The following is a 57671-nucleotide window of genomic DNA, read 5'->3' as shown; positions in this document are numbered from 1 at the left end:
CCGGGAAAAGCAGCCCGATGGTTGCGTATCGCCGACGAACTTCAAGCGCTCCTCGTCGACATGCTCTGGACCGGCGAGACTTTTGCCGCGCGTCTTGCCGCCGATCCCGAACGAATTCTTCCGGGCGAGAGCCTGATCCAGTTCATGCCGCTGCTGCTGGGCTCCCGCTTGCCGGCAGCAATGTGCCGCCAGCTCGTCGCCCGGCTGGTCGAAGGCGCGTTCATCACCGATTGGGGCCCGGCGACGGAGAGCCCCCGGAGTCCCTTTTACGAGGACGATGGTTACTGGCGCGGACCCATCTGGGCGCCGACGACCTATCTCCTGTGGGATGGACTGCGCCGCCAGGGCAAGGATGCATTGGCGCGGGAAATCGCGCAGAAGTTCTGCGCACTTGTCAACGCACACGGTATGGCCGAAAACTTCGACGCGCGCTCGGGCAGGGGCCTTCGGGACCGGGCATTCGCCTGGACGTCCGCAGTCTATCTGCTGCTGGCGCAATCCCTCCGCGACGAAAACCGGTGAAGAGTTGAAGCCGTCATGCAGCGACCGACCATAAAGACGATAGCGCGGGAAACGGGACTGTCGATTGCGACGGTCTCCAAGGCCCTGAAGCATTCTCCGCAGGTTCGCCCGGAGACCAGGGCCGTCGTGCTCGATGCGGCCGAGCGCGTGGGCTACGAGCTCAATCTTCATGGCGTGCAGCTGCGCACCGGCAAGACCTATCAGGTTGCCGCCATCATGACGGCGCCGGGCCCGAAGGAAAACGAATGGGAGGGCGTGGAATATGCGCAACTCCTCAGCGGTATTTCCTGGGCGCTGGAAGAAAGCCCCTATCGCGTCTCGCTCTATGCCGTGCGCGACTTCGAGGAAAGTCAGGAAACGATCAGGCAGATCGTTTCGATGAAGAAGGCGGACGGCATCATCATCTCGGGCACGCGCGCCGACGATCAGCGGATCCGCTTGATGCAGGAAGCCGAGTTCCCCTTCGTGACCTACGGCATGAGCATCCACAATGCGCCGCATGCCTATGTGGATGCCGACAACGAGCAGATGATCCGCCTGTCCATGGCGCGGTTGATCGAGCGCGGCCACAGGCGCATCGCGCTGCTCAATCCGAAAGAGCAGTTCGCCTATGGCGTCGTCCGTTTGGAAAGCTACCGCAAAGCGCTCGAAAAGGCAGGCCTGCCCTACGATCCCGCCCTCGTCGCTCATGGTCGGCTGACGCCCGCATTCGGCCGGGAAAATGTGGTGACCATGTCTGCGCTTGCCGATCCGCCCACCGCCTATATCTGTGCCAACGAAGCCACCGCGCTCGGGGCCTTTTCCGGCTTCCACGCGCGCGGGCTGGTGCATGGGCGTGACGCGGTCATCAATGCGACCGACGACCTGAACGTCAGCCAGTATTTCGCACCGCCGATCACGAGCTACTACCTGCCGATCGGCGAGCCGAGCGCGCTGCTCGGCAAGTTCATCCTGCGGCGGATGGAGGGAGAGCCGCCCGAGGCCCTGCAGACGCTCCTGATGCCGGATCTCATCGAGCGCTCGGACGACCGGCTGAGGCCGGAACGATGACCGGCCGAGATGCCGCAACGCTCCGACGCGCAATATAAACGTTTACATCAGCCAGACCGGATCGCAATTGCCGCGACGGTTTCTCCGCCGACAATCGGAATACGACAAAGGACTTTACCTTGCACATGCCGCTGACTAGCCCCAATCACTTCAACTCCGACGCACGGACGCCTGACAGGCTTGAGCTCGGCGTGTGCTACTACCCGGAACAATGGCCGCGCGGGAAATGGGCGGAGGACGCCCGGCGAATGGTCGAGCTCGGCCTCTCCTGGGTTCGCATCGGTGAGTTCGCCTGGGCGAAAATAGAGCCGCGGTCGGGCGAATTTCATTGGGAATGGCTGGACGAGGCGATCGATGTTCTGGGCAAGGCCGGCCTCAAGGTCATCCTCGGCACGCCGACGGCGGCCCCGCCGAAATGGCTCGTGAACCGCTATCCCGAGATTCTGCCGGTGGACGCGACCGGAGCGGTGCGCAAATTCGGCGCGCGACGCCACTATTGCTTCTCGAGTCGGCGTTACCGCTCCGAGGCGGCGCGCATCACCGAGGCGATGGCGCGCCGCTATGGCGAACACATCTATGTCCATGCCTGGCAGACGGACAATGAATATGGCGACCACGACACGATCTACAGCTATTCCGCCGAGGCGGTCGGGGCGTTCCGCTTGTGGCTGGCCGAACGCTACGGCTCGATCGATGAGCTGAACCGCGCCTGGGGCACCTCATTTTGGTCGATGCGCTACGATAGCTTCGAGGAAATCGACCTGCCGAACAATCTCGTGGAGGAGCCGAGCCCCACCCACGGGGTGGATTTCATCCGCTTCTCTTCCGATCAGGTGAAGAGCTTCAACAAGGCGCAGGTCGACATCATCCGGGCGCTTTCGCCCGGGCGACCGGTGACGCACAACTTCATGTCGCAGAACACCGATTTCGATCATTACAGGGTGGGCGAGGACATCGACATCGCCTCCTGGGACGTCTATCCGATGGGCGGCCTGCTTAACGGACGGCTCGCAGCGAAGGACAAGGAGCATTATCTCCGGGTCGGGGATCCCGACCAGCCGGCCTTCAACCACGATCTCTACCGCGCCGTCGGCCGCGGCCGCGTCTGGGTCATGGAGCAGCAGCCGGGGCCGGTGAACTGGGCGGCGCACAACCAGTCCCCCGCCGACGGCATGGTGCGGCTCTGGACGTGGCTCGCCTATGCCCATGGGGTCGACATGGTCTCCTATTTCCGCTGGCGGCAGGCGCCTTTCGCGCAGGAACAGTTTCACGCGGGCCTCCTTCTTCCAAACAGCGAGGCGGACCAGGGCTATCTTGAAGTCGCCGAAGTCGTCGCTGAAATGAAGCGCCTGCCCGAGGGAGAGGTGCGTGGCAAGGCGCAGGTCGCGATTGTTCTCGACTACGAATCGCGCTGGGCCACACGCGTCTTGCCGCAGGGGCGGAGCTATTCCGCTTCGGCGGTTGCGCTCGACTGGTATTCGACGGTGGCCCGCCTCGGCGTCGATGTGGATTTCATAGGACAGCACTCCGATATCGCCGGATACAAGCTGATCCTTGCCCCGGATCTCGTGATCGCCGAGGAGGCCTTCGTCGAGCGGCTCACGCGAGCGGATGCCAAGGTGGTCTTCGGCGCGCGCAGCGGCAGCAAGACGAGGGACATGCACATCCCCGAGGGACTACCACCAGGACCGCTGGCGAAGCTCATCGATATCAGCGTCTCGCGGGTCGAGTCGCTGCCGGAGTTTCACAGCGAGACTGTTCTCTATGGCAACGAGGCCTATGAGGCGGGCGGTTGGCGCGAGACGGTCAGGACGAGCGAAACTGTCATCGCAAGCTTCGACGGGGAGTATCGTAACGGCGCGCCGGCGCTCGTCGGCAGCGACAAGGCACGCTACCTGGCGGTTGCGACCAACGGCGCATTGCTCGACAAGGTGATCGGCGACGCGCTCGGCTGGGCTGGGTTGGAAAGCCTGCCCGACCTCGGCGATCTTCGCGTGACGCGCCGTGGCAATCTCCGTTTCGCCTTCAATTTCGGCCGGATCCCCGCGGAGGTTCCCGCGGGCGCCTCGGCCGAGTTCTACGTGGGAGGCCGCACGCTAAAACCCGTCGATGTTGCGATCTGGAGGGAATGAACCCCGGAACATCGATGTAGCCGACCTTTCGGCGAGGTCACATCGTCGTGAGCTTGGAATGCACTTGATGACTTGTCGTGCCGTTCGCCCTAGGTCGAACGCATGACTATGCTCGTTATTACGCTCCTTGCACTTCTCGGTTTCCACTCGGCGGCAGCCGCGCAGGATCAGTCCGTCACCACCTTGCTGACGAGACTGGAGACCAGGGAGGAGTTGAAACCGCTGAAGACTGTGGTCGTTGCCAGGGACGGTGAGACGATCGCCGAGAAGGGTTATCGCGGCCACACGCCCTCGGAGTCGACCAACATCAAGTCGGCGTCGAAGTCGATCGTGTCCGCACTTGTGGGCATCGCGATCGACAAGGGTCTGCTCGACGGCCCGGAGCAGAAGATCGCCCCGCTCCTGAAGGAAGACCTCCCGTCGCAGGCCGACCCCCGGATCAACGACATCACCATCGGCACCCTGCTTTCGATGCAGGCGGGATTGGGGCGGATGTCCGGACCGAACTACGGCCGCTGGGTGTCTAGCCGCAATTGGGTTCGTTTCGCACTGGCACAGCCATTCGACGACGAGCCCGGAGGGCGGATGCTTTATTCGACCGCCTCGACCCATCTGCTCTCGGCAATACTGACCAAGGTCGGCGGCAAGCCGACACTGGCGCTTGCGCGCGAATGGCTCGATCCGGTCGAGGGTTTCCGGATCGGTGCCTGGGAGCGGGATCCCCAGGGCATCTATCTCGGCGGCAACCAGATGGCGATGAGCGCGCGGTCGCTGCTTGCCTTCGGCGAGCTTTATCGCAATCGCGGCCGCACCGCGGACGGACGGCAGGTCGTCCCGGCCGATTGGGTCGAGCTTTCCTGGCGGCCGCGCACCGCCTCCCGTTTTACCGGCGACGGCTATGGATATGGCTGGTTCACGCGCCGGATCGGCGACGAGGATGTGTATTACGCTTGGGGCTATGGCGGCCAGATGCTCTACATAGTGCCGTCCCTGAACCTGACGGTGGTCATGACGTCGGATGAAAGCGGCCCCTCGGCACGCAACGGCTATCGCGACGCCCTGCACGGGGTTCTGGCGGAGATCATCTCCACCGCCAAAGCGGATTGAGGCAGGATGGTTCTGCCCTGTGGGTATTAAACAAGAATATTAGGAAGAAGCGGTAGGGCGCGTCAACCCTTGATGAATTGACGCGCCCTTACGACTGACTGTTGGCCAGCGGGTTTTGCTATGCCGTTGGCTGCTTCGTCTTCCGGAGATAGGGAAGCACGGTGTCGAAAGAGCCGAAACGCTGCACGGCGTCCTCGTTGGAGACGGCGGCCGTGATGATGACGTCCTCGCCCTGCTGCCAGTTGGCGGGCGTTGCCACCTGATGCTTGGCAGTGAGCTGGATCGAGTCGATGGCGCGCAGTATCTCGTTGAAGTTGCGGCCGGTGGTCATCGGATAGGTGAGGATCAGCTTGATCTTCTTGTCGGGCCCGATGACGTAGACCGAGCGCACCGTGGCATTGTCAGCCGGGGTGCGGCCCTCGGACGTCTCTCCGGCGCCGGCCGGCAGCATGTCGTAAAGCTTTGCCACCTTCAGATCGCGGTCGCCGATCAGCGGGTAGTCGACCTCGAAGCCGGTCGCGACCTTGATGTCGTTCTTCCACTTGGAGTGGCTCTCGACCGGATCGACCGAGATGCCTATGATCTTGACGCCGCGCTTGCGGAACTCCGGCTCGATCCCTGCCATGGCGCCGAGTTCCGTCGTGCAGACGGGGGTGAAGTTCTTCGGATGGGAGAAGAGGACAGCCCAGCCGTCGCCGATCCATTCATGGAAATTGATCGTGCCCTGCGTTGTCTCGGCGGTGAAATCAGGGGCGGTATCGTTGATGCGCAGACTCATGGCGTGTTCCCTCCTGTACGACGAAATTCCGCTAAGAATAACGCAATCGCCGCCGTTTTCGAGGAGGAAACGAGCGATTGACGGCGGCAGAAGGAATGACTGCATCATAGCTTGCCAATCTGCGGGTATATTTTTGCCGGCTGGCCTAAAAGATAGGTCTTACAAGCCTTTGCGCGGGCGCGTTGACATCGCTCTGCTACAGCCGCATAGATAGCGCATTCCGAGGGGAGCACCAGACGGTGCTGAGATGGCGTTGAGCCGGACCCTTGAACCTGATCCGGGTCATGCCGGCGTAGGAACGGAAAGATGGCCGCCAGCGGCAAGTTCGCCTTTTCATCGCCTTTTCCTGGATCTCCGTGATGTTTCGTCTGGAGATCGATCGATGACGTCCATTGCCGTACTACTCGCAATCATCATCTGCCCTCGTGCGAAGGAGGACTGCGCATGACGGCGATTGCGCTCAGCATCGCCGGCTCGGACTCGGGCGGCGGCGCCGGTATTCAGGCGGACCTCAAGACGTTTTCAGCGCTCGGCGTTTACGGCGCCAGCGTCATCACTGCGATCACGGCCCAGAACACCAGGGGTGTGACGGCCGTCGAGGATGTTTCCGCTGAAATCGTGTCGGCGCAGATGGACGCCGTCTTCTCCGACCTCGACGTGAAGGCCGTCAAGATCGGCATGGTCTCGCGTCGGGAAACGATCGCCGCCATTGCCGATGGATTGCGCCGGTTCGGGAAACGGGCCGTCGTGGATCCCGTCATGGTGGCGACCTCCGGCGATGCGCTGCTTCGTCCGGATGCCGTTGCCGCGCTCATCGAAGAACTGTTGCCGCTGGCGCTCGTCGTCACGCCCAATCTTGCCGAGGCCGCGCTCATGACCGGGCGCGCAATCGCCGGGGACGAGGCGGAGATGGCGCGCCAGGCGGAAGCGATCATGCGGACGGGCGCACATGCGGTTCTGGTCAAGGGCGGGCACCTGAAGGGCCAGGAGGCCACAGACCTCTTCTTCGACGGCGACACTCTTGTCCGCCTTCCCGCCGGGCGGATCGAGACGCGCAACGACCACGGCACCGGCTGCACGCTTTCGGCAGCCATTGCCGCCGGCCTTGCGAAAGGCGTGCCGCTGATCGAAGCGGTGAGCGCAGCCAAGGCGTATCTGCATGCCGCAATCTCAGCAGCCGACCGCCTGGAGATAGGTCAGGGGCGCGGTCCGGTTCATCACTTCCACCGGTGGTGGAAGGATTGACTGCCGAGTGACGGCTCGGGGCGCTGAAGTGCCTCGCTATCGCCACGGTTGTTCAGCAGCATGACCGCTCCATGGCTTCGATTGGCAATCGGTTTTCGCGATATGCACTTTCTTACCCGCCGGCTGGAGGCTTTCAACCGTGACGACCTGCCGGATTGGCGGCGGTCGCCAAGCAGGGCGCGGCGTGCTCTTTCGATCCTGCCGTCGCTGGTAGAATATTCGCTCTTCTACGCGCTGGCACTGATTGCCCTTACGGCGGTCATTGCGTTAATGGCAGCCGCTTGGATCGTCGATCGCCGCAAGGCTTGACGGCGAAGGGCGAAAAAGGCCGCGCACAAGTGGCGCGGCCGCGGTCGCCTCAAGCGGCGGTGTTTTCCGTGATCGTATTCTCGACGTAATATTTGCCGTAGCGATGGCGATATTTCTCCGCCCCGTCGAAGTCGCTGTATTTGCCGAGTTCGTTCATATCCGTCTTGTTGAGGATGACGCCCAGCACCTTCGAATTGATCAACGGTTCCGAGTGGAGCAGATCGCGTACGAGCCGCGAAGGCGTTCTTCCCCATTCGACCACGAAGAGAATGCCGTCGGCCAGCGGCGCGAAGGCCTTCGCGTCGACGACAGGGGCGAGTGCGGCAAGATCGACGACGACATAGTCGAAGGCGTTGCGGGCGTTCTCGATAAGGTTCGCCATGGCCGGCGAGGCGAGCAGTTCGTTGCTCTGATGCCGCTGATGCGATGCGCCGCCGGCCGGAAGGATTGCGAGCTTGGTGCGCTGGTCCACCTTGATTCCGGCGGGCCAGCTGGCTTCTCCGATCAGCGTTTCGACGAGCCCGGTGCGCGGGGCGGGCGTGATCATCTGCGTCAGTCCCGGCTTGCGTATATCGGCATCGATGAGCAGGGTGCGCTTGCCGCTCGCCGCCAGTAGTGCGGCGAAGTTCGCGGCAATGATCGATTTTCCCTCGTCCGGAAGGGCCGATGCAATGGCGATCACGCGGCTTTCGCTGCCGGCCAGCATCTGGTCGCAGGCAAGCTTTGCGTTGCGGAAGGTCTCCGCGAAGGTCGAACGCGGCGCATCGACGACGATGCGCGAAAGTCGTTGGAACGGCATCGTATCGTCCACCGCTTCGTCGTGTCTTTTCACCGAGCCGAAATGCGCATGGACCAGTTGTGCCTTCTTTTTCATGCGCGTTCCGAGCAGCGGAACGTAGCCGAGCGAGCGATGGCCGAGGATCGAGCGTATGTCGCCCTCCAGGCGGAAAGTCCGTTCGCGGAATTCGAGGAAGGCCGCGTAAGCGCCGCCGACCATCATGCCGAGCACGGCCGAGAGCGCGAGAGTCATGGTTTTCTTGGGGCTCGACGGCGACACGGGCACGCCGGCCTCGGAGATGACGCGAGCCTTGGCGATCGGGAAGGATTGCTGCTGCGTCGCCTGTTCGTAGCGCCCGAGATAGGACTCGTAGAGCGTCTTCAGAGCCGCTGCCTTCTGTTCGAGCTCCCTTAATTGCACCAGTTGCTCGCTGGCGTCGGAGGTCTTGCCGGCAATGCCTTGGATGCTCTTCCTGAGCGATTCCTCGCGCGACTGGGCGACCTCGTATTCGTTCTTGTAGCTTGCGGTGAGTTGCTGCAGTTCCTGGTAGATCTGCCGCGCGACATCCTCCTGCTCGGCGCGGAGCGATACCGCCTGCGGGTGGTCGGCGCCGAAATTGTCCGAGACTTCCCGCTCGCGCTTGCCGACGGTGAGATAGCGCGTCCTTAGGTCACGGATCACCGAATTGTCACCCTCCTTGGAGGAAATGGTGGCGTTCTTGACCGCGTTCTCCGGTCCCTGGTCGACGATCGACTTGTATTGGTCGTAACGGGCCGACGCACTTGCCGTATCGGCCTGGGCGACGATGAGCTGGCTGTTGAGGTCGGCCATCTGCTGCTCGGACATCAACTCGCCCCGCGCAGCCGTCAGACCGTTTTCGGCCCTGAAATGCGCGACTTCGAGCGCGGCGGCCTGCGAGCGCTGCTGGAGGTCCGTAAGCCGTTCCTGCAGCCAGACGGATGCGCGCTCGGTCGCCTCGAAATTGGCGTTCAACTGATCGGTCAGATAGGCACTTGCGTAGCCGCGCGCGATGGTCGCCGCGAGCAAGGGGTCGCTCGAGCGAAAGGCAACGGCCACGACCGAGCTGCGCGAGACACGCTCGACCGCGAGCGATTGCTGTATGATCGCGGCCGCCTTCTGCCGCCGTCCGTTGCGCGCTGCCTCCTCCGTGACATCCGGCCCGCCCGAAAACAGCCCGGTTGCCGTCTTCAGCCATTCCTTGACCATGTCGACCGGGGAGCGCGGCGGATTGAGGATGGTATCGTTTTCCGAAAGCTTGAGCTTGTCTACGACGCGCAGCGCGAGTTCGCCGGACTTCAGGATCTCGACCGCACTCGCAATCTGGGTATCGAGCATCTGGCTGTTTACCGGGGTAGGCTCTTCCTCGGCGTATTTGGACAGGTTTTCGTCGAGAAGGATCTGCGTCATCGACGTGTAATAGGGCGTGGCAAACAGGAGATAAGCGGCCCCCAGCGCAATGAAGAGCACGACGAATGCGGCCACAAGCCGGGCACGACGAAAGACTGCGGCGACAAGCCGGTCAAGGTCGATAAAGCCGTCTGACTGTTCTTCGCTGGGCATGATGCTGCTCAATGGAACGCTTCTTTGTTTCATGGGGGCCGTTCTGTTCATCTTCTTCTCCGGTCCTTGTTCCGGCAGTCCCGCAGGACTGCCGGAAGCCGCCGCTTATGCCGCCCGGATGCGGCTTTCGTGAGACAGAACCATGTCGCGGACGGATTCGAAAACGATATCGCCGATGTCCGCACGAGCAAGGGCGAAGGCGACATTGGCTTCGATGAAGCCCTGCTTCGAGCCGCAGTCGAAGGTGCGGCCTTCATAGGGATGCGCGTGGAAGGACTGGGATTGCGAAAGCGTCAGCATGCCATCGGTCAACTGGATCTCATTGCCGGCGCCGCGTGTCTGATGGGCCAGAATCGAGAAGATTTCCGGCTGAAGGATGTAGCGACCATTGAGATAGTAGTTGGACGGTGCCTTTCCGGCGGCGGGCTTTTCGACCATCTCGGTTACGGAGAAACCGTGCCGGACCGTCTCGCCCTTGCCGACGATGCCGTATTTCGATGCTTCCTCGGGGGCGCATTGCTCGACGCCGACGACGTTGCCGCCAACCTCGTGATAGAGGTCCATGAGGCCGGCCACGCAACCGCGCGCGCCGAAGGAGACCATGTCCGGCAGCAGAAGCGCGAAGGGCTCGTCGCCGATCAGGTCACGCGCACACCATACCGCGTGCCCGAGGCCGAGGGGGGCCTGCTGACGGGTAAAGCTGACCGAGCCGGCTGCCGGCAACATGGCCTCGAGTTCGGAAATCTGCGCGCTTTTGCCGGAGCGTGAAAGCGACGAGATGAGCTCCGGCGCGTCGTCGAAATGGTCCTCGATCACCTGCTTGTTCCGGCTGGTGACGAAGACGATATGTTCGATTCCGGCCTGGCGGGCCTCGTCCACGGCATACTGAACGACTGGCCGGTCGACGATCGTCAACATCTCCTTGGGCACTGCCTTCGTCGCCGGAAGGAACCTCGTTCCGTTTCCGGCAACCGGGATTACTGCTTTTCTGACGGTCCTGACACGGTCCATTTTATCATCCTTTGCTTATGCGGGGGTCGTTGCCCAGCGGGGATCTTTCAGCCGCCGCCGTCACGGGGGCGGCACGGGGGGCCGAATGGGAGGAGGGATGCACGAAACGCGCGGCAAGGCGGCGCAATCGGGCAGCGATCGGCATGCTGAGATGCCGGAGCGCAAACGGGTCGGCCAGAGCGGTCTTGAGCGCGCCGGCCAACGATCTCTTTTTCAACTGCTCGACGAGGACCAGGAACGAGCGAGCTTCGCGGAAGCCGCGCATGCGCCTGTGCTGCATTTTCTGAGCCAGGCCGTCGAGCGCGTAGCGGCGCAGGAACGCCTCGTCGGCGGCGATCATCGCGTCTATGTGATCGAGCCTCAACACACGCGAGATGGAACCCTCGCGGATATGATAGATGTAGCCGGCGGACGGCTCGACCGCGCAGCGCCCGCCACAGGCAAGGGCCGATGCCAGCAGGATGTAGTCCTCGCCGATGCGCAGCGCCTCGTCGAAGCGAAGCTGCTGGTTTTCCAGGAAGCGGCGCTCGAAGATCGGTTTCATGTAGCCGAAATTGTGCTCGGATCGAAAGAGCACGTTCGACTCGATGAAGGCGGGAAGCGTGAGCTGCGGCAGCCGGGCGAGTTCGGCCTCGGAGAACATCCTGAGACTGCGTCCGTCCAGCGAGACGACGTCGAGATTGTCGACGGCGATCTGCGCCCCGGCCGCGTCCGCTCGCTCGATCATCCGCCTGAGCCGGTCCGGCCGGACTGTATCGTCCGAATCGAGAACGGCGATCCACCGGCCGCGCGCCGCCCCGATGCCGGCATTGCGTGCGCCGCCCGGACCGCGGTTGCGATCAAGGGCGATCAGGCGGACCCTGGGATCCGGGATCGCCGCAACGAGCGCGGGCGTCGCATCTGCTGAGCAATCGTCGACGACGACGACCTCGACGGTCACGCCTTCCTGCGCCAGCGCGCTTTCGATCGCGCGCACGATCGTATCCGCGGAATTATAGGCGGCCACGACGAATGTGACGTCGGGGACCTTGTCGATCGCCGGAGGGTTCATGCCGAGGTCACCTCGCGGGCTCCGTATTGTTCGATTTCCTTAAGCCCCAGCAGGCCGCTGATGACGCCGGCATGCAGTACGGCGCGTAGCGCAAAGCGGTTCCGCCTTGCGGCCGAAGGAAAGCAGAGGACCGCGGCAGTTGCGCAAAAGCCGGATTTCGCCCCGGCAAGGGCGATATTCCAGGCCTGTCGCAAGCCATGGGCTTTCTCGGCGAGAAGGCGTCCATGGGTCTGTCCGGAGCGGAAACGACGCTTCGCGAGCCAGGCAAGCGAGGCCCTGTTTTCCGGTACCGGCTCGTGCACCCATGCTTCCGGCGAAAAGGCGATCGTTCCGCCGGCGCAGTGCATCCCGGTGAAGAAATCCGTGTCCTCGCCGCCGCTCTTGCCGAGTGAAAGCTTGAAGCGCCGGCCAAGGAGCGAAGCCGCATCGCGCCTGAGCAGCGCATTGCAGGTGTATCCGGTCCGGATCTCACCTTTTGCCCAGACCGGCAGTGTCGAGTGGAAATCGCCGCTGCGCATCCAGCGGGGGGCCGTAGGCCCGTAGTGCGCCCTGACCGGGCCGAGCACGGCGGCGGCTCCCGTGGTGCGCGCCGTTTCCAGAAGGCGGGTCAACCAGTCGCCGGAAACGGTCTCGTCGTCATCCAGGAAGGCGAGGAAGTCGCCGGTGCTGTTGTCGAGGCAGCAATTGCGGGCGATCGAGATATTCGAGTGAGGGCAGTGAACGTAGAGGATGTCGAACGGCATCTCCGGCCGAAGTCCTTCGACCAGAGCCCTGGCGCTCGGTTCCGCGTCGTTGTCGGCGACGATCACGCGCAACCTGGCGCGCTCCGGCACGTTCATCGCAGCCAGCGAGCGAAGCGTTTCGGCAAGCTCCGGCCGGCGGTACGTGCAGACGCCGATGTCGATGTGAAGAGTTTCGTTCGGCATCAGGCCACCCTGCGGCGGAAGTCGAGGAGTTCCCGCCAGAACCCGGCGGACCAGGCAAGGTGCATGACCATGGCTGCAACGGCGGCGAGCGGTCCATAAGGATTACGCTGGCCGAGCGCCATCCAGACGCCATAGCCGAGGCATGCGGCAGCCCAAACCCCGACTGGCACCACGGCCATCCAGTTGACGATCGCGAGAAGCGCGCCGAAAGCGATGGGTGCCACCGCAAGCGGCAGCATCTGCCTGAGCCCCGGCATTGCGCGATGCTTGAGGAAGTTCTTTGCCCGGCCGCGGCCGTAGCCGAAATATTGCCAGAACAGCGGGACGAGCTTGGCACGCGGATAGTAGACCATGCTCGTCTTGTCGGTCATCCAGATCCGGTAGCCGGCCTTTCCGAGGCGATAGTCGAGTTCGGCGTCCTCGTTGTGGCTGAAGCTCTCGTCATAGCCCCCGACAGCCTTGAAGGCTTCGATGCGCATCAATGCATGGTGACCGTGCTCGGCCCAGTGACCGACGGCACCGGTGCGGTGCTTCGAACCGCCATTGCCGAGCTTGGAGTTCTGCGCGAAGGCCGTTGCCTTCTGGAACGTGCTGAAACCGACGGTCTGCATGGCGACCACGACCGAGTCCGCGCCGGTCGCCAAGGCATCCTCGACAAGCCGCTCGCAATAATCGTCCGGATAGGTGCCGTGGGCGTCGATGCGGATCAGGTAGTCGCTGCCGGCGCCGAGTTCGGCGACGGCACGATTGACCGCCGCGCTTTGTATGCGCTTCGGATTGTCGAGGAAGAGCACCCGTGGATCCTCAGTGGCAAGGCGCCGGGCGATCTCCCGTGTTCCGTCCGTGCTGCCGCCGTCGGCAATGACGACCCGCGCGTTCAACGGTGTGAGTGACGGGCGCAGCTTTTCGATCAGCGCCTCGATATGCGAGGCCTCGTTGAGACAGGGTATGACGATAAGGCTCGACGTGGACGTCAATTCATCTGAGCTCATAGAAATCCACCTTCTTTGTGGCTGGAACCTGCCATCGCGACTACGGGAACGGTCTGCGGCGCCTGCAGCGTGAGCGTTGCCAGCTGCCGCACCAGAGCTTCGCAATCCGTCCGGTCGAACACCCAGGATCCCGGATTGCAGCGGCTGATACGCTCCGCGGCGTCGGCATAGCAATTTGGCGTCAGCGGACCGAGAACCGTGGCGAGGCTCTCGACGTCGGCTCCCTCGAGAACGAGGCCGATGCTCCGCACGGACAGGAAACGAGCGGTCTCCGTCCCCTTCATGGCGATCGGGATTCGGCCGTGGCGGCAGCCTTCGTAAAGCCTGTTCGGCAGCAGCCAGGCGGAATTCTGACCCTCCTCGAAGAAGTCGATCGCCCAGGTGAAATGGACCTCGCCATAGATTTCCGCCAGGTCTTCGGGATTGCGATAGGCGCCTTCGAACCGCATGAAGGGCTCGTTGCGAACGAAGCCGTCGAAATCGTCGAATTCGGAATAGGCGGGCCTGCCGCGAAGAACGATCTCGAAGCGGCCCTCCATCTTGCGCGAGAATTCGGCGAGAAGGGCGAGCGACCTGCGGCAGCGAAGCGCTCCGAACCAGCCGATCTTCCAGGGTGCGCCGGGCGGCGGGCTCTTGGCCGGTGAGGCCGTACGCCGCTCGACCGTGCCGTCGATTTCGAGCACCTTGTTTTCCAGAAGCATCGGCGGAGCGCCGATGCCGGAAAGGGGCCGGAAATAGTGCTCGATGAAGGCGGGGGAACTGGTGATCAACAGGCGCGCATCCTTGCCGAGTTGGCTTTCGGCCGCGCGCAGCATCCGCCCGACGATATCCTTGCGCAGCATGAGGCGGTGGATATCGAGGCATTCGTACACGATGGGAACCGTGCCGCCGAAGAACGCGACCGCTCTCCTCGCCACGGCAAGCATCTCCAGATTGCGGGCGATGATGACATCGGGCTTGCGGACATGGCCGAGCTGGCGTTGCAGCGACAGACACGCGCGGGCGACGGCACCGATTCGCTGAGCGAAACGGCCGTCGGCGGTGGTTCCGAGTTCGATCGGCTCGACGCCGTCGATGGCCGCAAGCGGATTGTCGCCGCGGCGGAAGCCGGCGAGCGTCACGCGTGCGCCGCCCGCGACGAGCGTCAGGGTTCTCCGGCGCACTGCTGGATCGGCAAGATCCTGTGCCAGATAGAGTATCTGCAGCATGAAAACGTCCGTTTTCCTGCCCAGCCCGGGGCTGAGCTTAGTTCAATTCTTTGTGCACTGCAACAAAATGGATAAATTACTCAGTTACCGGCCGTTCACTCGGATTGCGCCCGCTCCAGCTGGCAGGCGACCGACTCGGCGAACTGGCATTCGTCGCCGGCAGCCGTGAAGGCGACTCGATCGACCTGGAGCTTTGTCGGTTCCTTGTAGGAGAAGGTGCCCATCCAGTCGGTGAGCGTGTCCGTACCCCAGAGGCTGAAGAAGATCTTCTGGGCGTTTACCGGGATCTTCGCCGGATCGGTCACTTCGTGAACCAGTTCGCCGTTGACGTAGTACCGGATGCGGTTCTTTTCCCAGACGAATGCGTAATCGTTGAAACCCTGGTTGGCGCCGCCCGGAACGTCGGCGAGAAATTCGTTGCCGCCCTTTGCCGATACATACTGGTTGATCTGGACCTTCGCGGTGTTCTTTCCGAGAACCTCGAAATCGATCTCGTCATGCGGTTTCTTGTCGGCGGGGCCGATATAGGTGAAGAAGGCCGAGTTCAGGCCGGAACCGTCGGCCGCCTTTATCCGCGCCTCGTAGGTGCCGTAGCCGAAGCGCTTGCGCGTCTGGATTTCGCCGCAGGCGAAGTTGCGCTCCTTTACCTTCTTCTCCTCGAAGGTCAGCTCCAGAATGCCATCGACGGTCTTCACCTGCTTCTTCGACCAGGTGCAATTCTGATGCCCGCCATTGTTCCATCCGTCCGAGACGAACCAGACGCGGGTGTCGAGGGTGTCGAAATCGTCCTTGAAGGACTTGCCGTTGGCACCTTCCTGCGCGGCCGCCGCGGTCGCGAGGCCGGCGAGAGGGAGCGTTGCGATGAAAGCGAGACGGGCAAAGCGTCTGTAGCGATCGATTGTCATTGTCGTTACCTTTGCTGGGGCGAATAGCCTGCCTGCGCGCCTTGCGGCGGCTGCGTGGCCATTCGTTTCGCACCTGTTCGGCTGCCGGTAAGCACTGCGAGCAGGTCCGGCGCCAAGCGCCGTACGAGATTGTGGGACGCGACGAGGATCGCAATGGCGATGAACGGCGCGGTGAAATAGAAGAGCGGATAATAGCTGAGCCCGGTGCGGTTCCAGATCATCCAGAACAACACGAGCAGCGGATAGTGGCCGCAGAAGATCCAGAAGCTCAGTCCGCTCCCGCGACCCAATTTTTCACCGAAGCGCGTGCGCACGAGCAGCTCCGAGATCGCCCAGGAGCCGATGATGCCCGCAATCGACGTCAGGCGAAGTGCCATGTCGAGCCAAAGCGGGAAATCCGGGCCGGTGTAATAGAGGCCGACGGCGATCACGACTGCGATCGCGAGGAACCCGGCCGCGATCGGTGCCGCGAAGCGATCGAGCATTTTGATGTTCACGCCATGCAGGCTCGCATAGATTCCAGCCGAGAAGCCGAACAGGATCGACTTCTTGAGAAAGATTCCGTTTGGCAGCGGCAGAATCGCATAGGCGAGCAGTGCAAGGAGCGTTACGCGCGGATAACGGCTCACCAGCAAAGCCAGAAGCGGCGACAGCAGGATACAGAGCATGAGGTCGCGCAGGAAATACAGGGGCAGGTTGACGGGCGTTGCCTCGACCGCGAAGGCCATGCTCAGCCACTGGCGCGGGGTCGCATTGATCGTGTCGGGCAGATAGCCGAAGCCGAGGCCCTGGCGCTGAATGGCGTAGACGACCACAAAGAAGGAGCCGCTCCAGATAAGGAACGGCAGGAGAACGGTCCGCGCCTTGGTCTTCAACGTCTTCCAATAGTCGAAATCGGCAAGGCCTCTGCGAAAGAGAAGATAGCCGGAGATCGCGCTGAGGCAGGGCACACCGATCCGGAACAGGCTTTCGCCGAGAAAGACGCGAAGCCAGTCCAACATGCCGTAGTTGCCCAGAAAGGGACTCCACTGCGGATTGTACGGGACGTGCACGAATACGATGCCGGAGATCAGCAGAATACGCATCAGGTTGATGCGCGCCGAGACATTCGCGTCCATACTCACGATATCAGTCACTCCCTATCGGGCAGCGCCTCGCGGCAGCCGTTTCAACAGAGCAGACCTCAGCCCGCAGGAAGAGAAACTAGGGCACTCCCGAAGAAAAAATATGGCGTTGCAGCAGAAAAGCGAACAGAATCATGCTGCAGTGCACCTAAACCGCGAGCTCCCGCAAAAACCGACGGCCGCGGGAAGGGGTCCGCTTTCCTGAAAAATCCCGGTTTCGCGGCATGTTGCAGAAATTGCGCCCCGCAATATTTTGGGGCAATCGCCGGTTGAACGACGCAACTGTGAATTTTTAAAGTTGGGCGCGTTTTCTTGGAGGATGGACCGCGATTGAGGCAAGCTCCGGGCGAAATGCGGCAAGGTTGGGGCGCATATCGGGAGCTGGGGCCCGTTGAGATTCGGGATATCCGGCGGCTTGTTTGATTTCCTCATCAGAGGGATCCAGTCAGACCAAGTCCTTGGGCTGAGAGAACTCTTCCGCGCCGCAGACGCGGCGCTGCTGGAGCTCTGTGACAAGCACAGAGATGCCGGGCGGAGCAGAGGTTCGGCAGAGCCAGGCCATAGGCCGTTCCAAGGGCGCACGGTCCGACCTTAAATTATCGTGATTCAGCGATCCTTTGGCTTTGCGGAGACGGTCTTGGTGTCGCCTTCGCGAAGCGGCTTCGCCAGCTCGTCGATCTCGCTCTGGCGTTTCGCCGCCACCGAAGGGTCCTTCGATTTGAGCGAGGGCACGAAGATCGCCGCCAGAATACCGATTGGCCCAAGAAGGCAGCCGATCAGCAGCCACAGCAGACTATGACCGCCTCTGACCGCCGCAACGACGGCGGTAACAATGGCGCACAGGATCCAGAATTCTAAGATCATTGGCTCTCGTTTGCAGCCTTCAACAACTCGGCTTTCGGTTCACCCGGCCGACGCGCGCCGCGCAGGCATGCTCGGGCTGTGCGCGCCAGATTCCAGCACCGTTCGATTTGGCAGTTTGCTGCGCCGATGCATAGAGGCCTTTGTTGTCCGTGTCGCGATCGACTGCATTGCCGGACTCGATCAGCCAGCGGTTCACGTCTTTGCCATCGGCCCGGAAACACGTTCCGACGAAGCGGCCATAACGATCGCGGCCGGCAAATTCGCAGCGAGTCGGACGGGATGCCGACAAGAATGCATCCAGGGCCGAGGCCGATTCCTTGCCGCACCGATAATCTGCCCCTCTTTCATCGAGGCAGACCTGCCACTCTTCCGGCGCGTCCACACTGTTAAGTTGGACGCGTTCGCCCGCGATTTCAATAGTATCGCCGTCGATCACCGAGGCTTGACCGATGATCGGCTCTGCGGCCCCGGCGTCATGGGTCATGAGAAGCGCCGCCAGAACGGCGCCGATGGTCCGCGTGCTGGCAGAGCCCAGTCGTGCCGAGTGCGGCGCTCGCCTGCCGCCGGCAGCTACAGCGCTTTTGATGCGGGTCATTCCCCATCCCCGTTCAGCCGAAACACCCGAACAGGCTAACCCAGGTGGGCGCCATTCACATCCTTCAAAACTATGGGTGAATGCCACCGCGGGGTGCATATCGGCGTGACTGATCACGTGTATTTCGCGCGGCTGTTGCTCGTCAGGCGGAATGATTCGCGATGCCGCGGGGTCAAAAGACGAACATATAGAGCAGGATAATGACGATGAGGGGAACGCCCATCAACCAAAGGATAATGCCTTTCATCTCGAACATCCATGTTGTTGCCGTCGAACGGTAACGCGGCGTGCCGCAAACCGTTCCCGCGGCCGCGCCCTGGCGGCAACAAAAGGGCGGGTTGACCCGTCACTCTTTCTTCCGCAGTCGGGCTCGTCTGGCTACTCGGCGGCTCCCGCGGGAGCGGCTCTCGGCTTGCGTGCTCGCGCCATGTCCAGGAGCCTCCGCAACAGCGATCGCTCCGTCAGAAGGATCAGAACCGTGTAGATCACGCTGCCGATGGCCGTTCCGGCGATCAATTGCAAGACGGCGTTCGGCACATGTGCGCCGAAATGCTCGAGCAGGAAGCGGACGACGAGCGCCATCAGCAGCGCCGCGATCATCGGCCGGCTGGATATGAACAAACCCTTGAGGAAGGGCGTGCTGTCGGCACGGAACACCACCCAGGAGTATCCGACAAGCGTTACGGCATTGACGATGCACAGCCAGATCATCGCCTCGACCAGCGAGCCGTCGATGGCACCGTAGGCGACCGCGCCTGTTGTCGCAACCGCGCGAATCAGCGCCCACCAGAACAGGACGGCTCCCTGGCCGACCCCCTTGAGATAGGGGATGAACGTGCTGCAGGGGGTGAGAATGCCTTTCGATAGTGCGAGAAGTCCGAGGACCGGCCAGGCATAGGCCCATTGGCTCCCGAAAAGTACGAGCATCGCCGGCTCGGCAAGTGCCCAGAGGCCGAACATCATCGGCGCCAGCAGGACGGTGGTCACCTGAGTGCTGAGCATCAGCGCCTGTGAACGCCGCTCGCGATCATGCATCATCTGGCCGAAGGTTGGGAACAGCACCCCCATGACGGCGGAGAGGACGACCTGGTTCGGGATGCTCGCGAACCGGTTCGCCGCCGAATAGGCGCCTGCGTCGGACAGCCCGAGATAGCGGGATATCACCACCATCGGGGACTGGAAGGTCATGAAGTTCGCGATCTCGGAGCCCATCATGCCGAAACTGAAGCGGCTGAGCGCCAGAACGCGTTGCAGCGAGAATACGAAGCGCGGTGCGTAACGGGAAACGGCATAGAGGCCGGACAGGCGCACCAGCGCGGAGACGAAAAGCTGAGCGAGCAGCGACCATATGCCGAAACCGAGCAGCGCCAGAAGAACGGCAATAACGGCACCGAGTGATTCGGAGATCATGCTCCAGACGGCATCCTTGCGGAAATTCATCCTCCGGACAAGCAGCGAATAGGCAACGTCGCCGCCGAGCTGCAGCGGGATCAGCAGACTCAGGATCCTTAGCAGGTAGGCAGCCTCCGGCGCGCCGAGCAGCGTGGCCAGGGGCTCGGCAAAAACGAACAGTCCGAGCGCCATCACGAGCGCGATGGCGAGGTTCGCCCAGAAAACCGAGTGCACGGTTTCCATCTCCTCATCCTGCTGGATGACGAGTGCGGAGGTGAGGCCGGCGCCGCCGATCATGGCGAGGAACTGCACCACGGTGAGCGCAACAGCGACGGCGCCGAATTCCTCGGGAGACAGAATGCGGGCCAGAATCGGCACCGTGACAAATTTAAGCCCGAATGTCCCTGTCTTGGAAAGAACGCTCCAGCCGACGTTGCGCGTTACGGTTTTTGCGTTAACGGTTGGGGTCATTGGCGAGGATTCCGTGAAAGTCCTTTGAAGGAGGAATGCAAAGGACAAACTCTAGATATACGGCCGCGACCCGGTGGGAGGAGACCACGCAGACTCTTTTTAGAGAAACCGCAGGGGCGAAAAGATGGCGAAGCTCACAGTTGTCATTCCGTACTACCAGAAGGAACCCGGAATTCTCCGGCGCGCGCTGGCATCCGTTTTTGCTCAGACGCTCGAGGATTTCCACGTTCTCGTGATCGATGACGAATCCCCCTATCCGATAGCGGACGAGCTCGCCGGGCTCGCCCAGGAAGAAAGGGAGCGCATCACCGTCATCCGCCAGCCTAACGGCGGGCCGGGTGGCGCGCGCAATACCGGTCTCGATAATGTTCCTTCCGACAGCGACTTCGTCGCTTTCCTCGATTCCGACGACGTCTGGACGCCGGATCATCTCCTGAACGCCTATCAAAGCATGACGCGTTTCGACGCCGATTGCTATTGGGCCTCGATCACGGGCGGCGACGCTTTCTACTATCATTTCGGGGTCGCGGATCTCGAAAAGAGCGAGACCGTCACGCGCCTCTCGGAAAGTCCCCTCGTGGTCGAGCTCCCCGAACTTCAGGACGTCATGCTGAAGAACTGGAGCTTTCTCCACATGTCCTGCATGGTGATCGGGCGCAAGCTCTTCGAAAAGGTGCGTTTCGAGGCCACGCTCAAGCTAGCGGCCGAGGACGTGCTCTTCTTCTGCGATTGCGTGCTCGCATCCAAGCGCGTGGTTCTTTGCGATGCAGCGGGCGCGGTGCGTGGCGAAGGGCTCAACATCTTTCATTCGATCGATAACGACTCGCCTCAGTTCCTGAAGCAGCAGTTCAATACCTGGGTTGCACTCGACACGCTCGAAGGCCGATATCGTAACCGGCCGAAGGCGATGGAGGCGATCCGATCCTACAAGCATACCGCGCGGCGGCAGGCGCTATGGAGCCAGGCACGCCGGATAAAGCGCAGGAAACTGCCGCAGTTCGATCTTCTTGCCCGCTGGCTCTGGCGAGACCCGCGATTGATCGGCAGCGCCGCCGAGTTGGCGGTTGGAAAACTATCCCGCTAACCTCCCTCGGCCCGATCGGGCACGCGCTGCTTGCGCTGACAACACCCGAAATCAAGCGACGACAATCGCCGCGGCGCATGTCAGGTCGCCTCACAATGCAAACGGAGACGGTCATGAAGCCGTATTATTGGGAATCCCAGCACGGAAATTTCGGTGACGACCTCAACCTGTGGCTTTGGGATTTCCTGCTGCCCGGTTTTCGCGAGGTCCACCCCGAGACGCTGCTCGTGGGGGTCGGAACGGTCTTGAACCGCGCTCTGCTGCCCGAGGCTACGCATAAGCTCGTCATCGGCAGCGGTTTCGGCTACGGCACGCTTCCCGACATGAGCGACCCTAAGGAGTGGGATATCCGCTCGGTCCGCGGCCCGCTGACGGCTGCGAAGGTCGGCGTGGCTCCCGAGCTCGGTATCATCGATCCTGCGGTGATGGTCGCCGACCTTCCGGAGTTTCAGGGCCTTCGAAAGATATATAAGCGGAGCTTCGTACCACACTGGGAATCGGCGATCGCCGGATTGTGGCCGGCGATCTGCGACGCGGTCGGGCTCAACTATATCGACCCGCGTGGCGAGGCCAAGGACGTCATCCGAAAGATCGGCCAGTCGGAGCTTATCGTCGCCGAATCCATGCACGGCGCCATCCTGGCCGACGCGTTCCGCGTTCCCTGGACCGCGGTCAGCACGTCGCACAGCATCAACAGCTTCAAGTGGAACGACTGGGCCCAGACCCTCGGCGTCACCTACCGCCCCCGGCGGGTGCCGGTGTCGACGCGGGCGGAGGCCATGATCAAGGGGGCCCGTTTCTGGGGCATGGATTTCCAGGCGAAGGAACCGCAGCCGGAAGACCCGAACCGCCGACAGATCGACGGAGACCTGGCGGTCGCCGAGCGTGAACCACGCCAGACTTCATTGCGCGCCGCCGCCAAGCGAGCGCTCGCCGCGCCCGCGACGCTGGCGCTGTGGCAGGCAAGCCGGGCGGCGCCGCAATTGAGCAAGGACAATGCGCTGGCAGAGCGCAAGGAGCGTTTCCGCACGGTGCTCGATGGCATACGCCGGGACTATTTTTGAGGCTGATCCACGGCAAGAGTCTCGAGCAGATAGCGCACGTCGCCCTTGCCACCGAGAGCGACGGGCGCCGGCGAACCGGACGGACGAAAACGTTCGGTCTTGTCCGCTAGGATCCCGCCGATGATCGCCGGCAGTGCCGCCGGGTGGGTCAGGGCGTATCCGATTGCACGCCCGAAGCCCTGCTGGTTCTTGAGATCGAGAAAATGCCGTAGTTCGTAGCGGTCGCGAATGTGGCGCTCGTGCCGGCGGACCGCCGCTTCGGCGTCGCTGCTCAGTCGGCTCCCTGCGAGAATTGCACGATCGGCCTCGTAGAGACGCTTGAGGTCGGTCGTCCGGTGACTGCCGCTCAGCGAGTTGCCGCGGACGATGGCGGCATAGCCGCAGCTACGGATGATCTTGAAGCGTGCGCCATTGGCGAGCGCGCGAGCGTATAGATCGTAATCTTCACCGAGGCGCAGCGTCTCGTTGTAGCGCAGGTCACGCTGGTCGAGGAAGGTGCGCCGCATCAGCGGCTTCAGAAAGCCGATTTCGCCGCGCCGCACGCCGCGCCGCGAGATGTTTCCTTCGACGAAGCCGACGAGATCGATGAGCCGGGGGCTAGGGGCGAATCGGTCGATGCTGCCATGCGCGTTTGCCGCCTGCGCGGCATCGATGAAGGCGATGTTGTCGGCGATGAAGTCCCAGCCGTCCTGCGAAAGCAATTGGCCCAGGCGTCCCGGAAAGAAGAAATCATCCGCGTCGAGCACGCCGATAAGCGGAGAATGTGAAATCGCGATCGCATGATTGCGTGCGGCCGCGGGGCCGCGGTTTTCTTCGAAGCGAACGACTTTCAGCCGCCCCGTTCCGTCATCCGCAGCGCGTGCCACCGAAGCGCTGTCATCGGTCGAGCCGTCATCGATGACGACGACTTCTGCCGTCTCCGGTTCGGCAAGCGCCGAAGCGATCGCGCGCGCTATGGTGTCGGCGGCATTCTTCGCGGCAATGATGATGCAGACGTCCGTCGGCGCGGCTGCGGTCATGTGAGGCCTCCAGCGAGTTATCGGCTGTCGCGCCTCAAGGGCGCGAAGTTGCCGGAACCATGCCGTGCGATCATGTCGCAAACGCGTCAGGCGAAAAATTTTTTTGCAATTGCGAAGGAGAGCGGCGCCAGCCGCTCAGGAATTGAGATGATGAGGCCGGTTCAGTCTGCGCAGCGAGACCTTCCCCGGCTGCTTCTCATCGTTGGCGGCCTCGGCCGTCACGAACTGCTTCTGTGAAGAAAGCCTACGGCGCTCGCGCGCCTCTTTCCATACGAGGAACAGGACGGCGATGAAGTAGCCGACCTGAATGAGGACCGCGCAGATCAGGGTCTGGATCGCCGTCGAGGCGAGCGATCCATTGAGGTAATAAGTTGCAACGGCAAAAGCCGCCAAAGCGCCGATCATGCTCAGAAAAACACGCGGTGCGAACATGGCGCTAACCTACCTTCGGGTCTGCGATTGGGAACCTCATAAGAGTTGTTGCCCTCTCCTCCTGCCTGGCCACTATATTAGCGCCCGCTTTTCTCTTCAACCGGGAAACGCTACTTTGTTGCAGTCGAGCATACATCGGAAATCTTTCCGCCGCCTTTAAGCATTGGCTCCATTTCGCACAATTTAAACGGGTGTGATCGCGGATAAGTTCCCCATCTCCGGGGCAGTTTGCCGCGTGAGATGGATGCGCGCGGAACGCGGCCGTAGTTCCCCTAAAATTGCCCGGCCTTTCGGAAAGCTGCCTTGGGTTCTGCCTCTTGGGGCGTGTGGCCGGCCTTTTTTCCCGATCAACTTTTGTTACACGTGTTTGAGCGGGTAGCCTCAGCAACTGTGCGCCGCAATAAAATGTTGCGATGCAAAAAAAGTGAGGGAAAGTTGCCGCGCGTCAATTTCGTGCACCAGCGGGTCCGCTGTCCGTCAGTGCAGAATGATGCGTCTATTACCAATACTTTATAAATCCGAAATAACTAGCCCGCGACGATGTTTCCGGTTTGCGATGTACCGGAGAACTATCCTAACCCCTGATTTGCGCTCTCCGAAATTAACTCTTCGTAATATTTCGCGACTTTCGCCACCTTGAACCGTTGGCGAGACGGGCGGCGCAGAGCTGCCATTATTCCGCCTTCAAAAAACAAATTCTGACCATACACTCACGTTAGATGAGCCCGCGTCCCACGGGACCGACAATCGCCAACGTAAATGGAGTCACCTCTATGAAGTCCGCGACGCGCTCGGCCAGTTCGCCGTTTTTTATCCCCGAAGAAACCGGGGCAGTCCGACCGATCGGAGGTATGGCAAAACGCAGTTTCGACGTTCTTGCCGCCTCCGTGGCCCTCCTTCTCTTCAGCCCGCTCTTTTTGCTCATCATGGCCCTCGTCAAGTTCTCGGACGGCGGCAGTGTCTTTTATGGGCATCGCCGAATCGGTCACAATGGCCAATCCTTCAAGTGCCTGAAATTCCGTACGATGATGGAAAAGGGCGACGAGGTCCTCGAAGAGTTTTTCAGGATCAACCCCGACGCCTATGAAGAATGGCGTGCGACCCGCAAGCTTCAGAACGATCCGCGCGTGACCGTTGTCGGGGCAGTCCTGCGTAAGCTCAGCCTCGACGAGTTGCCGCAGCTCCTCAACATCATTCGCGGTGAAATGAGCGTCGTCGGCCCCCGTCCGGTGGTCGAAGACGAACTCGAACTCTATGATTCGGCAGCCGTCTTTTATCTGCGATCGCGTCCCGGCCTGACGGGGCTCTGGCAGATCAGCGGCCGCAACGACGTCTCCTACGCCACGCGCGTCGCTTTCGACACGCAATATGTCCAGAACTGGTCGCTTTTCGCCGATCTTGTCATTGTTTTCAAGACGATCCCTGCCGTTTGCCTCTCCCGCGGCAGCTACTGAAATCTTGGCGCCGTCCGGAACGGGCAACGTCGAGCAACGGAAATATCCAAAAATGCAATCGAATAGACGATCAGGGAAATCCGCTGGTTCCCGTATGGTTTCCTGTTTTACCCGCCTGGCGCTCCTTGCTGCACTCGCAGCCTCAGGGGCGTCGCTGGCGCGGGCCGATGAGTACCGGCTCGGCGTCATGGACAAGCTCCGAGTTCGCGTGGCCGAGTGGCAAACCGCCGAAGGGGCGGTCCGCGACTGGTCGGCCGTCAGCGGCGACTATACGGTGGGTCCATCCGGCAGTCTTTCCCTGCCCTTCGTCGGCGATTTGCCTGCCTCCGGCAAGACGACGTCGGAGGTCGCCGAAGAGATCGGCGTCAAGATGCAGAAGCTTTTCGGTCTCAGGGATCGCCCCTCCGCGTCGGTGGAGATGGCGCAATATCGTCCGGTCTATCTCTCCGGCGAGGTGCAGACGCCCGGAGAATACCCCTATGCTCCCAATTTGACGGTATTGAAGGCCGTCAGTCTCGGGGGAGGGCTTCGGCGGGCGGATAACGGCCAGCGATTCGCGCGCGACTACATCAATGCCAGCGGGGAATCCGCGGTGCAGGTTGCGGAACGCAGCCGTCTGCTCATTCGCCGCGCGCGACTGCTTGCCGAAATCGGCAAGCGCGACACAATCCCCATGCCCGAGGAGCTCAAGAACGTCCCGGACGCCGAAAAGCTGCTCGACAGCGAGACTGCGCTTATGGAATCGCGTGACAAGCGCCAGAAGCGTCAGCTCGATGCGCTCGCCGATCTGAGATCTCTTCTCCAGAGCGAGATTGAAGCACTCGCAAAGAAAGCCGAAACGCAGGCCCGCCAGCTCGAGCTTGCCACGGAGGATCGCGACAAGGTCGACAGCCTTGCCGAAAAAGGGCTGGCGCTGAGCCAGCGCAAACTGTCCCTCGAGCAGCGGGTCGCGGACGTTCAGGCGTCGCTGCTGGACATCGACACCGCATCCCTCAAGGCAAAGCAGGATGCAAGCAAGGCGGCGCAGGACGAAACGAACCTCCGCAACGACTGGGATGCTCAGCTTGCTCAGGAACTGCAGAACACCGAAGCCGAGCTGGACACGCTGACGTTGAAGCTCGGCACCAGTCGGGATCTCATGACCGAGGCGCTGCTGCAGTCGGCGGATGCGGCCCAGCTCGAAGAGCAGGCCGCCGAGATTACCTATTCGATCATTCGCGACAAGGACGGCAAGCCGACCGAGATCGCCGCCGACGAGAACACACCCGTGCTGCCCGGCGATGTCATCAAGGTGAATACTGCACTGGCGATGCGGTGAGGCAGGCATGAGGATATCCAAGGCGAGCCTTGTCAGACCTGGAGCGAATGAAGTCTACGGCATCTTCGCCCTGGCCTTGTCGCTCTTCGTCTTCGCCTATTCGGCGCGCTTCGGACAGGTTTCTATCCTCGCCTATTATGGCCTGTGGCTGCCGCTCGTCCTCGTGGACTACCGCAAGGTTCTCGGCAACTACGCCAGCTATCTATGGATATTCGCCTTCACCATCTTCGCCTGCATTACGATCTTCTGGTCGGCGGCCCCGTCCTTGTCGCTGCGCACCGGAATACAGTATCTGAGCCATGTCGTCTGTGCGCTCATCGCAATGCGCACGATCGACATCCGCACGCTGACGCGCGGCATGATTGCGGGCGCCGCAATCGTGCTCCTCTATTCGCTGCTCTTCGGTACCTATCATTACGATCCGCTGGACGGCACCTACAGCTTCGTTGGAGCATTCGCGTCGAAGAACCAGTTGGGCTTCTACGCCTCGCTCGGCATCTATTTCGCCTTCGCGGCCGTGTTTGTGCTCGGGGAGAAGGGGCTGTGGATGGGCGCGGCAGGAGGTGCCGGATTGCTTGCCGCCTATTGCCTGCTGACGTCGCAATCGGCGACCTCCGTGTTGACGACTGCGGCCGTCATCGGTCTTTGCCTCGGGATGCGGGCGATCACGGCCTTGCGTCCCGCCAGCAGGAAGCTCCTCTTCATTGCCGCATCGGTGTTCGGCGGCGTTGCCGCCGTCGCGATGATCTATGCCGGTGGCGTCGATCTGATCCTCGGCGCCTTCGGCAAGGATTCGACGCTCACCGGGCGCACCTATCTCTGGCAGCAGGGCATCGAGGCGGCGAAGGTGTCGCCACTCGTCGGCGTCGGCTATCAGGCCTATTGGGTGCAGGGTTTCTCCGAGGCCGAGCGGCTATGGGAGGAGTTCTATATCGGTTCGCGCGCCGGCTTCCATTTCCACAACACCTTCATCGAAGCGGTCGTCGAGACGGGCTTGATCGGCCTGATCCTGCTTACCATGGTGCTGGTCACAGCGTTCTTCGGACAGTTGAAGCGCTTGCTTTCGGAGGATCGCGATCCGGAGTCGATGGTACTCTTCGGTCTCGGCGCGCTGCTCTTCGTGCGTGCCTTCGTCGAAATCGATATTCTCACCCCCTACCACGTCGGGTCCTTCCTCTTGTACTTCACGGCAGGCAAACTGACGATCCCGCGCCGCCGGCGGGCAGCGACGCTGCTCTGGCCGGCAGGACTCGATCCGGCGCCCTACGGGCGAACTTTCGGCCCGATGATACCGCGGTCGGGAGACAGCCGTTGAAGACGATCCACGGCATTCAATATCTTCGCGCGGCGGCGGCAATCGCCGTCGTGCTCTTCCACGCGGCGGAAAAGACCGGCCATCATTTCACGATCGGAGCCGCCGGCGTCGATGTCTTCTTCGTCATCAGCGGCTTCATCATGTGGGTCATCAGCGATCGCAGGTCCGTGACACCCGTCGAATTCATCGCCGATCGTGCCCGCCGCATCGTGCCGGTCTATTGGCTCGCGACCGGCGTGATGGTCGCGGGGGCACTGGCGGGTCTGTTCCCCAATCTGGTGATGACACTGGAACATGTTCTGGCGTCGCTGTTCTTCGTGCCCGCGCGCTCGCCGAGCAGTGGAGAGATTTGGCCTGTGCTCGTGCAGGGCTGGACGCTCAATTTCGAGATGCTCTTCTACGCGGTCTTCGCCGGCTCGCTGTTCATGCCGCGCAACTGGCGGCTCCCCGTCGTCTCGGGGCTGTTCCTAGCGTTGGTGATCGCCGGCCGCGTGGTCGCCTTCGACGATGCGGTGATGCTGACCTATACGCGGCCGGTCATTCTGGAATTCGTCGCCGGCATGATCATCGGCGAGTTCTGGTTGAAGGGCAGGGTACCGCCACTCGCTGTCGGTTCCGCGCTGTTCGCCTGCTCGCTCGGCGGCTTCGCTCTCATCGGTGTGCTCGGTCTCCCATTCGACGAACTGACGACCGGGCCGCTGGCGGTGCTGCTTGTCATCGGCGTGCTCTCTCTGGAGGCGAACGGCTGCGTGCGGGCGCTGTCGCTGCCGGGGCTACTCGGCGACGCCTCCTATTCGATTTATCTCTGGCACACTTTTGCGATTTCGGTCGTGGCGAAGGCAGGACTTGCGATCGGTCTCGGCGCGCCCGCAACGATGTTCGCAGCGGTTCTTTCGGGAACGCTCATAGGCATCGCCGCTTACATGATGCTCGAGCGCCCGCTGCTGCGGCGCGGCCGCGCCCGGCGAGTCACGGCAGGCCTGGCAGGCCGAGCGGCCGAATAGAGCGCCTTGAGGAAAAGGCTGAGCGGTTTGGAAAGAAGACCGGGCAACCCCTCGTTCCGGCAGCCACGGTCGCTGGTCGCGAAAGTCAGCCGCCCTGATTTCTGCGCGAGTGCCAGTTCCATGCCGATTCGGTAATCGCTGCGAGATCGTATTGCGGCTCCCAGCCTAGAACCTGACGCGCCTTGTCATTGTTGGCGACAAGCGTGGTCGAGTCGCCTTCGCGCCGCTCGGCGTAGCCGATGTTGAACGGTCGCTTGGCCACTTTCTCGATCGCGTCCAGCAACTCCTTCACCGTGGTACCGGTGCCGGTCCCGAGATTGAGCGCAACGCTCTCGCCGCCCTCGAGGAGATAGTCGACCGCGCGCACATGGGCATCCGCCAGATCGAGGACGTGGATATAGTCCCGCACGCACGTTCCGTCGCGCGTGTCGTAGTCTGTCCCGAAGACCTTGAAGCCCTCGCGCCGCCCAAGTGCCGCATCGATCGCGAGCGGGATCGCATGGGTTTCCGGCTCATGCCATTCGCCGATGCGGCCCTCGAAGTCGGCACCCGCGGCATTGAAGTAGCGCAGGATTACCGAGCGCAGGCCCTTGTAGAGACCGTAGTCCTTCAGCGCCTGCTCGCAGATCCACTTGGTGCGGCCATAGGGATTGATCGGGGCCTGCTTATGGCTCTCATCCATCGGTACGCTGTCGGGCAATCCGTAGGTCGCGCACGTCGATGAGAAGACGAAGGCGTCGATGCCCGCGGCAAGCGCCGCAGACAAGAGGGTCAGCGTGCCGATGACGTTGTTGTCATAGAAGGCGGCCGGGTCCTTGACCGACTCGCCCACCTCGATCATCGCCGCGAAGTGCAGGATCGCCCGCGGCTTGTGCCGCGCAAGAACCTCGTCAAGACGCTGCCTGTCACGGATATCGCCCTTTTCGAGAACGCCCCACTTGACGAATTCCTCGTGGCCGTTGGAGAGGTTGTCGTAAACGACGGGTTGGTAACCCTTTGCCGCAAGCTGAAGGCAGGTATGCGAGCCGATATAGCCGGCGCCGCCGACCACGAGAATGTTGTTGTTCTGCACGGGCAACCTCTGGGGATGATTTCTGAAATTCGACGGGCAGGCTTGGCAATGAATAACGGCGAAATTTCCAACAGAATATGAAAGTTCTGCAAAATCGCGGCATTTTCAACAGCTTCGCGGCGCGGAAGCGCGGACTGCACCGACGTTCAATCCCGGATGTTGCATGCCATCTGCGCATTAAGCGGCGTGATCGGGAAACTGTTGCAAACTTGCAGCACGCCGGCTCTGCTTGCGGGAAAATACAATATTGGCGCTTGGCGTCCGCGAGGACCTCAACTATAAGCGGTCCTTCGGCAATCAGATCAGGGAGGTTACGATGCAGGCATTTTCTTCTCCCTACGGGGCGGATCCACGATCCTGACCCTGTGACGCAAGCGTTCTCGCTTCTTCGCAGCAGGCAGGAATTGTCATCGCCCCACCGCTTCTTCTTAGAAGCCGGCGATCCGCTGATGCCGTTCTGACCCTTTCCCCAACGGCATTTTCATGCTTTCGCAATATTGAGGCCGGTGCGCTCGTCACCGGGCAACACCTATGGCATTTACTCGTTTCACGGCGCGCAACCGCGCCTTCCGTAGCGTTTTTCGATTCTCCTGGGACCATTGGAAGAAGCAGCCGGTGCGGCTCGCGGCTCTTCTTCTAACTGTGCTGCTTTCGACGCTCGCCGATGTGCTTACGCCGCTCTACTCCGGCCGGCTGGTCGACGCGGTGATTTCAGGTGCGGCGAGCGACGACGTCGCCTGGAATGCGGCGATGGCGGCCTTCATGATGCTGATGGCCCTGTCGTTCGGTGCCATCATCCTCAGGCATGTGACCTTCATGGGTATCGTCAGCCTCACGCTGAAGATGATGTCGGATATCGCCGCGGCCGCCTTTCATCACATCCAGCGGTTCTCCAGTGACTGGCACGCCAACAGCTTCGCCGGTTCGACGGTCCGCAAGGTGACGCGCGGCATGTGGGCACTCGATCTCTTGAACGATACGCTCCTCGTCGCGCTTTTCCCTTCTATCGTCATGCTGGTCGGCTCCACGGCGCTGATGGCCTGGTACTGGCCGATGATGGGGGTGATCATCGGGCTCGGCTCGATCGCCTTCATCGCCGTCACCGTTTCCCTGTCGCTCGGCTATGTGGCGCCGATGGCGAGCCTTGCCAACAGCTGGGACACGAGGCTTGGCGGGGCGCTCGCCGATGCGGTCAGCTGCAATACCGTCGTCAAGGCCTTCGGTGCGGAAGGGCGCGAGGACGCGCGTCTCGCCAAGGTCCTCCGCAAATGGGAGAACCGGACGCGGCGCACCTGGTCGCGCGGCACTCTCAACGGTACCGCGCAGGGCGCAATGCTGCTCGTCCTGCGCGCGGCCGTGATCGGCTTTGCCCTCCTGCTGTGGGCGAGAGGGCAGGCGACCGCAGGCGACATAACCTTCGTGCTCACCTCGTTCTTCATCCTGCAGGGCTATCTGCGGGAGGTGGGGATGCATATCCGCAACCTGCAGCGGTCGATCAACGACATGGAGGAGCTCGTCGCCATTCACGCCCAGCCGCTCGGCGTCGAGGACCGGCCAGGCGCAAAGCCCATCCGCATCACCGAGGGCGAGATCGAGTTCCGCGATGTGACGTTCCACTATGGAGCCCATCGCGCGCCTCTCTACGAGGGCTTCTCGGTCAACATCGCGGCCGGCGAGCGTGTCGGTCTCGTCGGGCACTCCGGTTCGGGCAAGACGACGTTCATCAAGCTGATACAGCGTCTCCATGATTTGAATGCCGGTGAGATCCGCATTGACGGGCAGAATATCGCCGACTTCACCCAGGCGTCGCTGCGCCAGCAGATCGCCATCGTGCAGCAGGAGCCGATACTGTTTCACCGCTCGCTTGCCGAGAATATCGCCTATGCACGGCCGGGGGCGACGCAACGCGACATCGAGGAGGCGGCAAGGCTTGCGAGCGCGCATGACTTCATCGCCGCATTGCCGAAGGGCTATGGGACGCTGGTCGGCGAACGTGGCGTGAAGCTCTCGGGCGGCGAGCGCCAGCGGGTGGCGATTGCCCGCGCCTTTCTGGCGGATGCACCCATCCTCATCCTGGACGAGGCGACGTCGAGCCTCGATTCGGAGTCCGAGGTGCTGATCCAGCAGGCGATGGAGCGGCTGATGACGGGGCGCACCACGCTCGTGGTCGCACACCGGCTTTCCACCGTACGTGCGCTGGACCGCCTTCTGGTCTTCGATCGCGGCCGCATTGCGGAAGAAGGCGACCACGGCGCGCTCATCCGCGTCAAGGGCGGCATCTATCGCAGTCTCTTCGAAAGACAGGCGCTGGAACTGACGAAGGGTCTCATCCTCAGCGAGGGATGAGGTCGCGAGCCCGGCCGAGGGCCGGTCGACCGCTAAGATGCAGCGATCGACCGGTCGGCCATTCACAAGCCGTCCTCTTTGGCCTAAAAGGCGCGCAGTAGAACTCCGGTCGCAGCCTACCCGGTCAAAACAAGGACACCTGTCATGAAGACAATTGTAATCTGCTCCGGCGGATTGGATTCCGTTTCGCTTGCGCACAAGGTCGCGGCTGAACAGGAGCTTTCCGGCCTCCTGTCGTTCGATTACGGCCAACGGCACCGTAAGGAACTGGATTTCGCCGCCGCCTGCGCCAGGCGCCTGGGCGTCCCGCACCAGATCATCGACATCCGCGAGATCGGCCGCCGCCTCACCGGATCGGCGCTCACCGACGAGGTGGACGTCCCGGACGGACACTATGCCGAAGAGACGATGAAGGCGACGGTGGTGCCGAACCGCAACGCCATCATGCTTGCCATCGCCTTCGGGGTCGCTGCAGCCCGCAAGGCGGATGCCGTCGCGACCGCCGTGCACGGGGGCGACCACTTCATCTATCCCGATTGCCGGCCGGGCTTCATCGATGCTTTCCAGGCAATGCAGGACCACGCGCTCGATGGCTATGCGGATGTCGCGCTCTATGCGCCCTTTGTGAACGTCTCGAAGGCGGACATCGTCGCGGACGGAGCAAGGCACGATACGCCCTTTGCCGAGACCTGGTCCTGCTATAAGGGCGGTGCCCGCCATTGCGGGCGCTGCGGCACCTGCGTCGAACGGCGTGAAGCCTTTCACCTCGCGGGCGTCCCTGATCCGACGGAATATGACGATCCGGACTTCTGGGTCGCGGCGACCGGCTCCTTCGTTGCCGAAGAGGTGAAATGATGTTCCGCATCACCAAGGAATTCCATTTCTCCGCCTCGCACCAGCTGAAGAGCCTGCCGGCCGAGCATCAATGCGCGCGGCTGCATGGGCACAATTACATCGTCGAGGTCGAGCTTTCCGGCGAAACGCTGAACGAGCATGGATTCGTGCGCGACTACCACGAACTCGCGCCACTGAAGCAATATATCGACGAGTGCTTCGACCACCGCCATCTGAACGACGTGCTCGGGCACGATCGGGTGACGGCGGAATGCCTGGCGCAGCATTTCTACGAATGGTGCCAGGCTCGGCTGCCCGAGACGACAGCCGTTCGCGTCAGCGAGACAGCGAAGACCTGGGCGGAATATCGGCCATGATCCACACCCGATCGAACGAAATCCGCGTCAGCGAGATATTCGGACCGACGATCCAGGGGGAGGGGGTGCTGATCGGCCTGCCAACGGTATTCGTCAGGAGCGGCGGCTGCGATTACCGCTGTTCCTGGTGCGACAGCCTCCATGCCGTCGACAGCAACTACCGGCATGAATGGCAAACGATGTCGACCGAGGAGGTTTGGCAGGAAATCGTTCGGCTTTCGGGCGGTGAAGCTGTGATGGTTTCGCTATCGGGCGGCAACCCGGCAATACAGCCGCTCGGCGATCTGATCGGCCGCGGGCACGAAAAAGGCTATCGATTCGCCCTGGAAACGCAAGGTTCGGTCGCTCGCGACTGGTTCGCCGCTCTCGACGTGCTGGTGCTCAGTCCTAAGCCGCCCTCGAGCGGGATGGAGACCGACTGGGAAGCTTTGGACGACTGTCTCCGCAGTGCTGGAAACAAGCCGCAGACGGTATTGAAATTCGTGGTCTTCGATGAAGCGGACTATGCCTATGCAATGACAGCTGCCGCGCGCCATCCGCATCTTCCCGTCTATCTGCAGCCCGGCAACCATACTCCGCCGCCCGCGGAGGAGGCGGACGCGCCGATCGATATCGACGGCGTGATGGAGCGGATGCGCTGGTTGGTCGATAGGGTTGTTGCCGACAGGTGGTTCGAGGCGCGGGTCCTGCCGCAACTGCATGTCCTCATCTGGGGCAACAGGCGCGGCGTTTGAAGCAGCAGTCGCGCGTCTTATCAGGCCGCAGCACTTCGATCCGAACTCAAGGCGCACCGCGTGCGGCCACCTCCAGGCCCGAAACACCTCCGCCGAGGCGAACCGGCTTCAGGGCCGGAGCTTCGGCGTCCTTGACGAGATGGATCACGCGGGAGAACTGCACTCCGTTTCGCGGCGTTCGGCCGATCTTGATCACCGCGGTCTCCCGCAGGTCGGCCTCGAAGATCGAAAGGGCCCGTTTCAGGGCATCGGCGTCCATGGTCTCCAGCGCTTCGTCGATGACCACCCAACGGGGTTTCTGCACGAGGAGCCGGGCAAAGGCCAGGAGGCGCTGCTCGTCGTCACCGAGTTCGCGTTCCCAACGGGCCTCGCGATCGAGCGACGTCGCGAGATGGTCGAGCCCGACCTTCGCAAGCGCAGTCACGAGCACCTTGTCGGGGAAACTGTCGGCGTGCGGATAAGCAAGGGCGTCGCGCAGGCGGCCGCGGGGGAAATAAGGCGCGCGAGGAATGAAGGCCACGGCTTCGCCGGCCGGCATTCCCACGCGGCCGTTTCCCCAGGGCCAGAGCCCGGCGAGCGCCCGGAAGACCAGCGTCTTCCCGGCACGCGGATCGCCGATGATGTTGACCCGCTGGCCGGGGGAGATCTCGATACGAGACTCCGCCAGCCTGGTTCGACCCGAGCGGGAGACCACCTCAAGGTTCTCGAACGTCATGGTGGCACTCTCGTTCTCGACGAATTCGATACGCTTTTCATCGCCGTGCAGCGTGTCTGCCGTGATCAGCGCCCGGCGAAAGGCGGCAACGCGCAGCAGCGTTGCGCGCCAATCCGTGATGGCGCTGACATTGGCGACGAACCATTTCAACGACGAGTGCACCTGGTTGAACGCCCCCACCGCCATCATAAGGCCGCCGAAGCTAATGTTTCCCGCGAAATAAACTGGCGCTGCAACGAGAATGGGTGCGACGACCGTGACCCAGCCGTAGCCGTCCTGAACCCAGGCAAGATTGATCTCGGCTCGGAATATCTTGCGCGTGGCGTCGAGCACGGAGGAGAGGTCGAGTTGCAGGCGCCGTCGCTCCCCAGCCTCGCCGCCCGCAAGCGAGATGCCGTCGATATGCTCGTTGGCGTGCATCATCGAGAAGCGAAGATCGGCTTCGCGGGCGTAGCGCTCGCCGTTCAGAACGATCAGCCGGCGGCCGACGAGCCAACTCAGCCACGACGCGGAGCCGGCGTAGAGGATTGCAGCCCACACCATGTAGCCGGGAATTTCCAGCGACCGTTCGCCGATCTGGAAGGCAAAGCCCGCTGAAAGGGACCACAGGACGCCAACGAACGAAATGAGCAGGATCGACGATTGCAAAAGCCCGAATCCGAGGCTGGTCGTGAGATCGGCAAGGTGGCCGGCATCTTCCTGCATGCGCTGATCCGGGTTCACGCCGATCGTGCCGGCATTGGCCAGCCGGAAGGCACGCCGCGGCCGCATCCATTCGCCGATCAAGTCCAATGTCAACCCTTCGCGCAGCTTCAGGCGCACCATCTGATTGAGCCACTGCTGAGCGACGTTGAACACCAGCAGGACGCCGGCGAGGAGGACGAACAGCATGAGCTGATAGAAGAAACTGTTGAGATCGCGCCGTTCGATCGCGTCGAAGAAGGGCCGGTACCAGCGGTTGAGAACGATCTGCCCGATGGCGGTGACGATGATTATGGTGAAGCTGCCGGCCGCCAGCCATAGGATAGGCTTCAAAACCGGCGAGGCGACGAAAGCGTGCCGCATCATCTCGAACTGCTGCCAGATACTGCTGCCTTCCGATGGGGCGGCGGGCGTTCGGGCCTGAGTCTCATTGCCGGTTTGGTTCTTCATCTCCAATTCCTTCCCCTCGGCGCACACGGCATCCCAATCTAATCCGACGGTCGGTACGCGCGGCCATTGGGCCCACGCGAAGCGCGAACGGAAAGATCCGGGACGTTGTGTTTGCGGTCGCCTCTGTGGCTTGAACAATCTGCCGGCCGGGGCGAGTGCCGTATGGCAGCGCCCGGTTTCATGCTCGGCGGCGGCGATCCGCCAAGTGGAGATTCAGTGCCGAGCAGCAGTCGGTACGAAGCAAATTTGCCGTTAAAAAACTGTGATGCAGCTAAATTAGGAATCCCCATACCGTTCAATGTATGGATAACGGCGCCGCCTGAAAACCGGATTTTGGTCCGTTCCGAGGAAGTCAGACCCCACCGGCCTTGCGGAACGGCATCGGCGAGTATGCAGCAGCGACCTGCGACCCTTTGAATGTATTCGAGATTTCTTTTCCATATGTCGCGTGGGAAGCGCCTGACCGGCCCGGCGGGCTTTCCAGTAAACTTTTGTGATCTGCCGGCCCCAACCGTTATCGCCGCCCTCATCCGCGCCTCGCTCGCAGTTGCCGGGCACGATTCTCGGCCTGATCGCCGAATCGAGACATCGCAACCCCACGGTGCCGAAACCGACATTCCAGTAGCCGACTGCCGCTTCCGGTGCACAAGAGCGATTTCGGCTTGTCCATGTTACAACGATGACATAAAACGTTACCGCCGTCCTGCAGCACCGCGCGTCTCACGCGCACAAAGGTCGCTGCAGCACTTTCATCTGCTGCATGTTTTTTCCCTTGAATCGCGGTTCAGGGGGCATGCAGTGACGCGTGTCGACCCGTACTCAACAGCAAAATTCGTAAGAATTTTCATGCCAAGAGAAGGAGACATTTATGTCTATTTCACCCTCCAACATTGGCGACAAGGAAGCCGCTCCGATGCCCAACGGCGACATCGCCGCTCGCGTCAAGGCCGCGCGTGAAGCGGTCGGCTACAGCATCGAGGATCTCGCGGTCACCTGCGGCCTCGCCGTCGTCGAAATCAACGATATCGAGAATGGCACGGACTTCAGTCCAGCGAAGCTCAAGCGCGTCGCCGGCGCACTACAGGTGCCGCTTTCCCATTTCCTGCCCACAGAAATGTGAGATCGGCGGCAGTAGAAAAAAGGGTGCGCCGTTCCGCCACCTTCTGCCGCAACCGCTCAGCACCGCGACCCACTTGTAATCTAGCACCGGCCGGCTCACACGCCGGCCGGGCTGCCATTAAACGGGTGGAGGCCTTCGATCTTCTGGATGAGTTGCGTGCCGTCGAAGGGTTTTGCCAGGCGGGGCAGGGCACGAAATCGTTCAGGCAAGTCAAGCGCCGTATAACCGGTCAACAGAAGCACCGGCACCTCGCGCTCCATGAGTTCGTCGACGAGCGGATAGGCGAACTCGCCGCGCAGATTGAGATCGAGAGTAGCGATATCGAACGGATGCGCGCGGGCGGCGGAGATCGACTGAGCGAGGCTCGTGAATGGGCCGATCACCGAGTAGCCGGCAGCGACGAGATCAGCTTCAATCTGCAGTGCGACAAGAAACTCGTCCTCCACGACGAGCACCCGATATTGGTCTCCGTGGTTCATCCGGGGGCTCCGCGCGGATAGGGAACATCGATCGTGCATACCAGCCCTTGCGGCGCGAACTCGAGATGCACTTCACCGCCAAGATCCGAGGCGAGAACCCGCTCGAGCAGCAGACGGCCGAAGCCATTATGCTTCGGCGCGACAACGACCGGTCCGCCCGTCTCGCTCCAGCAGATCCGCAGCCGCTCACTTGCCACGTCGATCATCCACTCGATATCGACTCTTCCGCTCCTGACGGAGAGTGCCCCATGTTTCGCGGCATTGGTTGCAAGCTCGTGCGCCGCCATGCCGAGTGTCAGCGCATGCTTGGGCGGCAGCATCGCCGGCGGGCCCGCAAGGGTCACATTCGTCCTGCTGTCGTCGTGATACGGCGACAATTCGTCGAACAGCACGGTTTTCAGGGAGACGCCCGACCAGCTCGCCTCCGCCAGGCGCGTATGGGTTTGCGCGAGGGCCCTTATGCGTGCATCGAAGGAACGGTGTGCCGCTTTGGCGTCCGGATTGGTCGAGAATGTTTGCCGTGCGATCGACCCGACGATCGCCAGCGTGTTCTTCACGCGGTGGCTGAGCTCGGCGACGAGGAGATTGCGCTGCGCTTCGGCCTCCCTGCGCTCCGTGATGTCCATGCAGACGCCGGTCAAACGCCTTTTGGGGCCGTTGCGCGGCGAAAGCTGTCCGAAAGCCTCCATCCACCGGATTGTCCCGTCGGGAAGCTGAGCACGGTAGACGACGTGGTAGTCTCCGTCTGTCTCGATCGCCCTGGCCATCTCGCGCTCGATCAAGGGAAGATCGTCCGGGTGTATGTCGCGCTTGAAGTCGGCCAGCGTTCCTCCGAACGATCCGGGCTCAATACGGTGAAGCGCCTCCAACCCCGGCGACCAGATCACCTCACCCGTTTCGAGGTTCCACTCCCAGGCGCCCATATGCCCGGCATCCAGTGCGAGCTGCAGGCGCCGTTCGCTTTCCTGGAGCGCCTCCTCCGCCTGCTTGCGCCCGGTGATGTCGACAGCGGCAGCGACAGCTCCGACCACTTCGCCTGTGACGTCGCGCAGCGGAGTCGCGTTGCCGAAGATATGACGGGAGCTTCCGTCGTCGAAGCGCACCTCCTCCTCGAAATTCTGAACCTCTTCGCCGCGAGCCGCCCTTTGTACGGGCAGCTCCTCCGGCGACAATGCGCGCCCTTCAGAGAAAACGCGGAAGTTGGTGGGGTGCTCGCCGGGAGGCGCCGACATCGACAGATTGCTGTCGTGCGGCAGCCGCAGAATCTCGTAGGAGCTGTTATTGCCGCTGATGACGCGGCAATCGGGCGTGCGTGCAATCCAGATCAACGCCGGCACGGCCTCCATGATCGCCGCCAACTCGGCCGCGCGCGCCCTTTCGTTCGCCTCGTTGCGGCGCAGCTGCTCCTCGGCCTGGCGCCGTGCATATTCGGCTCTCATGCGCTGGATGCTGAATCCGAGTTGTCGCGCGATGGTGAGCGCCATGCCGATCTCGGAATCCGCAAACCGGTGTGGCCGGTCGTAGTAGGTCATGAATTTCCCGATCAGCCTGCCTTCCGTGACGAGCGGGAAGAAGCCGAGCGCGGCGATGCCTTCGCCGACTATGCTCTCCTTCAGCTCTCGCGAGAATTCCGCGTCGTCGACATTCTCGACGAAGATCGGCTCGGGTTCGTTCGCTCCCGTAATCCAAGGGGAGTGTCCGTCGACAGCGCGCTGATAATGCTCCGAAAGGCCGCGCGCGGCGACGAACCGCATGGTCCCTTTCTCATCGAAGAGCAAAATTGAGGCGCGGTCGCAATTCAAGGCGCCCTGAATGGCATCCAGTGTCGCCTCGTAGACCTCTTCTATCCGTTTGGTACGCTGCACCCTTTCGGTCAGACGATACAACGCGGCCTGCTCACGAAAGCGGGCAGCCAGTGCCTCTGCTGCGCTTTTCGTCTCGGTGATGTCGCGGGCGATCTTGGAAGCGCCGATGATGCGGCCGGTGGCATCCCTGACGGGGGAAACGGTAAGCGAAATGTCCACCAGGGTCCCGTCCTTGCGCCGGCGCTTGGTCTCGAAGTGGTCGACCAGTTCGCCTCTGCGAATGCGTTCGAGGATGCCGGGCTCCTCGCTCAGGCGTTCTGGCGGTATGAGAATGGTGATCGACTCGCCGATAACTTCTTCGGCCGCATAGCCAAAAAGCCGCTGCGCGCCGCGGTTCCAGCTGGTGATGATCCCGTCCAGGTTCTTCGCGACGATGGCATCGTCGGAAGATTCGACGATCGCGGCGAGATAGCGGGAACTGCGCTCCATATCCTTCGCGCCACTGAGGTCCATGAGGACATTGACGGCTCCGGTCAATGCGCCCGTGTCGTCGAAGATCGGCGTCGGATGCGGCAGAAGCGGGACCGAGGCGCCGTCCGGCCGGACCGCCACCACTTCTTCGCCCCTGACCGGCTGTCCTTCTTTCAATGTGCGCGCCATTGGGCACTCGTCGTGCGGGAGGGGTGAGCCATCCGGCCGCCTCAGTTGCCAACTGACGCACCAGCGATCCTTGCCGAGCTCCGGCTCACGACCAGCAACGGCTGCAGCCGCGGCGTTGCAGTAGGTGACGATGCCCTCGGCGTCGGTCGCATAAACGGGCACCGCAAGGGCGTCGAGCACGGCGCGGTAATCGGGCGTGTCAGAAGTCGTGACATCGTCAATCGTTGTTTTGGGTAGAATTTCTGCGCCGTGCATGTTCCCTCCGCAGCCGCCGCCAACTTCAAAAAACGCAGTGACCGCTGCTTTGTTCCCCGTCCGTCCCCCAAACTCTTGGGGGTTATTAAAACTTGAGCCCCGTCTAGATTAGGCCTGAGGACCGCGATCAGCGGCCGGGGTGAGCGGAGGAAACCGACCATCAAACTGGAGACATTTCGATGAGCAAAACCGTATTGAACGCCGTGGGAACGCCGCTTTACTACAGCGGCAGTTCAACTGCGTGGTTCTCCGCCACCGGCTCAGGCCCCACACTCCATGGCACTGCCGGCAACGATTCCATGTGGGGCGACAGCTCCGTGAACGTCACCATGATCGGCGGTAGGGGCGACGACATCTACTACCTCTATTCGTCGATCAACCGGGCGTACGAGGCGGCCGGCGAGGGCGTGGACACGATAAGCACGTGGATGAGCTACACACTGCCGGCGAACTTCGAGAACCTCACGGTTACCGGAAGCGGCCGGTTCGCATTCGGCAACGAGACGGACAACATCATAAAGGGTGGGTCGGGAACGCAGACGATCGACGGCCGCGGCGGCAACGATGTCCTGATCGGCGCGGGCGGTGCCGACACCTTCGTGTTTGCGCGAGGCAATGGAAGCGACCTGATCACCGATTTCAACTATGACGACATCGTACGCCTCGACGGCTACGGCTTCACGTCGTTCGAGCAGATTCTGTCCAATGTGGCTCAGGAAGGCGCCGATCTCCGGCTCCATCTCGCCGATGGCGAGAGTCTGGTATTCGCGAACACCACCGCCGACGAATTGCAGGCGCACCAGTTCAGGCTAAGCCTCGACCGTTCCGTCCTGTCTCAGACTTTCTCGGACGAGTTCAATACGCTTCAGCTCCGAAACGGTACAAGCGGGGTCTGGGATGCCAAATTCTGGTGGGCGCCGGAAAAGGGAGCGACGCTTTCGAGTAACGGCGAGCAGCAATGGTATATCAATCCGAGCTACGAGCCGACCGCTTCCGTCAACCCCTTCTCCGTCAACAACGGCGTGCTGACGATCACGGCCGCGCCGGCGTCGGAGGCGATCCAGGCCGAGATCAACGGCTATGATTACACGTCCGGAATGCTGACGACCTACTCGTCCTTTGCCCAGACCTACGGCTATTTCGAAATGCGCGCGGACATGCCGGACGACCAGGGCGTCTGGCCGGCCTTCTGGCTGCTGCCCGCCGATGGTTCCTGGCCGCCGGAACTCGACGTCGTGGAAATGCGCGGACAGGACTCGAATACGGTCATAGCGACGGTGCATTCCAATGAAACGGGCTCGAGAACGAGCATTGAAAATGCGGTGAAGGTCGCCGATGCGAGCGGCTTTCACACATACGGGGTGCTTTGGACGGAAGAGGAGATCGTCTGGTATTTCGACGATGCGGCGATCGCGCGCGCCGACACGCCTTCCGACATGCACGACCCGATGTACATGCTCGTCAACCTGGCGGTGGGCGGCATCGCCGGCACGCCGCGCGACGGTCTCGCCGACGGGTCCGAAATGAAGATCGACTACATCAAGGCCTATTCGCTCGACGCGGACTGGCAGATCTGAACCAAGGAGTTCGAAGGCCGGCAGCCTGCGGCGCCGTGCGCGGCAGGATGCCGGCCTTCGACCGGTTATTTCTGGATGCAGGTATCCGCGGTCTCCTTGGTGCACTCGTCGAGGCCGGTAAAGACCGGATCTTCGACCGGTTTGCCGGCGATCAGGTCCAGCATGACCTGCGGGGCCTTATAACCCATTTCGAACGGCCGCTGCCCGACGAGAGCGGTGACCAATCCTTCCCTGGCGATCGCGACTTCCTCGCCGATCGTATCGGCGGCGCCGATGACGAATTCGTTCTTGGCGATCTTGTCGGCCATCGGCTTGAACAGATCGCGATAGGGCTGTGGCGCGCCGAACAGCGGCCATCCGCCCATGATCCCGAAAGCATCGAGGTCGGGATTGGCGGCAAGGATGTCGGTCATCGCCTGCACGCCCTTGGCGCCGTCGTCATTGGTGAAGACCGGGCAGCCTGCCACTTCCGTCCAGTTGCCTTCGCCCTTGAGTTCCGCCAGGCCCTTCTGGCCGGTCAGGGCGTCCCGCATACCCTGGGCGCGGCGCAGAATGTTGTCGGCGCCGGGATTGCCCTCGATGGTGCAGATCTTGCCCCCATTGGGCTTGGCCTTCTTGATGTATTCGCCGATGCGGTAGCCCATCAGATAGTTGTCCGTTCCGAGATAGGTCTTGCGCAGGGCAGAGTCTTCGGCGGCGAGATCCGCATCCACGGTCATGACCGGAACCGATGGATTGGCGGTCTTCAACGTCTGCGCGATGAGCTTCGCATTGGATGGCGAGATGGCGATGGCTGCGGTTTCCGCCTTGCCAAGCATGTCCTGGACGATCTGCGCCTCGCCGGCCTCATCCGAGGTCGAGGCCGGACCCGTGTAGAAGCACTCGTATTCCGCCTCCGGATTTTCCTTGTTCCACTTCTGGCAACCCTGGTTGATCGCTTCGAAGAAGGGATTGTCCAGCCCCTTCACCACGATGACGAGCTGTTTCTTCTGGGCCATGGCCGTTCCGGCGCTGAGTGCCAGAGCGGCAACGGCAAGCAATAGTGCCTTCCTCATTCCATCCTCCCTTGAAACAAGCGGACACGCGCGTGCCCGCGCCTTGAAATATGAGAATTTCGGTAGGCGGCGGCGTCGCGCAGCCGTCGATCCATCGAGGCGTTGAAGAGCGGCCGGTCGCGCGCGGATCGTCAAGCAGCGCCGCGATGAAGTGCCGCCTGACCCTGCCCGTGCCCCGGGGACAAGGATCAGCATGCTCTCCTCCCAGCACTAGCTAATATCCGCGCGAACGGCACGTCAACGACTATTTGTATGACAATATGAGTTTCAGCGTATGTGCGAAGCGATTTGTAGGACTATTGATTGACGCTTTCCCGCGCATTTGCGTAAATGGGACCGGTCGCCTTGCCGGGAGAGCGCGAAAGCGGGGGAGGCGGCCCGCTGCTTCGGGAGGCTAGACGGCTGTGGCAGTTCTCGAACTCGTCAACATTTCCAAGCATTTCGGCGCCATTCAGGCGGTGAGCGACGTGTCGCTCTCGCTCGAGCGCGGCGAGGTGGTCGGCCTCATGGGCGACAACGGCGCCGGCAAGTCGACGCTGGTCAAGATGATGGCCGGCAATTTCCGGCCGAGCCATGGAACGATCCGGCTCGACGGTGCGGAACTCGTGATGCATCGTCCGGTGGAGGCGCGGCAGCACGGCATCGAGATCGTCTATCAGGATCTGGCGCTCTGCGACAACCTCACGGCCGCTGCGAATGTCTTTCTCGGGCGGGAGATCAGGCGTGGCATCGGGCCGCTGCGCATACTCGACTACAAGGCGATGTACCGCCGCGCCGGCGAGATTTTCAGGGAGCTGAAGTCGGAGACGCCGCCGCGCAACCTGGTCAGGCAAATGTCAGGCGGTCAGCGGCAGGCGGTCGCAATCGCGCGGACGATGCTTTCAGAGGCCAAGATCGTGCTCATGGACGAACCGACGGCGGCCATTTCGGTGCGGCAGGTGGCCGAGGTGCTGAACCTGATCCGCGAGTTGCGCGACCGGGGCATCGCCGTCGTGCTGATCAGCCACCGTATGCCGGACGTCTTTACAGTCGCCGACCGGGTCATCGTCATGCGGCGGGGCAGGAAGGTCGCCGACAAGCCGATTGCCGCGAGTTCGCCGGAGGAGGTGACGGGCCTGATCACCGGCGCCATCGAACAGGTGTGAACAATCGGAGAGAAAGCGAAGGTCGACAATGGCAATTACGCTCGATCGGGCAGTCGGACAGAGAGACCGGGGATGGCTCTCGTTCCTGTTGGCCAGCCAGGCATTCTGGGTCCTGGTGGCGGTCATCCTCGCCTGCCTCTTCCTGTCGGTTGCCACCGACTCCTTCGCAACGGCGAAAAACCTCTACAACATCACGCGCAATTTCACCTTCGTCGCGATCATCGCTCTCGGAATGACGCTGGTCATCATTACCGGCGGCATCGATCTGTCGGTGGGTTCGGTCCTCTGCCTGTGCAGCATGGTGCTGGCAGTGGTCATGCATGCCGGTTACGGCATCGAGGTGGGTATTGCCGCCTCGATCGGCACGGCGCTGGTCGCCGGCGCATTCAACGGCGTCATGATCGCCTATCTAGGCTTTCCGCCTTTCGTGATCACCCTCGGAATGCTCTCGATCGCGCGAAGCCTGGCGATGGTCGCTTCCAACAATACGGTCGTATTCGAGTTCGGCCCGGACCACGACACGCTCCTGGCTCTTGGCGGCGGCGCCTGGTTCCTCGGCATCGCCAATCCGGTGCTGTACATGATCGTCCTGGCACTCCTCACCGGCTTCGTTCTGCGCTGGACGAAGTTCGGCCGCTACGTCTTCGCCATCGGCGGCAACGAGCATGCCGCGACGCTCACCGGCGTTCCGGTGAGAAGGATCAAGGTCGCCGTATACATGATCTCCGCGCTCGCAGCCGGCATCGCAGGCATCATCCAGACCGGCTGGCTCGGGGCCGTGACGACCAATATCGGCGCAGGAATGGAGCTTCAGGTCATCGCCGCTGCCGTCATCGGCGGCGCCAATCTTGCCGGCGGCGCCGGCACGGCCTCCGGCGCTCTGATCGGAGCTGCGCTGATCGAGGTGATCCGCAACAGCCTCGGCCTGCTCGGGATCAACGCATTCTGGCAGGGCGCCTTCATCGGCGGCGCCATCGTGCTCGCGGTGCTTTTTGACCGGATCCGAAACTTCCGGCAAAGCGAATAGACGAGGGAAGGGCGGGCTCGGCGCGGCCCCGCGTTCAAGAAACGGATCGCCGGCTCAGCCTTTGGCGAGGATGCGCCGCATCTCTTCCATGGCGGCTTCGCGCTGCGGGTCGCGTCCGCCGGCGTAGGGCAGGGCGAACGGAACGGGTACGTCCGGTTCGACGCCGCGCCCCTCCAGCCGCACGCCGTCGTCGATTACCGCATCGGAAACCGCAAGCTCCAGCATGCTGTCGTCCGGCAGGAGATAGGCGCGACCGGCAAGAAGCGCGCCCGCCGTGCGCGTCCCGACGAGCGGGATTCCATTGGCCTTCAGCGCATAGGCGAAGAGTTCGAGGCCGCTTCTCGACCCCTCGTCTATGATGGCGACGACCGGGCGGCGCCAGCGGACATTGGCGAGCATATCCTTGCCGCTGCGCGAGATCAGCCTGAAGTTCGGCGTATCGCCGACGAAGAGCTCCGCCGCGTCGGGCGGGCCGCCGCCCCAGCGTCCGCGCAGATCGACGACGACGCCATCGGCGTCCTTGAGACGGCCGGTCGCCAGTTCCCGTGCTGCGATATCGAGTCCGTCGGGACTGGAGAGCGTCCAAAGACGCAGATAACCGATGCGCCGCCCATCGCTCACATTGACGGACACGCTGTTCTCGATCGCCTTTTCGAATGTGGGCAAAGGCCGTAGCCGCTCGACCGCGACACTGGTCGTAAAGGGTTGTGCGCCGGCATTGCGGCGCAGGCGGATCTCCACCTTTTGCCCGGTCCTGCCGCGGAAGGATTCGATTTCGCGATACGGCGCGCCATCCACGGACAGAACCTCGTCGCCCACCCGGATACCCGCCTTGTCCGCAGGCGAGCCGTCATAGACGTCGCTGACGAACGGCAGGCCGTTTTCCATCCGGGTAACCATGCCGACCCCGGCATAGCTGGCCCGGCCATCCGGCGGGAACAGCCGCTTCATGTCGTGGCGGATAGCGTAACGGAATATGTCGGCGAGTTCGTAATAGGCAATCGAATCCTGCGTGAAGCGGGCCGTGTGCGACGCGTCGAGGCTCGCGAGGATTCTCTCGATCGCAGCATCGACACGGGGCTCCGTGCTCTTCGCGTTCAGCGGGTCGCCGCCATCGAGTTCCTGCCGTACCGCTGCGCCAAAGCCGTCGAGCGCTGAGGGATCGTGAAAGTTGTCGGCGACGAGCGTGACGACGCGGTCGAATATCGGATGACCCGAACGCGGCAGGTCGAGGCCGAAGCCTTGGGTGGGAACGAGGAGAAGCAGGAACCCGGCCAACAGGCCCCCGGGCATCTTCGCGTGCATGGATCGATCTCCGTTCTCCGGGGATCATACCGGCACATAGGCGGCTGCAGTGAGGCCTCTCTCAACAACATTCCGTGAGATTGGCGAGAGCGGCATAGTCTCTCTTTTTCTGGAACACTTGCCCATCGCCAAAGTTGTAGGTCAGGCTGCCGATGACATGCGTACAGGCGGGAAATGGTCGTTTATCTTACAGGCTTGGTATCGCTGCTGCTCGCCGCTCTCAGCCTCGGCCCCTCCTTTGCCCATGTATTGGAGGCGCCGCCCCGGCTGTTCGTCTGGGCGCCGGAACTCTGGCGCGAGGCAACCGTCTTCAACGGCCAATTCGTGCTTTTTGCAAAGGTCGGCGGGCCGCTCGACGTGACGACGATACTTGCGGCGTGCTTTCTTTCCTACCTGCTCGCCAATGAGCGGCCGGCTTTCTGGTTCGCCCTCGCCGGCGCTGCTTTTTTCGCTGGAGGGCTGGCGGCGTGGTTCACGCTCGTCGCCCCGGCAAACGCGATCCTGGCCACCTGGAAACCGGGCCCGATACCGCCGGACTTCGAAGCGGTACGCCTTAGATGGGAGACGGGCCACATGGTCGTTGCCGCGTTGAAGGTCCTCGGCTTCGGGTCGATTTCGATCGCCCTGCTGGCACCGCGCCTTGGTGGTGGCACATAGCGCAGTGCTCAGAGAGCTATCGCCGTTGCGAGCAATACGAGGCTTACGAGGCCGAGAACGGCCCGCACAACGTGGGACCGCTCCCAGCGGTCCCGCAGGGCGGTCCAGTCCTCCTTGTCCGCGACAGCAGAAGCGCGAGGGGCGCCGAAAGCGAAAAAGCGGGCGCCCGTTCCTCCCAGTTGCGTATCCTTGAGCCAGAAGTTGTTCACCGGGTGCGTCAGGATCCAGTACGCGGCATGCATCGCCAGCAATCCGGCGAATGCGCCGACTGTCAGCCAGAAGGCCGCCGTCCCGCTCGGCATGAGAAAGAGGAGAGCGGCAGTCAGAAGCAGCGCCGCCGGCTCTGCCGCGCCCCCGATGGTGAATCCCGGATAGTAGATTGCCTGGATCGCCTGATACACGTCCCTAGGCAATCGCAATTTGCCCGGCAATTCGAGCGCATGGGCAAGGGCCAATGCCGTTGCTATCGCGACCAGGACGATCGTGAGAACTTCTACCGTCACGAGCATTGAGTTGATCCGATTTGTCTGCTGCAGGTTCCTCGATTTTGCGTGTCTTGCGAAGGCCTGCGGCGCCGTCGGGTTGTGCCCGAACTCCGGAGCGCCGAATCGGTTCCATCCACGTTCGGGCTCATCTTCGGCTTCCGGTCTGCCGCAGGTGGCCGAACCGGACGCGGCCCGGGGCGGCCGCACGCACCATCATCATCTCGCCGATCGTTTCGTGCGTCATCAGCCCGACGAGGTGGTTGGAGCCGTCCAGGACGGCGATGGCCGGCGAATGGGATTCCTGCATGAGCCGCAGGCTTTCCTCGAGGCGTTTGCGATGATGGATCGTCGGGAGGCCGCGGCGCATCGCGGCGACCACCGGTGTCGACGGGCCTTTCTCCTTCAGAGCGCGGATCATGTCGTCACGCGTCAGCAGTCCCTCGAAGTGGCCCGCGGCATCGACCACCGGAAATTCGCGCTGCGTGGTGGCAAGCAGCGTGTCGATGGCGTCGTCGATGGTCGCCGAGCGGTCGAGGGTCGCGAATTCGGTGATCATCACATCTGAGATCATCACGCTGCCGGAGATCTCGCGGATCTGAGCGTTCTGGGCTTCCGCCGTTGCGGCCAGATAGACGAAGATGGCGATGAAGATAAGCAGAGGATTGTAGAACAGGCCGACGAAGCCGAAGACGAAGGCAAGGCCCTGGCCGATCGTTGCGGCGATCTGGGTCGCACGCGACCAGGTGAGCCGCGAGGCGAGTGCGGCCCGCAACACGCGGCCGCCGTCCATTGGGAAGGCGGGAATCATATTAAAGATCACGAGGAAAACATTGACGCCGGCGAGCCTTGCCAGAAATCCGCTCTGGGGGTCTTCGACGCCCGCTATCTGCTCCATGCCCGAGCTGCCGAGGATGGCGATGAGCACCGCGGCAATCGCCACATTGACCAGAGGGCCGGCGATGGCGATCACGAATTCCTGGCCGGGCTCTTCCGGCATGCGCTCGAGTCTGGCGACGCCGCCGATCGGCAGCAGCGTTATGTCCGGCGTCTTGATCCCGAAACGCCGCGCCGCGGCGATGTGGCCGAACTCGTGGAGCACGACGCAGACGAAGACGGCGACGATAAAAGCAATCCCCTCCATCGCAGCCGGTGTCCCGCCGATCCGGTAGTGCATCAACCATATCCAGATCAGAAGCAGCGCGAAGGTCACGTGCACGCGAATTGCCGTGCCGGCAATCGTTCCGATGCTGAAGGACCAAGCCATGAGCGTTATGCTCCGTCCAGTTCTCAGGCCCGCTGAGGATGCGCCGTTCCATCATGACAGTTGCGGCAGCGCCACACAATCGCAGGGGGCCCTTAGCCGTCTAATCGGTTGGCCGGGGGATCGTTCCGCGGGCCTCAGCGAAACGCCGTGCACTTCCGGATTCCGGCAGGATAAAACCCAAAAAAACGCGCAAGCTGCACCATGTGTATCGGAAATTTTGATATAAAACAAAACTCTTGAAATAAAAAATCATACAATTTAGCTTCATCCAAAATCGACTTCAATAAATGAGGAAACATCATGCGAGCGAAGGCTACCCTTAATCGGGAATATACAATCTCGTCCGTCGACAAGCGGGTATACGGCTCGTTCCTGGAGCACATGGGCCGTGCCGTTTATACGGGCATCTATGAGCCCGGCCACGAAAACGCGGATAAGGACGGCTTTCGAACCGATGTTTTGGATATGGTGCGGGATCTCGATATGCCGATCGTCCGCTATCCCGGCGGCAACTTCGTTTCCGCTTACCGCTGGGAGGACGGGATCGGGCCGCGCGAGGAGCGTCCGGTGCGCCTCGATCTTGCCTGGCGCACGCGCGAAACCAACCAGGTTGGGGTCAATGAGTTCGCCGATTGGGCGAAGCTCGCGGGTACCGAGATGATGCTGGCGATGAATCTCGGCTCGCGCGGTCTCGACGACGCTCGCAACTTCCTCGAATACTGCAATCATCCCGGCGGCACCTATTGGAGCGATCTGCGCTCAAAGCATGGCTACAAGGAGCCGCACAATGTGCGCATCTGGTGCCTGGGGAACGAGATGGACGGACCTTGGCAGGTCGGTCACAAGAGTGCGGCCGAATACGGCCATCTCGCCAACGAGGTAAGCAAGGCCTTCAAGTATTTCGACAAGACGCTGGAGACCGTCGTCTGCGGCTCCTCGAACGACAAGATGAAGACCTACCCGGAATGGGAGGCGACGGTTCTCGAGGCCAGCTACGACAGCGTCGACTACATCTCGCTGCACAAATATTTCGGCAACGAGGAGCAGGACACCCTCAATTACTATGCCAAGGCGATCGAACTGGACCGGTACATCGTGACGATCGGCGGCGTGATCGACTACATCAAGGCGAAGAAGCGTTCGAAGCGCGACGTCAAGATCTGCTTCGACGAGTGGAACGTCTGGTATCACGACCGCAAGGAGGATGGCGAGCGGATTGCCAGCTGGGACTGGCCGGAAGCGCCGCCGCTGCTGGAAGAGCTCTACAATCTCGAGGATGCGATCTTCGTCGGCTCTCTGCTGAACGTCTTCATCCGGAGATCGGACCGCGTCAAGATCGCCTGCATGGCACAGCTCGTCAATGTCATCGCGCCGATCCTCACCAAGGCCGGAGGTCCCGCCTGGCGGCAGTCGATCTACTATCCGCTTCAATATGCCTCGAAATACGGCCGTGGCACTGCGCTCACCGTCGCGCAGTCCGGCCCCACCTACGATTGCGAGGTGGCTCAGGACGTACCCTATCTCGACCTGTCGGCGGTGCTGCACGAGGACGGCAAGTCGATCGCCGTCTTCGCGATCAACCGCAGCCTCGACGAGCCGCTCGGCCTCACCGTCGATCTTCAGGGCTTCAAGGGGGCGAAGATCGTCGAGCACCAGATGCTCGCGGGCGACGACCTGAAGGCGCGTAACTCGGTCGAGGATCAGAACCGCATCGTTCCCAAGTCCGGCAAGGAACTCACGATGGACGATACGGGGACGCTGGTCGGCTCGCTGCCGCCGCGCTCCTACCACTTCGTCCTCTTGTCCGTCGCTTCTGCATAAGCCTTTCAGGCCCGGGAGGTTCAATGTCCGGAATCAAATTGACCGGCGTCAGCAAGTCGTTCGGCGCCGTGAAGGTGATCCATGGTGTCGATATAGAAATAGGGCAGGGCGAATTCGCTGTCTTCGTCGGGCCCTCGGGCTGCGGGAAGTCGACACTGTTGCGCATGATCGCGGGGCTGGAGGAGACGACCGGCGGCGAAATCAGGATCGATGCCGAGGACGTCACCCACAAGGAGCCATCGAAGCGCGGCGTCGCCATGGTCTTCCAGTCCTATGCGCTCTATCCGCACCTCTCCGTATTCGACAACATGGCGTTCAGCCTTTCCATCGCCCGCCGGCCGAAGGCGGAGATCGAGCAGAAGGTCAAGGCAGCCGCGGAAATCCTTCGGCTCTCGGACTATCTGGACAGCAAGCCGAGCCAGCTTTCGGGCGGCCAGCGTCAGAGGGTCGCAATCGGGCGCGCAATCGTGCGCGAGCCGCGGGTCTTCCTTTTCGACGAGCCGCTTTCGAATCTCGATGCCGAGCTCAGGGTCAAGATGCGCATGGAGATCGCCCGGCTGCACCGCCAGATCGGGGCGACGATGGTCTATGTCACCCACGATCAGGTCGAGGCGATGACGCTGGCGGACAGGATCGTCGTGCTGAAGGCAGGCGTGGTTCAACAAACGGGCGCGCCCCTCGAGCTTTATCGAAATCCGGACAACATGTTCGTTGCGGGCTTCATCGGATCGCCGGGGATGAATTTCCTGAAGGCCCGGGTCGTTCCCGGCAGCGGCGACAGGCTCACGATCGAGCTCCACGACGCCCCCGGGGTTCCGTTCGAAATTCCGGCACGGACGGGTCCCGCCGTGGGCGAAGAGATTTTCGTCGGGGTGAGGCCGGAGCACATCACGCTCGGCGAACGGGAAGGCGGCGTTGGCCTGGACGTGACGGCCGAGTTCATCGAGGAACTCGGCGGGACCGGCTACCTGCATGCCCTCACGGTGACGGGCGAGGAAATGACTATCGAGTGCCGGGGTGAGGAGCGGCCGCAACCCAAGCAGGCGGTCCGCCTGACCTTGGCACCCGAGGAGATGTTCGCCTTCGAGGGAAGCGGCGAGCGGCTCCGTTGAAAGCGGTTTCGGATGGGAGGACATCCGGGCGAGGAGCAATGCGGCAAAAGGCGATGGATTGAACTTCAAAACAGGAGGAGAGAGACGTGAAGAAGCTACTGAAACTTGCCCTTGCGGGTGCGCTGGCGATCCTGCCTTCGGCAGTTGCCCATGCACAGACGGACATTACCTGGTGGGACTTCCTCAGCGGCGGCGACGGCGTCCGCATGAAGGCGCTCATCAAGGAGTTCAACGACACGCACCCCGACATCCGCATCAACGCGACCACGCTTGAATGGGGCGTGCCCTTCTACAGCAAGGTTCAGACGGCGGCCGCCGTCGGCCAGCAGCCCGACATCATGACCTATCATCTGTCACGCTTCCCGCTTGCCATTCCCTCGGGCGTTCTGCGGCCGCTGGCACCTGAGGAACTCGAGGCAGCAGGCATCAAGAAGGAAAACTATGTCGAAGCGAGCTGGAACTCGGCTTCTGGCGACGGCAAGACCTATGGCGTTCCCTTCGATGTCCATTCGGTTGTCCTCTACTATAACAAGAACATCCTGAAGGAGGCGGGCCTGCTCGGGGACGACGGCCTGCCGAAGGGCCTGGACGGTCTCGACAACTTCAACGCCGCCCTCGAAAAGATCAAGACGACCGGCAAGGTCCAATACCCGCTTTCGCTCCACACCGACGAAGGCGGCTCGATGTGGCGGGTATTCTACACGCTCCTTTCCCAGCAGGGCGCCAAATTCATCGAAGGCGAGGAGATCCTGCCGGGGGAGGCCGGCGTCAAGGCGCTGACATCGATGGCCAACTGGGTTTCGTCCGGCTATTCGCCGCAGCTCATATCCTATGAGGCTTCGATCGCTCTCTTCACCTCCGGCAAGGCGGCCATGCACATCAACGGCGTTTGGGAAGTGCCGACGATGGTCGATCTCGAGAAGAACAACAATCTCGGCTTCGAATGGGGCGCTATCCAAATCCCGGTTCTGATGGGACAGCCTGCGACCTGGGCGGACTCCCATGCCTTTGCCGTTCCGAACAGCGAAGAAAAACCGATCTCGCCGGAGAAGCTGAAAGCCGTTCTCCAGATCATTGCCTGGATGAACGAACACAGCATCTCCTGGGCCGGCGCTGGCCACATTCCGGCCTACAAACCAGTAACCGAAAGCGCCGAATTCAAGGCCATGCAGCCGAATTCGACCTACGTCAAGCTCGCCGACACCGCGGTTTTCGATCCTGTCTCGCCGCTGGCAGGCGTTGGCGGACCGATCTACGAGGCGACGCAGAATTTCATCGTGCCTGCCTTGAATGGCCAGCTCGATCCGGCGGATGCCATCGAGCAGATGCGTGAAGAACTGAAGAGCCAGATGTAACGCGTAGATCAATGAACCGGCCGGCCACCGTTGCCGGCCGGTGGTTCGTAAATTCGGCACGGGAGGACTATTTCGGTGATGACGAGCGAGAGACGGAGCAAGACGCTGACCGCGGTTCTGATGATCACACCGTTCGTGATCACCTATCTGACGGTCTTCGCCTATCCCGTCTATAAGATGTTCGCCTTGAGCTTTACCAACGCACCGCTGGTCGGCGAAGGCGAGTGGGTCGGCTTCGACAATTATCTGAAGCTGCTCAACCAGAAACTGTTCTTCACATCGGTGTGGAACACCGGCTATTTCGTCGTGCTCACCGTCATACCCAACACGCTGATCGGTCTCGGTCTGGCGCTGATGGTCGTACGCCTCAAAGGCTGGCTGCAGAGCCTCATCCTGGTGCTGTTCTTCCTGCCCTATATCCTGCCGGTCTCGGTCGTCACGCAGATCTGGGAGTGGGTACTCGACCAGCAGTTCGGGATTGCGCAACATGTCATCGAATTCGTCACCGGCAGGCGCATCAGTGTCTTTCGCGACCCCTTATGGGCAATGCCCATGGTGGCCCTCGTCACCATCTGGTGGACCAACGGGTTCAATCTTCTGCTTTTCATAGCGGGCCTGCGCAATATTCCGACCGACTATTACGAGGCGGCAATGCTCGACGGCGCGACGCGCTGGCAATGCTTCAAACGCATCACATGGCCGCTGATCTGGCCGGTCACCGCGCTCGTCCTGACACTGCAACTCATCCTGCAGCTCAAGATTTTCGATCAGGTCTATCTGATGACGGAAGGCGGTCCCTTCAACTCGACCTACGTCCTGCTTCAGCTCGTCTATCGCGAGGCGTTCCGCCTCAACCACGGCGGGCTCGGCTCGGCTGTGGCGGTCTTCCTGTTCCTGATCATCGTGACCGTATCGGTGCTTCAGTACCAGCTTCTGCGCGTGAGGGGGCGCTGAGCGATGCAACGGAAATCCATCGGCAATATCCTTCTTCTGCTTCTTACCCTGTGCGTCGCCTGCATGTGGGCCTTTCCCCTCTATTGGGCGGCGGTGACGTCGATGAAGCCGGAACAGGAGGTTATCAGCAAGACGACCTTCATCCCCGACGTCTTCAACTTCTCGGCCTATTATTTCGCCCTGTTCGAGACCAATCTCGCAACCTGGTACGTGAACTCGCTCGTCACCTCGATCACGGTCACCGTGGTCGTGATCCTGATCAGCGTCATGTGCGCCTATGCGCTGTCGCAGATCGTCTTTCCGGGAAGGCGGCTCCTTTACGGGATCATTCTCGCGAGCTTCATGGTTCCATCGCAGGCGCTCGTCGTTTCGCAATTCGTGCTGATGTACCGCTTCGGCCTGATCAACAGCTGGGGCGGCATCATCTTGCCTCAGCTCATCGTCCCGGTGGTCGTGATCGTCTACAAGCAGTTCTTCGATTCCGTGCCGAAGGAACTGCGCGAGGCGGCAAAGCTCGACGGCTGCGGCGATTTCCAGATCCTGTTCCGGCTTTATCTTCCGCTCAACTGGGGGATCACGACGGCGCTGGCGATCATCACCTACATCATGGCCTGGAACGCCTTCCTCTGGCCGTTCCTCGTCACGAATTCGGAGGAGATGATGACGGTGACCGTCGGCATCACACAGGTCGACGACGCCTTCGGTGTGAAATATGCACGCGACATGGCCGTCGCCATTCTCGCGGCCATGCCGGTCGCGCTCGCCTATCTGCTCTTCCAGAAGAGGGTGACGCAGGCGCTCATGCTGTCGTCCGGCATCAAGGGCTGAGCCGACGATCCGCGGCGGTTTCGGCCGCCTCGGATCGGAATTCGTAAAACGAAACAATGCGACAATTGGCGCAGCGGCGTGTTATCAGCGCAGATCACGCCTGAGCCGGAGCGGCAGTAGCAGAGTATGGAGACGAAGCTTCTTACAGTGGACCCGATCAAGGATGCGGATGTCGTCCAGGCCTTGGGCTCAGCAACGCGCATCGAGATCCTCAACCTTCTGCGCCTGAAGGGCCCTCTGAACGTCAACGAGATCGCGACCCATATGGGCCTGCCGCAATCGACGACGGCAACCAACCTCAAGTCGCTGGAGAGGGCCGGCCTCATCCAGACCCATACGATGAAGGCGACCAAGGGTAATCAGAAGATCTGTTCCAGCATCTACGGCGAGATCCTCATCCGCTTCGACGACCGCACCAATCTTTCAGACGACGTCGTGACCGTCAGCATGCCGATCGGCCTTTTCACCGAATTCGAGGTGGAAGCGCCCTGCGGACTCTGTTCGGTCAACAACGTCATCGGCATGCTCGACGTCCAGGAAGTCTTTCTCGATCCGCAGCGCATGCAGGCCGCACTGCTCTGGTTCACGCGCGGCTATGTCGAATACAAGTTTCCGAACAATGCTAAGGTCACGGGACGGACGGTCCGCAAGATCGAGTTCTCCGCCGAACTGAGCTCCGAGACGCCGGCCACGAACGCCAACTGGCCCTCCGACATCTCCATCTGGATCAACGGCATCAAGGCCGGCTACTGGACGTCGCCCGGCGACTACGGCGACCGACGGGGCATGTATTCGCCGGCTTGGTGGAAGCTCAGCGGCTCGCAATACGGCAAGCTCAAGACCTGGACCATCGACGACCGCGGTACATGGATCGACGGCGCGATGGTGTCGACTCAGACGATAAACTCCCTCGGCATACCGGATCATCATTCGATACGGTTCCGGATAGGCATCGACGAGAAGGCGGAGAACCCCGGAGGGCTCAACATCTTCGGCAAGGGTTTCGGCGATTTCGACCAGGACATCGTCATGACGATCTATTTCTAGGTTTCCGGTGTCGGGCTCAGGTAGCGCCGTGTTCGTGGCCTCTACAAGCCAGGTCCGGAGGCGACGGATGCAGTGCAGTGCCCAAGTTCTTCTAATGGCTCGCGGAAGATCTTGTCGTTTGTGAAATGCGCACAGGGCTCATATGCATGTCTCGTCCGTTTGCCTCTTCCGGTTGTTGTGCGCCGGGCACGCGCCGTAGCTCAGGCGCATCCGGGCTGACGGACGGCCGCATTCCGCCGTGCGGCAGAGATCCACACGAACACGAGGTCTGGACACCTGTCATGACACATTTTTCCGCGACGAAATTCGTAATGGCTGCGGCTGCTTTGCTCTGCTGCGGAGCCGGCGCGCACGCCGCCGACCGAGGCGAGGAAGGAGAGCTTGCACGCTTAGTGGACGAGACGATCCGGCCGCTGATGAGGGAGCATGGCGTTCCGGGAATGGCGATCGCGGTCACCGTCCGCGGAAAGAAGTACATCTTCAACTATGGCCTGGCGTCGAGAGAGAGCGGGCAGAAGGTCACCGACGAAACGATGTTCGAGATCGGCTCGGTCAGCAAGACCTTCACGGCGATGCTCGCATCCTATGCCGAAGCGCGTGGGGATCTGGCCCTATCCGATCCTGCCGGCAAATATCTGCCCGCGCTCGCCGGGACCCGTTTTGACGACATCAGCCTTCTCAATCTCGGGACCTATACCGCCGGCGGACTGCCATTGCAGTTTCCCGATTCCGTTACCGATCAGGAGAGCATGATCGACTACTACAGAGATTGGCGCCCGACCTATGCCGCCGGGACGCACAGGCTTTACTCGAACCCGAGCATCGGCCTCTTCGGCTATCTAGCCGCAAAGAGCATGGGCGAGCCTTTCGCCGATCTGATGGAGAAGAGCATATTCCCGGCATTCGGCCTGACGAGCACCTTCATAGCCGTTCCGCAGGATCGGGCGGACGACTATGCCTATGGTTATTCGAAAGCCGGCAAGCCGATCCGCGTCACGCGCGGCGTTCTCGACTCGGAAGCCTACGGCGTAAAGACGACCGCTGCCGATCTGATCCGCTTCGTTGAGGCAAACATCGATGGAACGGGCCTGGACGAGCCGATCCGGCGCGCGATCGCCGCAACGCACACCGGATACTTCAAGGTCGGGGCCATGACGCAGGGGCTCGGCTGGGAGATGTATCCCTATCCGACGAAGCTCGACGATCTGCTTGCCGGCAATTCCAGCCGGATGGCGCTCGAGCCGCACAAGGTCAGCAAGCTCGTTCCGCCCGCGGCGCCCCAGGAAAACCTGTGGATCAACAAGACCGGCTCGACCAACGGTTTCGGCGCCTATGCAGCCTTCGTCCCGGCCGAGCGCATCGGCATCGTGATGCTGGCGAACAGGAATTACCCGATTCCTGCCCGCGTGAAAGCCGCATACCAGATACTGTCGACGCTCGAGAGCGGCCCCGGATCGGCGGACGCCCGCTGAAGCCGGCCGCGATCGTACCGCGCTCCGATCGGGGGCGCGGTGCTAGAACCGCATGACGAGAAGTGCGGTCCTCAACGCGTCGGTATTCAATAAGCTCTTGGGGGTACAAACAGGCAGATCGTCTTCCCATAGGCTTTGCCCGCCGCAGAGCACCAGTGGTACTCGCCGTCCGGCGACATTCGAACCCTGCTGTCGGCATAGGGGAGGACTTCGCCAGTAGCTCTGACGATATAGCCTTGCGGTCGCTCGCTGATCGCGGTCTGCGCGACCTTGCGGCAATCCATTGT

The 57671-nt window shown here is 62.0% G+C and carries 51 protein-coding genes and 1 riboswitch (2 of these 52 running past the window's edge); of the genes, 28 read left to right on the top strand and 23 right to left on the bottom strand.

Annotation, left to right across the window (positions count from 1 at the left end; genetic code table 11):
• The 4 genes from M1D43_RS22525 to M1D43_RS22510 all read left to right on the top strand — a co-directional run.
• On the top strand, positions 1–522 hold the 3' end of the coding sequence (locus tag M1D43_RS22525) for an amylo-alpha-1,6-glucosidase (RefSeq protein ID WP_127603386.1). It extends 1182 nt beyond the left edge of the window; the window shows 522 of its 1704 coding nt (coding positions 1183–1704); its start codon lies beyond the left edge, outside the window; the stop codon is at positions 520–522.
• A 15-nt stretch (positions 523–537) separates the two neighbouring features.
• Positions 538–1572 (top strand): LacI family DNA-binding transcriptional regulator, encoded by a 1035-nt coding sequence (locus M1D43_RS22520; RefSeq protein ID WP_014527099.1) that lies wholly within the window; start codon positions 538–540, stop codon positions 1570–1572.
• 119 nt (positions 1573–1691) lie between these two features.
• Entirely contained in the window at positions 1692–3704 is a 2013-nt protein-coding gene (locus M1D43_RS22515) for a beta-galactosidase (RefSeq protein WP_498814249.1), read from the top strand.
• Between the two features lie 102 nt (positions 3705–3806).
• Positions 3807–4811 (top strand): serine hydrolase domain-containing protein, encoded by a 1005-nt coding sequence (locus tag M1D43_RS22510; RefSeq protein ID WP_498814247.1) that lies wholly within the window; start codon positions 3807–3809, stop codon positions 4809–4811.
• A 118-nt stretch (positions 4812–4929) separates the two neighbouring features.
• On the opposite strand, the gene M1D43_RS22505 is transcribed toward M1D43_RS22510, so the two are convergent.
• On the bottom strand, positions 4930–5589 hold the full coding sequence (locus tag M1D43_RS22505) for a peroxiredoxin (protein WP_004434881.1): 660 nt from the start codon (positions 5587–5589) through the stop codon (positions 4930–4932).
• Between the two features lie 213 nt (positions 5590–5802).
• Positions 5803–5905, top strand: a riboswitch (TPP riboswitch).
• Between the two features lie 128 nt (positions 5906–6033).
• On the opposite strand from M1D43_RS22505, the gene thiD reads away from it, so the two are divergent.
• Together thiD and M1D43_RS22495 are read left to right on the top strand one after the other, a co-directional pair.
• Positions 6034–6834 carry a bifunctional hydroxymethylpyrimidine kinase/phosphomethylpyrimidine kinase gene (gene thiD, locus M1D43_RS22500; RefSeq protein WP_010975923.1) on the top strand — a complete coding sequence of 267 codons (801 nt, stop codon included), beginning with the start codon at positions 6034–6036 and terminating at the stop codon, positions 6832–6834.
• 60 nt (positions 6835–6894) lie between these two features.
• Complete coding sequence (locus M1D43_RS22495) at positions 6895–7143, top strand: hypothetical protein (protein WP_017265891.1); 249 nt, start codon at positions 6895–6897, stop codon at positions 7141–7143.
• A gap of 49 nt (positions 7144–7192) precedes the next feature.
• Here the strand turns inward: M1D43_RS22495 and exoP are convergent, their stop codons facing one another.
• From exoP to exoT, 11 genes are all read right to left on the bottom strand, one after another.
• Complete coding sequence (exoP, locus tag M1D43_RS22490) at positions 7193–9553, bottom strand: succinoglycan biosynthesis transport protein ExoP (protein WP_014527101.1); 2361 nt, start codon at positions 9551–9553, stop codon at positions 7193–7195.
• A 54-nt stretch (positions 9554–9607) separates the two neighbouring features.
• On the bottom strand, positions 9608–10513 hold the full coding sequence (locus M1D43_RS22485; RefSeq protein WP_010975921.1) for a UTP--glucose-1-phosphate uridylyltransferase: 906 nt from the start codon (positions 10511–10513) through the stop codon (positions 9608–9610).
• A 4-nt stretch (positions 10514–10517) separates the two neighbouring features.
• Entirely contained in the window at positions 10518–11564 is a 1047-nt protein-coding gene (gene exoO, locus M1D43_RS22480) for a succinoglycan biosynthesis glycosyltransferase ExoO (RefSeq protein WP_010975920.1), read from the bottom strand.
• Complete coding sequence (gene exoM / locus M1D43_RS22475) at positions 11561–12490, bottom strand: succinoglycan biosynthesis glycosyltransferase ExoM (protein ID WP_010975919.1); 930 nt, start codon at positions 12488–12490, stop codon at positions 11561–11563. Before exoM ends, exoO begins: the two co-directional genes overlap by 4 nt.
• Entirely contained in the window at positions 12490–13482 is a 993-nt protein-coding gene (gene exoA / locus M1D43_RS22470; protein WP_004434899.1) for a succinoglycan biosynthesis glycosyltransferase ExoA, read from the bottom strand. Before exoA ends, exoM begins: the two co-directional genes overlap by 1 nt.
• Positions 13479–14690, bottom strand: coding sequence for a succinoglycan biosynthesis glycosyltransferase ExoL (gene exoL, locus M1D43_RS22465; RefSeq protein WP_010975918.1), 1212 nt, complete (start codon positions 14688–14690; stop codon positions 13479–13481). The genes exoA and exoL overlap by 4 nt, the downstream gene beginning before the upstream one ends.
• 95 nt (positions 14691–14785) lie before the next feature.
• Positions 14786–15595 carry an endo-1,3-1,4-beta-glycanase ExoK gene (gene exoK, locus M1D43_RS22460; RefSeq protein WP_010975917.1) on the bottom strand — a complete coding sequence of 270 codons (810 nt, stop codon included), beginning with the start codon at positions 15593–15595 and terminating at the stop codon, positions 14786–14788.
• 5 nt (positions 15596–15600) lie between these two features.
• A complete protein-coding gene (gene exoH, locus M1D43_RS22455; protein ID WP_010975916.1) occupies positions 15601–16713 on the bottom strand; it encodes a succinoglycan biosynthesis protein ExoH in 1113 nt (370 codons plus the stop codon).
• A gap of 612 nt (positions 16714–17325) precedes the next feature.
• Positions 17326–17583 (bottom strand): hypothetical protein, encoded by a 258-nt coding sequence (locus M1D43_RS22450; protein ID WP_010975914.1) that lies wholly within the window; start codon positions 17581–17583, stop codon positions 17326–17328.
• 19 nt (positions 17584–17602) lie between these two features.
• Positions 17603–18178, bottom strand: a complete 576-nt coding sequence (gene exoI, locus M1D43_RS22445) for a succinoglycan biosynthesis protein ExoI (RefSeq protein ID WP_010975913.1) — start codon at positions 18176–18178, stop codon at positions 17603–17605.
• 378 nt (positions 18179–18556) lie between these two features.
• The gene (gene exoT / locus M1D43_RS22440) at positions 18557–20041 is read right to left on the bottom strand and encodes a succinoglycan biosynthesis transport protein ExoT (RefSeq protein ID WP_498814245.1); all 1485 of its coding nucleotides are present in this window, start codon (positions 20039–20041) and stop codon (positions 18557–18559) included.
• Between the two features lie 124 nt (positions 20042–20165).
• On the opposite strand from exoT, the gene exoW reads away from it, so the two are divergent.
• Both exoW and exoV read left to right on the top strand, forming a co-directional pair.
• Positions 20166–21125, top strand: coding sequence for a succinoglycan biosynthesis glycosyltransferase ExoW (gene exoW, locus M1D43_RS22435; protein ID WP_498814244.1), 960 nt, complete (start codon positions 20166–20168; stop codon positions 21123–21125).
• A 113-nt stretch (positions 21126–21238) separates the two neighbouring features.
• On the top strand, positions 21239–22189 hold the full coding sequence (gene exoV, locus M1D43_RS22430; RefSeq protein WP_014527103.1) for a succinoglycan biosynthesis protein ExoV: 951 nt from the start codon (positions 21239–21241) through the stop codon (positions 22187–22189).
• Here the strand turns inward: exoV and exoU are convergent.
• Both exoU and exoX read right to left on the bottom strand, forming a co-directional pair.
• Positions 22180–23208, bottom strand: coding sequence for a succinoglycan biosynthesis glycosyltransferase ExoU (gene exoU / locus M1D43_RS22425; protein WP_014527104.1), 1029 nt, complete (start codon positions 23206–23208; stop codon positions 22180–22182). The genes exoV and exoU overlap by 10 nt on opposite strands.
• A gap of 135 nt (positions 23209–23343) precedes the next feature.
• The gene (gene exoX, locus M1D43_RS22420) at positions 23344–23640 is read right to left on the bottom strand and encodes an exopolysaccharide production repressor ExoX (RefSeq protein WP_014527105.1); all 297 of its coding nucleotides are present in this window, start codon (positions 23638–23640) and stop codon (positions 23344–23346) included.
• A 773-nt stretch (positions 23641–24413) separates the two neighbouring features.
• Here exoX and exoY point away from each other — a divergent pair.
• Genes exoY through exoZ form a run of 4 tightly spaced genes read left to right on the top strand, consistent with a single transcriptional unit; the run spans position 24414 to position 28731 of the window.
• Positions 24414–25094: an exopolysaccharide production protein ExoY gene (gene exoY, locus M1D43_RS22415; RefSeq protein ID WP_010975907.1), complete on the top strand. Its 681-nt coding sequence runs from the start codon at positions 24414–24416 to the stop codon at positions 25092–25094.
• A 52-nt stretch (positions 25095–25146) separates the two neighbouring features.
• Positions 25147–26412: an exopolysaccharide production protein ExoF gene (gene exoF / locus M1D43_RS22410; RefSeq protein WP_010975906.1), complete on the top strand. Its 1266-nt coding sequence runs from the start codon at positions 25147–25149 to the stop codon at positions 26410–26412.
• 7 nt (positions 26413–26419) lie between these two features.
• Positions 26420–27727, top strand: a complete 1308-nt coding sequence (locus M1D43_RS22405) for an O-antigen ligase family protein (RefSeq protein WP_014527107.1) — start codon at positions 26420–26422, stop codon at positions 27725–27727.
• A complete protein-coding gene (gene exoZ / locus M1D43_RS22400) occupies positions 27724–28731 on the top strand; it encodes an exopolysaccharide production protein ExoZ (protein ID WP_014527108.1) in 1008 nt (335 codons plus the stop codon). The genes M1D43_RS22405 and exoZ overlap by 4 nt, the downstream gene beginning before the upstream one ends.
• 85 nt (positions 28732–28816) lie before the next feature.
• Here exoZ and galE read toward each other — a convergent pair whose 3' ends face one another.
• The gene (galE, locus tag M1D43_RS22395) at positions 28817–29803 is read right to left on the bottom strand and encodes a UDP-glucose 4-epimerase GalE (RefSeq protein ID WP_010975903.1); all 987 of its coding nucleotides are present in this window, start codon (positions 29801–29803) and stop codon (positions 28817–28819) included.
• A gap of 531 nt (positions 29804–30334) precedes the next feature.
• Here galE and M1D43_RS22390 point away from each other — a divergent pair.
• The 4 genes from M1D43_RS22390 to queE all read left to right on the top strand — a co-directional run bounded on the left by M1D43_RS22390 (position 30335) and on the right by queE (position 34094).
• Positions 30335–32149 carry an ABC transporter ATP-binding protein gene (locus M1D43_RS22390; protein WP_010975902.1) on the top strand — a complete coding sequence of 605 codons (1815 nt, stop codon included), beginning with the start codon at positions 30335–30337 and terminating at the stop codon, positions 32147–32149.
• A gap of 144 nt (positions 32150–32293) precedes the next feature.
• Positions 32294–33004 (top strand): 7-cyano-7-deazaguanine synthase QueC, encoded by a 711-nt coding sequence (gene queC / locus M1D43_RS22385; RefSeq protein ID WP_010975901.1) that lies wholly within the window; start codon positions 32294–32296, stop codon positions 33002–33004.
• Positions 33004–33360: a 6-carboxytetrahydropterin synthase QueD gene (queD, locus tag M1D43_RS22380; protein WP_003528526.1), complete on the top strand. Its 357-nt coding sequence runs from the start codon at positions 33004–33006 to the stop codon at positions 33358–33360. Before queC ends, queD begins: the two co-directional genes overlap by 1 nt.
• Positions 33357–34094 carry a 7-carboxy-7-deazaguanine synthase QueE gene (gene queE, locus M1D43_RS22375; protein WP_013850574.1) on the top strand — a complete coding sequence of 246 codons (738 nt, stop codon included), beginning with the start codon at positions 33357–33359 and terminating at the stop codon, positions 34092–34094. Before queD ends, queE begins: the two co-directional genes overlap by 4 nt.
• A 46-nt stretch (positions 34095–34140) precedes the next feature.
• Here queE and M1D43_RS22370 read toward each other — a convergent pair whose 3' ends face one another.
• Positions 34141–35961: an ABC transporter ATP-binding protein/permease gene (locus M1D43_RS22370; protein WP_017263555.1), complete on the bottom strand. Its 1821-nt coding sequence runs from the start codon at positions 35959–35961 to the stop codon at positions 34141–34143.
• An 868-nt stretch (positions 35962–36829) separates the two neighbouring features.
• Between M1D43_RS22370 and M1D43_RS22365 the strand changes: the two genes are divergently transcribed.
• Positions 36830–37081: a helix-turn-helix domain-containing protein gene (locus M1D43_RS22365; protein ID WP_003528529.1), complete on the top strand. Its 252-nt coding sequence runs from the start codon at positions 36830–36832 to the stop codon at positions 37079–37081.
• Positions 37082–37176: 95 nt separating this feature from the next.
• On the opposite strand, the gene M1D43_RS22360 is transcribed toward M1D43_RS22365, so the two are convergent.
• Together M1D43_RS22360 and M1D43_RS22355 are read right to left on the bottom strand one after the other, a co-directional pair.
• Entirely contained in the window at positions 37177–37560 is a 384-nt protein-coding gene (locus tag M1D43_RS22360; RefSeq protein ID WP_014527110.1) for a response regulator, read from the bottom strand.
• On the bottom strand, positions 37557–40280 hold the full coding sequence (locus tag M1D43_RS22355; RefSeq protein ID WP_014527111.1) for a PAS domain S-box protein: 2724 nt from the start codon (positions 40278–40280) through the stop codon (positions 37557–37559). The genes M1D43_RS22360 and M1D43_RS22355 overlap by 4 nt, the downstream gene beginning before the upstream one ends.
• 179 nt (positions 40281–40459) lie before the next feature.
• Between M1D43_RS22355 and exsH the strand changes: the two genes are divergently transcribed.
• Complete coding sequence (gene exsH / locus M1D43_RS22350; RefSeq protein WP_013850578.1) at positions 40460–41857, top strand: endo-1,3-1,4-beta-glycanase ExsH; 1398 nt, start codon at positions 40460–40462, stop codon at positions 41855–41857.
• Positions 41858–41922: 65 nt separating this feature from the next.
• Here exsH and M1D43_RS22345 read toward each other — a convergent pair whose 3' ends face one another.
• Positions 41923–42912 (bottom strand): sugar-binding protein, encoded by a 990-nt coding sequence (locus M1D43_RS22345; RefSeq protein WP_014527112.1) that lies wholly within the window; start codon positions 42910–42912, stop codon positions 41923–41925.
• Between the two features lie 404 nt (positions 42913–43316).
• Between M1D43_RS22345 and M1D43_RS22340 the strand changes: the two genes are divergently transcribed.
• Together M1D43_RS22340 and M1D43_RS22335 are read left to right on the top strand one after the other, a co-directional pair.
• Positions 43317–44057: an ATP-binding cassette domain-containing protein gene (locus M1D43_RS22340; RefSeq protein ID WP_004434512.1), complete on the top strand. Its 741-nt coding sequence runs from the start codon at positions 43317–43319 to the stop codon at positions 44055–44057.
• A 28-nt stretch (positions 44058–44085) separates the two neighbouring features.
• Positions 44086–45084, top strand: a complete 999-nt coding sequence (locus tag M1D43_RS22335; RefSeq protein ID WP_004434515.1) for an ABC transporter permease — start codon at positions 44086–44088, stop codon at positions 45082–45084.
• Positions 45085–45138: 54 nt separating this feature from the next.
• On the opposite strand, the gene M1D43_RS22330 is transcribed toward M1D43_RS22335, so the two are convergent.
• Positions 45139–46389 (bottom strand): S41 family peptidase, encoded by a 1251-nt coding sequence (locus tag M1D43_RS22330; RefSeq protein ID WP_010975891.1) that lies wholly within the window; start codon positions 46387–46389, stop codon positions 45139–45141.
• 174 nt (positions 46390–46563) lie between these two features.
• On the opposite strand from M1D43_RS22330, the gene M1D43_RS22325 reads away from it, so the two are divergent.
• Positions 46564–47046 (top strand): hypothetical protein, encoded by a 483-nt coding sequence (locus tag M1D43_RS22325; RefSeq protein ID WP_010975890.1) that lies wholly within the window; start codon positions 46564–46566, stop codon positions 47044–47046.
• 8 nt (positions 47047–47054) lie between these two features.
• Here the strand turns inward: M1D43_RS22325 and M1D43_RS22320 are convergent, their stop codons facing one another.
• Both M1D43_RS22320 and M1D43_RS22315 read right to left on the bottom strand, forming a co-directional pair.
• A complete protein-coding gene (locus tag M1D43_RS22320) occupies positions 47055–47555 on the bottom strand; it encodes an anthrone oxygenase family protein (protein ID WP_013850581.1) in 501 nt (166 codons plus the stop codon).
• A 121-nt stretch (positions 47556–47676) separates the two neighbouring features.
• The gene (locus M1D43_RS22315; RefSeq protein ID WP_013850582.1) at positions 47677–48795 is read right to left on the bottom strand and encodes a site-2 protease family protein; all 1119 of its coding nucleotides are present in this window, start codon (positions 48793–48795) and stop codon (positions 47677–47679) included.
• A gap of 300 nt (positions 48796–49095) precedes the next feature.
• On the opposite strand from M1D43_RS22315, the gene arfA reads away from it, so the two are divergent.
• From arfA to ampC, 7 genes are all read left to right on the top strand, one after another.
• Entirely contained in the window at positions 49096–50616 is a 1521-nt protein-coding gene (arfA, locus tag M1D43_RS22310) for an arabinosylfuranosidase ArfA (RefSeq protein WP_010975886.1), read from the top strand.
• 23 nt (positions 50617–50639) lie between these two features.
• Positions 50640–51728: an ABC transporter ATP-binding protein gene (locus tag M1D43_RS22305; protein ID WP_010975885.1), complete on the top strand. Its 1089-nt coding sequence runs from the start codon at positions 50640–50642 to the stop codon at positions 51726–51728.
• Positions 51729–51814: 86 nt separating this feature from the next.
• Positions 51815–53083: an ABC transporter substrate-binding protein gene (locus M1D43_RS22300; protein WP_013850583.1), complete on the top strand. Its 1269-nt coding sequence runs from the start codon at positions 51815–51817 to the stop codon at positions 53081–53083.
• 78 nt (positions 53084–53161) lie between these two features.
• Positions 53162–54037: a carbohydrate ABC transporter permease gene (locus M1D43_RS22295; protein WP_010975883.1), complete on the top strand. Its 876-nt coding sequence runs from the start codon at positions 53162–53164 to the stop codon at positions 54035–54037.
• A 3-nt stretch (positions 54038–54040) separates the two neighbouring features.
• Positions 54041–54865 carry a carbohydrate ABC transporter permease gene (locus tag M1D43_RS22290; RefSeq protein ID WP_004434537.1) on the top strand — a complete coding sequence of 275 codons (825 nt, stop codon included), beginning with the start codon at positions 54041–54043 and terminating at the stop codon, positions 54863–54865.
• A 126-nt stretch (positions 54866–54991) separates the two neighbouring features.
• Positions 54992–55912 carry an ArsR/SmtB family transcription factor gene (locus tag M1D43_RS22285; RefSeq protein ID WP_010975882.1) on the top strand — a complete coding sequence of 307 codons (921 nt, stop codon included), beginning with the start codon at positions 54992–54994 and terminating at the stop codon, positions 55910–55912.
• Positions 55913–56193: 281 nt separating this feature from the next.
• Positions 56194–57384 carry a class C beta-lactamase gene (gene ampC, locus M1D43_RS22280; protein ID WP_014527113.1) on the top strand — a complete coding sequence of 397 codons (1191 nt, stop codon included), beginning with the start codon at positions 56194–56196 and terminating at the stop codon, positions 57382–57384.
• Positions 57385–57470: 86 nt separating this feature from the next.
• Here the strand turns inward: ampC and M1D43_RS22275 are convergent, their stop codons facing one another.
• Positions 57471–57671 carry the 3' portion of a hypothetical protein gene (locus M1D43_RS22275; protein ID WP_004434550.1) on the bottom strand. It continues 99 nt past the right edge of the window, so 201 of the gene's 300 nt are visible here — the last part of the coding sequence; the start codon falls outside the window, past its right edge — the gene reads right to left on this strand; its stop codon occupies positions 57471–57473.

It is taken from the genome of Ensifer sp. R1-3, from assembly GCF_056739175.1.
Note: the sequence above shows the minus strand (reverse complement) of the source record. Positions and strands in the feature narration are given on the sequence as shown.

Bases quoted from the DNA above. Each gene is read 5' to 3' on its own strand.
- M1D43_RS22505 (WP_004434881.1), bottom strand. From the start codon at position 5,589: ATGAGTCTGCGCATCAACGATACCGCCCCTGATTTCACCGCCGAGACA.
- M1D43_RS22370 (WP_017263555.1), bottom strand. From the start codon at position 35,961: ATGAAGAACCAAACCGGCAATGAGACTCAGGCCCGAACGCCCGCCGCC.
- exsH (WP_013850578.1), top strand. From the start codon at position 40,460: ATGAGCAAAACCGTATTGAACGCCGTGGGAACGCCGCTTTACTACAGC.
- M1D43_RS22510 (WP_498814247.1), top strand. From the start codon at position 3,807: ATGACTATGCTCGTTATTACGCTCCTTGCACTTCTCGGTTTCCACTCG.
- exoI (WP_010975913.1), bottom strand. From the start codon at position 18,178: ATGACCCGCATCAAAAGCGCTGTAGCTGCCGGCGGCAGGCGAGCGCCG.
- exoU (WP_014527104.1), bottom strand. From the start codon at position 23,208: ATGACCGCAGCCGCGCCGACGGACGTCTGCATCATCATTGCCGCGAAG.
- exoF (WP_010975906.1), top strand. From the start codon at position 25,147: ATGCAATCGAATAGACGATCAGGGAAATCCGCTGGTTCCCGTATGGTT.
- ampC (WP_014527113.1), top strand. From the start codon at position 56,194: ATGACACATTTTTCCGCGACGAAATTCGTAATGGCTGCGGCTGCTTTG.
- M1D43_RS22360 (WP_014527110.1), bottom strand. From the start codon at position 37,560: ATGAACCACGGAGACCAATATCGGGTGCTCGTCGTGGAGGACGAGTTT.
- M1D43_RS22390 (WP_010975902.1), top strand. From the start codon at position 30,335: ATGGCATTTACTCGTTTCACGGCGCGCAACCGCGCCTTCCGTAGCGTT.
- exoK (WP_010975917.1), bottom strand. From the start codon at position 15,595: ATGACAATCGATCGCTACAGACGCTTTGCCCGTCTCGCTTTCATCGCA.
- exoV (WP_014527103.1), top strand. From the start codon at position 21,239: ATGAAGCCGTATTATTGGGAATCCCAGCACGGAAATTTCGGTGACGAC.
- M1D43_RS22290 (WP_004434537.1), top strand. From the start codon at position 54,041: ATGCAACGGAAATCCATCGGCAATATCCTTCTTCTGCTTCTTACCCTG.
- exoO (WP_010975920.1), bottom strand. From the start codon at position 11,564: ATGAACCCTCCGGCGATCGACAAGGTCCCCGACGTCACATTCGTCGTG.
- exoL (WP_010975918.1), bottom strand. From the start codon at position 14,690: ATGCTGCAGATACTCTATCTGGCACAGGATCTTGCCGATCCAGCAGTG.
- exoP (WP_014527101.1), bottom strand. From the start codon at position 9,553: ATGAACAGAACGGCCCCCATGAAACAAAGAAGCGTTCCATTGAGCAGC.
- M1D43_RS22295 (WP_010975883.1), top strand. From the start codon at position 53,162: ATGACGAGCGAGAGACGGAGCAAGACGCTGACCGCGGTTCTGATGATC.
- exoM (WP_010975919.1), bottom strand. From the start codon at position 12,490: ATGCCGAACGAAACTCTTCACATCGACATCGGCGTCTGCACGTACCGC.
- thiD (WP_010975923.1), top strand. From the start codon at position 6,034: ATGACGGCGATTGCGCTCAGCATCGCCGGCTCGGACTCGGGCGGCGGC.
- M1D43_RS22285 (WP_010975882.1), top strand. From the start codon at position 54,992: ATGGAGACGAAGCTTCTTACAGTGGACCCGATCAAGGATGCGGATGTC.
- M1D43_RS22325 (WP_010975890.1), top strand. From the start codon at position 46,564: ATGGTCGTTTATCTTACAGGCTTGGTATCGCTGCTGCTCGCCGCTCTC.
- exoT (WP_498814245.1), bottom strand. From the start codon at position 20,041: ATGACCCCAACCGTTAACGCAAAAACCGTAACGCGCAACGTCGGCTGG.
- M1D43_RS22485 (WP_010975921.1), bottom strand. From the start codon at position 10,513: ATGGACCGTGTCAGGACCGTCAGAAAAGCAGTAATCCCGGTTGCCGGA.
- exoX (WP_014527105.1), bottom strand. From the start codon at position 23,640: ATGTTCGCACCGCGTGTTTTTCTGAGCATGATCGGCGCTTTGGCGGCT.
- exoH (WP_010975916.1), bottom strand. From the start codon at position 16,713: ATGGACGCGAATGTCTCGGCGCGCATCAACCTGATGCGTATTCTGCTG.
- M1D43_RS22405 (WP_014527107.1), top strand. From the start codon at position 26,420: ATGAGGATATCCAAGGCGAGCCTTGTCAGACCTGGAGCGAATGAAGTC.
- queC (WP_010975901.1), top strand. From the start codon at position 32,294: ATGAAGACAATTGTAATCTGCTCCGGCGGATTGGATTCCGTTTCGCTT.
- exoY (WP_010975907.1), top strand. From the start codon at position 24,414: ATGAAGTCCGCGACGCGCTCGGCCAGTTCGCCGTTTTTTATCCCCGAA.
- M1D43_RS22315 (WP_013850582.1), bottom strand. From the start codon at position 48,795: ATGGCTTGGTCCTTCAGCATCGGAACGATTGCCGGCACGGCAATTCGC.
- M1D43_RS22520 (WP_014527099.1), top strand. From the start codon at position 538: ATGCAGCGACCGACCATAAAGACGATAGCGCGGGAAACGGGACTGTCG.
- M1D43_RS22335 (WP_004434515.1), top strand. From the start codon at position 44,086: ATGGCAATTACGCTCGATCGGGCAGTCGGACAGAGAGACCGGGGATGG.
- M1D43_RS22345 (WP_014527112.1), bottom strand. From the start codon at position 42,912: ATGAGGAAGGCACTATTGCTTGCCGTTGCCGCTCTGGCACTCAGCGCC.
- M1D43_RS22355 (WP_014527111.1), bottom strand. From the start codon at position 40,280: ATGCACGGCGCAGAAATTCTACCCAAAACAACGATTGACGATGTCACG.
- M1D43_RS22495 (WP_017265891.1), top strand. From the start codon at position 6,895: ATGACCGCTCCATGGCTTCGATTGGCAATCGGTTTTCGCGATATGCAC.
- exoA (WP_004434899.1), bottom strand. From the start codon at position 13,482: ATGAGCTCAGATGAATTGACGTCCACGTCGAGCCTTATCGTCATACCC.
- queD (WP_003528526.1), top strand. From the start codon at position 33,004: ATGTTCCGCATCACCAAGGAATTCCATTTCTCCGCCTCGCACCAGCTG.
- M1D43_RS22450 (WP_010975914.1), bottom strand. From the start codon at position 17,583: ATGATCTTAGAATTCTGGATCCTGTGCGCCATTGTTACCGCCGTCGTT.
- exoW (WP_498814244.1), top strand. From the start codon at position 20,166: ATGGCGAAGCTCACAGTTGTCATTCCGTACTACCAGAAGGAACCCGGA.
- M1D43_RS22305 (WP_010975885.1), top strand. From the start codon at position 50,640: ATGTCCGGAATCAAATTGACCGGCGTCAGCAAGTCGTTCGGCGCCGTG.
- arfA (WP_010975886.1), top strand. From the start codon at position 49,096: ATGCGAGCGAAGGCTACCCTTAATCGGGAATATACAATCTCGTCCGTC.
- M1D43_RS22365 (WP_003528529.1), top strand. From the start codon at position 36,830: ATGTCTATTTCACCCTCCAACATTGGCGACAAGGAAGCCGCTCCGATG.
- M1D43_RS22320 (WP_013850581.1), bottom strand. From the start codon at position 47,555: ATGCTCGTGACGGTAGAAGTTCTCACGATCGTCCTGGTCGCGATAGCA.
- M1D43_RS22330 (WP_010975891.1), bottom strand. From the start codon at position 46,389: ATGCACGCGAAGATGCCCGGGGGCCTGTTGGCCGGGTTCCTGCTTCTC.
- queE (WP_013850574.1), top strand. From the start codon at position 33,357: ATGATCCACACCCGATCGAACGAAATCCGCGTCAGCGAGATATTCGGA.